The organism is Streptomyces sp. NPDC111520, assembly GCF_055635295.1.
This window is the reverse complement of record NZ_JBVKBW010000001.1, coordinates 169,961-227,631: the sequence shown is the minus strand read 5'-3', so window position 1 is coordinate 227,631 and position 57,671 is coordinate 169,961. Positions and strand designations below refer to the sequence as shown.

The window sequence follows — 57,671 nt, the reverse complement described above, 5'->3', positions numbered from 1 at the left end:
CGAGCCGCTGTCACAGGAGGAACTTCTCCTGGAGGGCTTCCTGGCGCTGGAGACCCCGGAGGGTTTCCGGGCCGAGCTGATCGAAGGGGAAATCGTCGTGAGTCCGCCGCCCTCCCCGCGGCACGAGAGGAACATCGGCCGGTTCGTCCGGCAGGTGACGCACAAGTCGGCGACCGAGATGGACTTCGCCGGCAATTGCGGCCGGGAGGTCCCACGGGGTGGCCTGTGCCCGCGCAACCACCTCATTCCGGACGTGACGTTCGCGCCGCTGGACCTCGACCTCTTCGACGACGACAGCACGTGGATGCCTTGCGAAGGCGTCGCCATGGTCGTGGAGGTCACCTCGGGCAGGCCCGAGCGGGACCGGGGGACCAAGCGCCACTGCTACGCCAAAGGTGCGATTCCGCTGCACCTGCTGATCGACCGTGAGAACGGCGCCGTGACGCTGTTCGCCGAGCCGGTGGACGACGACTACGTGCAGCACTGCCGGGTGCCCGTGGGCAAGTCGATCGCGCTCCCCGCGCCGTTCTCCTTCGAGCTCGACACCTCGGAGTTCGGCTGACCTTCCCGTCGACTACGATGGTCGGCACGGCAGACGAGCCGAGCGGGCGGCCGCGTCAGGACCCTGGTCCTGCCGAGGAACGTCCGGGCTCCACAGGGCAGGGTGGTGGGTAACGCCCACCCGGGGTGACCCGCGGGACAGTGCCACAGAAAACAGACCGCCGGGGCCGCGAGGCTCCCGGTAAGGGTGAAACGGTGGTGTAAGAGACCACCAGTGCCCAGGGTGACCTGGGCAGCTAGGTAAACCCCACCCGGAGCAAGGTCAAGAGGGGCCGTCGCGAGACGGTCCTGCGCGGACGTTCGAGGGCTGCCCGCCCGAGTCCGCGGGTAGACCGCACGAGGCCGGCGGCAACGCCGGCCCTAGATGGATGGCCGTCGCCCGGCCGGCCGCGAGGCCGACCTGGGACAGAACCCGGCGTACAGCTCGACTCGTCTGCCTCACCCCACCGCGCCGGCCCCGCCGGCCTCCGCCAGGAGGGCCGCGCACTCCCCGGCCAGCCGGGCCATCCCGTACTCCTCCGCGACCGCGTGGGCCGGGCGCAGCACGCGCCGGGCCTCGGCGGCGGCCTCCGGGCGGCCGGAGGCGCGCAGGGCGCGGGCCTGCCAGAGGCGGAGGCGGGCGAGCTGCGGGGCGGAGGTACGGGCCGGGGTGGCGGCCAGGCGGAAGTGCGCGAGGGCGGCGTCCGGTTCCCCGGCGGCCAGGGCGAGCACACCGCAGGCCTGGGCCGTGGGCGTCACCAGCACCGTGGGCCAGCCGGCGAGGGCGATGCCGGTGCCGTTGTGCGGGGCCAGCCGTTCGCGCAGCCGGGTCACCAGGGGCCGCAGTCCGGCGTGGTCGCCGATCGCGGCGCAGGCCTCGGCGAGCAGGGCGAGCGTGGGCACCGCCCAGCCGTGCGGCGGCAGGGCGCGGAAGCCGTCGGTGTCGTCGGCGAAGGCCTGCAGCTGGTCGGCGGCCTGGTCCAGGGCGCCGGTCTCGCACAAGGCGAGGACGAGCCCGGCCCGCCAGACCGGGAAGTAGCCGTGCTCCTGGACGTCGTCGGCGAGGCCGCCCGCGAACAGCTCGTGCATCCGGCCCTGCTCGCGCAGCAGCCAGTACGCCTGTCCCATCCGAGTCTGCCGGAAGTTGCCGGCCGGTACGTCGAGGTCGGCGGCGAGCCGGTCGGCGTACTCCGCGGACTCCCGCAGGATCCAGTCGGCCGCGGCCGCGAACCGGCCGCGCCACAGGTCGAGCGTGGTGTCGAGGGTGCGCTGCTGCCAGCGGGCCAGTTCGCTGCGGCTCGCGGCGGCGTGCCGGCGCTGCTCCTGGGCCGTGGACAGTGCCGGGTAGACCCGGCCCATGCGCAGTTGGTCCACGGCCAGCGCCATCAGCGCCTCGCCCCGGAAGTGCGCGGAGCCCTGGCGCACGGCGGCGTCGCGCAGCCGTTCCGACAGCGTCAGGGAGGCGGCGGCGGGCGCGAAGTCGTACAGGCCCCAGCGGCACTCGGTCAGCACCTCGCAGCGCACCTCCTCACCGACACCGCCGGCGCCCGCGGAGTCCGCCCGGTCCAGGCCGTGCAGTGTGTGCCGGGCCAGGGCCGCGCCGCTGTCCGGGCCCGCCTGGGCCACCGCCGTGTCGGCGCTGACCGCCATCGACAGCTTCTTCGCCCGGTGGGCGTTGAGCTGCAGGCGCAGTGCCCCGGCCTCGGGAGCGGGGTCGTCGCGCAGGGCGGCCAGGCTGTCGCCGATCAGGTGCAGCAGCTCCCGGTCGACCTGGCCCGGGTCGGACCAGCGGCGGCAGATCCGCACCACGGCCAGGGCCTGGGCGCGCGGCTGCCCGTCGGCCAGCCGGTGCGCCTCCCGGTAGCAGCGGTCCGCCTCGCGCATCCGGCCCGCGGCGTGCCGCAGGTCGCCGCGCCGGACCAGCCGGTCGAACTCCTCGCCGTACCCGGAGGCCGGGGCGGGGGCGTCGGGCGGCGCGGCGGCGGTGCGGTCGACCAGCTTGGACGCCGTACGGGCCGGGCCGCGGACGCCGTCCCGCTCCTTGCTGCCGCCCCGGGGCCCGCGGGCGGGCCGCGGCAGCGGGGCGAGGCTGAGGAGTTCGCCTCCGGCCTGGAGGAAGTCGTCGCACCTCTCGGCCAGTTCGTACGTCGGGCGGCGCTGGCCGTTCTCGACCCGGCTCAGGAAGCTGCGGCTGCACGGCACGCGTTCCGCCAGCTCGCCCAGCGACCTCCCGGCCGCCTGGCGCCTGCGGCGCAACTCCTGCCCGAAGCCGTTCTGTTGCGCCTGCAAGGGCCGCCTCCGTCTTCCGTCGCCCGGTGCCTGCCCGGCCACTGTTGCCAAATATGCCCTGGCAACACCCGGGCCCTCCGGATAACTACGGAATTGGGGGAGCCTGTCAGGTGCGGGGCGGGTACGGACGCCCCTCGACCGGGGGGAGTTGACCGATGAGCGGTTTCGGGACGCCAGGGGCGGCGGCCAGGCCGAAGGTGGTGGCGGCCGTCGACTTCGGCACGCACGGCACCGGCTTCGCCTGGTCGGTGGTGACCCCGCTGAACGACGATCCGCAGTCCCGGCGGATCACCTTCTACAGCCGGTTCCCCGAGCACCGTGTGGACTACCCGAAGAACCTGACCGCGCTGCTGGTCGACGCGGAGGGCACCACGGTGGCCTGGGGCCACAAGGCCCGCAAGCAGTGGTCTGAGGCCTCCGACGCGGGCCGGACGGACGGCCTGGGCTACGCCTACGCGTTCAAGATGGCGCTCAAGGACGACGGCGGCCCGGTGGACATGCCGACCACCGGCGGCATCGTCGACCTCGGCGACCGCGGCCGGGTGCGCGAGCTGATCACGGCCTACCTGCGGGAGATCAGGGAACTGGCCGTCGCCCAGGTCAAGGACGCGGGCTACGCCGAGCGGGAGATCCGCTGGTGCATCACCGTCCCGGCGATCTGGGACGACGAGGACCGGGCCGCGATGCGGCGCGCGGCGGTGGAGGCCGGTTTCCCCGACGACCCGGAGCGGCTGCTGCCGTCCATCGAGCCGGAGGCCGCGGCGCTCTACTGCTACCTGCGGATGGCCGACCTGACCGACGGCACCGGCATGCGCGACCGGCTGCAGCTGAACGTGGACGGCTTCCGCTTCATGGTCGTCGACTGTGGCGGCGGCACCGTGGACATCACGGCGTACGAGACCTCCAGCGACGCGGCGGAGCTCATCGCGCTCCGCGAGATCGGCGTGGCCACCGGCGGCCGACTGGGCTCGGAGTACGTCAACCAGGCCTTCCGTGAGCAGGCCCTCGGCAAGCGGCTGGGTCCCGAGCTGCTCAAGCGGCTGGAGCGGGAGCACTCGGGGGACCTGCTGGAGCTGTCCGAGCAGTGGGAGCGGGCCAAGACCACCGCGGAGGTGGAGTGGGACGAGGACGGCACCCCGCACATCATGGACACCGTCCGGATCGACCTGCCCGTCACCGTGTGGCAGCTGCTGGACGAGGGGACCAGGGCCCGGCTGACGGAGGAGGCGGGCGGCCGCCCGCAGCGGCTGGTGCTGGCGCCGGAGGAGGTGGAGGTCCTCCTGGACAGCGTGGTCGAGGGCATCCTGGACAAGGTCGAGGAGCAGCTCGCCGCCATTCGCCGCACCAGCGGGGAGGCCGCGGGCGCGGGCGCCACGGGGTCGGAGACGCTGGTCCTGGTCGGCGGGTTCGCCAAGTCCCAGTGGCTGCGGGAGCGCATGCACCGGCACTTCGGGTCCCGGCACCGCATCCTGGTGCCGCCGGACCCGGCGCTGGCGGTACTGGAGGGCGCCACGCACTTCGCCTACAACCCGCGGGTGTTCCTGTCGCGGCAGGCCAAGTACACCTACGGCTTCGAGACCTCGAAGCTGTTCGAGGAGAGCATCGACTCCCCGATGCGGATGTTCCGCGACGACGACGGCGACATCCTCTGCGTGGGCCGCTTCGCGGTGGCCGTGCGGCGGCTGGACAGCGTGCGGGTGAAGGACGCGTTCCCGTTCACCATCCTCCCCACCCGGGAGGACCAGACCCAGATCGAGCTGCGGATCCACCGCACCGTCAAGGCCGAGCCCCGTTACGTGGACGAGGACGGCTGCGAGGAGATCGGCCGGCTCACCGTCGACATCGGGGAGACCGTGGGGCGGCCGCTGCGGGAGCGGCCCATCCGGCTGCTGTTCTACTTCGGCCGCTCCGAGATCGAGGTGGAGGCCTTCGACCCGGCGACCGGCGGCAGCCACAAGGTCCGTGTCGACTTCGACCGCATGTAGGGACGACGGCAGATGAGCGGTGCGGACGACAGCGAGGAACGCGCCGAGGAGGAGGGGGACAGCATGCGCGGTTGGTTCCGGAAGCCGGAGCCGGCGACACCCGCCGGCGACCGTGGGGACGACGAGGACGCCGGCGCCGGGCACGGCGGTGGTGGCCGTGACAGCGGTGCCGGGACGGCGGAGCGGCGGACCCCGCCGAGGACGCCACCACGGCAGGACCAGGGGCCGGACCACGAACAGGACCGGAGGCAGGCGCAGGGGCAGGGGCCGGGACAGGGACAGGGACAGGGACAGGGGCAGCGTCAGCCGCTGCCGCAGCGGCAGGGGGCGGGCTCCGGGAGGGCACCCGCCAGGACCCCCGCGACGGTGGCGGTGCCGCGCGCCGACTGGGAGCGGCTGTCCGCACTGCTGGACCGGATCGCCGAACTCGACAAGCTGGAGGTCCGGCTGACCGCGCTGGAGCAGGACACCGCCCGCCGCGAGGCCCGCCTCGGGGCCCGCATCGGCGCCCTGACGGGGCTCCCTGCCCGCGCCGAGGCCGCCGAGGCCGCACTGGAGGAGCTGGCCGGGCGCGTGGAGTCGGCGCTCAGCCGGATCGACGGGCTGTCGCGCCTGCACGACTCCCTCTCCGCACGCATCGGGGCCGGCGAGGCGGCGGCCGAGGCAGCGGCGCGCAGACTCGCCGACCACGACGAGGTGCTGGACCTCATGCGGGCCGGCCAGGTCAGCGAGCGCACCGACCTGACCGATGAACGGGCCCTGAGCCACTACGCGTTCGCCGACCGGCTCAAGGCGCTGTTCACCCAGCGCCTCCCCGAGGTGATCGGTCCGCGCACCGCCGCCGACGGCGGCGACGACGTGGTGCTGCGGGAGGCCGAACTGGTACGGCAGATGTGCGGCGCGCTCTTCGGTACCGGCACCGGCGAGCCGGACCTGGCGGAGCTGAACCGGATCGTCACCGACGGCGGCCGGATCGAGCCGGACCGGCGCGGCCGCAGGCTGCTGGACCGGGTCGGGCAGGAGGCGGGCGACCTGCTGCGGGCCATGGCCGCCACCGGCCACCCCGTCGAGTTCGTCTTCGACCTGCCCGCCGGCACCACGGCCGACCCCGACCACCACATCCTGTGGCCCACCTGCGAGCCGGGTCGGCCCGTCGCGTTCGTGGTGTGCCCCGCGTACCGGGCGGCCGGACTGCGCGTCCTGGAACCCACGGTGTTCGCCCTGCGCGGCGGGAAGGGCTGATCCGGGGTGCGCGACGTCGACCTGCGGGAACTGCGCAGGCGCATCCCGATCGCGGGCAACCGGGCACTGGCCGAGATCGTCGACGGCCTGGAGACGGCCGAGAACCTGACCGCTGCCCGGGTCGAGCACGGCTTCTTCAGCCGGGTCATCCTGGGCTGGAACCGCAAGGACCGGCAGCGCGCCCTGGAGTCGCAGGCCGCGCTCGCCCTCACCCAGCGCCGGATGGTGGCCTGGGCCCAGGAGACCGCCCGGCACCTCGCGTTCACCGACCTCACGGTGGGCCTGCTCGCCATGGAGGTCGAGCAGTTGCAGGACAGCGTGCTGGAACTGCGCGAGGCCAACCGCCAGGCGTTCCGGGAGATCCGCGAACTGGCCGCCGTGCTGGCCGAGTTCATCGACGCCGTGGACCGCAGGTTCGCCGAGATCGACGAACGCCTCGACGGGCACGAGCGGATCCTGGACACCCACGCCCGCGCCCTGCTGGAGCTGGACCGGCGGGTGCTCGCCACCGAACTGTGGCAGTCCGCCTGGGCCGACGGCGACACGGCGGTACGGCGCTGGCGCCACCAGGGCGCCTACGCCGGGCTGCCGTGGCCGTGCCAGGTGCTGCTGCTGGCCCGGGAGTGCGCGACCGGGCGGCAGGGGCTGCACGAGTTCGTCACGGGCGACGAGGGCTGGCGCGAGCGCCTGGCCGACGACATCCTCGCCGACCCCCGCGCGGCGGCGGGGGCGGAGGCGTACTGGCCGGCCAGGCCCGTGGCGGAACCCGGGCCGCCCACGCCCCCGGCGCCGGCCTACCGGGTGGCGGAGGAGACCGCACGCGGCGCCCGGGGCCCGCGGCCGGCCCCCGGCGGCCGCACCCCGGCCGCCGATCCGCTGCCCGTGCCGCACCGCAGGCCGGTGCGGTCCCTGCTGGAGCGGATCATCGCCGACATGCCGGACCCCGACGAGCGGCGGATGGTCGCCGAGGTCGCCGGCATCGGCCTGTCCGCCCGGCTCCGGCCGCCGCACCGGCCGATCGGCTACGCCGTCGCCCGCGCGCTGGACCTGTCCACCCGGCCGCCCGCGCGCCGTCCGGACGACCCGGCCCGGGCTGCCGTCGAGGACGCCCGGCGCGACTGCGGCCACGTACCGGCGGTGACCCACGAGGAGTTCGTCCGCGGCGTCGTCCACGAACAGGCCGACGCCGCCCGCCAGGCGCGCGCCGCGCTGCGCACCGAGACCGAGAAGCGACGGGGGACGGGGGAAGGGGGAGGGCCCGATGCCTGAGCACCAGGGGGAGGTCCGGGGGTCGGGGGGCATCGGGCCCGCCGGACCCGGTCCGGGCATCGGGCCCCACGACGGGGGCGGTCCGCGGCCGGACCGCTTCGGGGACCTGCGGCGCCGCGCCGCGGGCATCGGGTCCGCGCCGCTGCCGGAGTACGGCACGGCGGCGGGCCCGGGCACGGGGGTGGTACCGGCGCCGGACCGGTGGGAGACCGCACAGGGGACGGCCTCGCACCGGTTCGGGCTGGTACTGGCGGGCGGCGCCGCCAAGGGCGCCTACCAGGTGGGCGCGGTCGAGTGCCTGGCCCACCACGGCGCGCGGATCACCGCCATCGCCGGGACCAGCATCGGCGCGCTCAACGGGGTCGCGCTGGCCGGCGCGCCGTCCCTGCGGGAGGGGGCGGCGCGGCTGGCGGCACTCTGGCGGGACTTCACCTCCCGCATGGGCGACGCCCCGTTCGGCTCCGGCGCCGGCCCGGACGGGCCCGTCCCCGAGTCGCTGCTGCAGAGGTTCGGCAACCTCGCGCCCCGGGTGGCGCGCCTCCTCGGCGCCCACGGCGACCTGGAACGGCTCGCCGACGACGCCATCGACGCGGCCGCGCTGCGGCACCCCGCGGCCGTCACGATGCGGGTCGCGGCGTACCCCGTCCTGGCCCCGCACCCGCTGCCGCACTTGAGGGCCGGCCAGATGGCCGCCGAGTGGCTGGCCGGTCTCCTCGGCAGCCGTTCGCGCATCCTGCACCTCAACGGCCTGGAGCACGCGGAGATCAAGGAGGCCGTGCTGGGCAGCGCCGCGCTGCCGTTCCTGTTCGCGCCGCGCCAGGTCGCGGGGGAGTACTACCGCGACGGCATGCTCGGCCGGGACAACACGCCGATCCGGGCGCTGGCCGACCTCGACCGCTGCGACATCGTCATCGTCGTGCAGCTCGCCCCGGGCGAGACCGTCCGGCAGATCGAGCACCCCGGGCTGACCCTGCTGCGCGTCCGCCCGTCCCGCCCGCTCACCCCCGAGGGCGCCCTGGGCACCCCCAGCGGGCTGCTGGACTTCTCACCCGCGACCTTCGAACGGCTGCGGGCCCGCGGCTACGAGGACACCGAGCGCCTCCTCGCCAGGACCGCCGGCCTGCTCGGCGCGGCCCACGAGGTGCGCGCGGCCGAGGAGTTCATGGCGGACGCGGTGCAGCGGGTCGTCGACAAGGGCCGCCGGCTGCGCGGCGGCCCGTGAGGCGCGGGGTCACGGGAGGCCCTGCCGCAGGCGCCGCGGTGGGTGCCCGGAAGCCGGGGGCAGGCGGTCACCGGGCGGTGGACGCCGTCGGCGACGTGCGCAGGCCGGTCCGGGCGCCGGGGCCGGGGCGGGCGCCGTTCGCCGCCGATCCGGCGCCGGACGCGCGAGAACACTGCCGGGAACGGGCAATGCCCGCGGCCCCGCCGGCCTGCCAGCCTCGTCGTGGCGGTGGTCCCGGGGAGAGGAGCCCACATGGCGGGCGGCGGTGACGGCGGCGGGTTCTTCCTGCTGGTGTGGGGGCTCGGGGCGACCGGCCTCGGCTTGATCGTCGCGACCGACTTCCGGGGTGCGGCGCGTCGCTTCCACGCGATGTCCGCACGCTCCTTGCCGTTCGGCGGGAGCCGGCCGCCGGCCGTGGGGGTCGGGTTCCTCCGCCTCGTCGCGGGGGTGTTCGCCCTCGCCGGGCCGGTGGCCCTGGTGTCCGGCCTGCTCATGTCCGTACGGGACCCGGCGGCGCCGGAGCCGATGCCCCGGCCGCCCCTCCCCTTGGCCCTGTTCGGCGTCCTCGCCGGCGGGTTGGCGCTGTGGACGTTCTGGCGGCGGTCGGGCCTGCTCCGCGTCGAGTGGGCGCGGGGCGGCGGCGTCCGGCGGACGGCCGTGGTCGTGCTCATGGGGGCGCTCGTCGCCTTCGCGGCCCTCTTCGCGTTCGGCCGGACGACGCCGATGCTCCTCGTCTGGCTGCTCGGGGGCCTGGCGGGCGGGGTCCTGCTGTTCGGCGGGAGGGACCGGACGCCGCCCGGTCCCGGTGCGGACGACGTCCGGGCGCCGCGCTGACTCAGCGGGCCCCGGCGGCGCGGCCGCGGGCCCGCCGGCCGCGTCTGCCACCACGCTTTCCGCCGCGCTTCCCTGCGCCCGCCGGCCACAGGCGCGCGCGGCGCCGGGAGGCGAGGTCCTCGGTCCAGCCGACCAGGACGACGGCCGCGCCGATGAGCGGCCAGACGACGAGGAACTGGAACCAGGTCGCGTCCAGCGGGAGATGGGCCTCGAAGAAGGGCACGTCCCACATCAGGTCGATCAGCGGGACGCTGGCGAACAGCGCGACCTCGTGCCACAGGTAGACGGTGACGGCGCGGGCGTTGAGCAGTCCGACCGCTCCGTCGGCGCCGGGCACCCGGCTCATCCGGCGCGGCCGGAAGCGCAGCAGCAGGAGCACGAAACCGGCCGACCACAGCGCCTGGGCCAGCGGGATCTCACCGAGGTCGATGCCCTCGTCGGTGGGGTGGGCGTACGCGAACCAGCCGCCCGCGAGGAGGCAGAGCGCGGCGGCGGCGACCACCGTGCGGGCCCGCAGGGCGTCCAGCAGGCCGTCCCGGTGCGCGAAGCCGAGCAGCCAGCAGGCGGCGAAGGTGACCAGGTCGACCACCGGGGTGAGGGCCGGTTCGGCGATCGGCAGCCGGTCGTACTGGGCGAGGACGACCAGTGCGCCGCACGCCGCCAGGCAGGAGCGCGGCGCCGCCCGGAAGGCCTTGAGCAGCCACGGGGACAGCAGCACGAGCCACAGGTAGGTGCGGATGTACCAGAGCGGGGCGATGATCTGCTCGGCCCAGGCGGTGCCGGGCGGGTCCGCCAGCGGCAGGATCCACAGCAGCATCCGGTGCCAGGAGTGCGGCCGCCAGCCGTGCAGCAGCATCAGGACGGTCACGGCCGCGGCGAACAGCCAGAAGGGCACCAGCAGCCGCCGCAGCCGGCCGCGCACCACGGACAGCGCGGGCCGCTGCAGCGAGTGCGCCGCCAGGGACCCGGCCAGGGCGAACATGATGCCGATGGAGGGGAAGAGCAGGGTCAGCCAGGCCCAGCCGAAGGTGTGGTAGACGACCACCCGCACCAGGGCGAGGGCGCGGAGCAGGTCGAGGTAGCGGTCCCGGCCCCCGCCCCCGCCCCCTGTGGGCGCGGCGGCGGGAGCGGCGGAGGCGGAGCCCCGCGGACCCGGTACGTGCGTCCCGGTGCCGGTGCCGTTGCCGGCACCGGCCGCCGGCCGCGGCGGGGCCGCGGGGGCTCCCGCCTCGCGTGCGTCGGCCATGGGGCAACTCCTCCGGGAGATACGGGTGTTCAGGCGCGGCCGGCGGTGCCGCTGCCGACGGTGGGCGCGCCGACCTCGCCGGTGCGGCGCAGCTTGTGCCAGCCCAGCCGGCCGCCGTTGACGGCCGTCACGCAGGACTGCAGCAGCACCAGGTACATCAACTGCCGGTACAGCACCTGCTGGAGCGGCAGCGGCCACAGGTCCCGCAGCGGCTCGCCGTCCAGCCGGAAGGCGTACGCCGCGCACGCGGCCTGCACAGCGAGCACGCCCGCCCACGCGAGCGCGGTGCGAAACGGGTCCATGAACACCAGCCCGTAGATCGCGAACACGTCGATGAGCGGCGCCAGCAGCGGCGCGAGCACCTGGAAGAGGACGACCAGCGGCAGCCCGACCCGGCCGAAGCGCCCGGAGTGCCCGCGGTCCAGGACGGCACCCCGGTGCTTCCACATCGCCTGCATGGTGCCGTAGCTCCAGCGGTACCGCTGCTTCCACAACTGCCGCACCGAGGACGGCGCCTCGGTCCAGGCGCGGGCCCGCTCCGCGTACACCACGTGCCAGCCGGCCCGGTGCATCGCCATCGTGACGTCGGTGTCCTCGGCGAGGGTCTCGTCGCTCATGCCGCCGACGTCGCGCAGCGCGTCCCGCCGGAAGGCGCCGCACGCGCCGGGGATGGTGGGCATGCAGCGCAGCAGGTCGTACATGCGGCGGTCGAGGTTGAAGCCCATCACGTACTCGATGTGCTGCCAACGGCCGATCATCCGGGTACGGTTGCCGACCTTGGCGTTGCCGGCGACCGCGCCGACCCGCGGGTCGCCGAAGGGCTGCACCAGTTCGCGGACGGTGGCGGGCTCGAAGACGGTGTCGCCGTCCATCATCACGATCAGGTCGTTCCGGGCGTGCGCCACACCGTTGTTGAGGGCCGCGGGCTTGCCGCTGTTGGGCTGCCGCACGACGGTGACGCCCGGCAGGTCCAGGGCCTCCACGATGTCGGCGGTGCCGTCGGTCGAGCCGTCGTCGACGACCACGATCTCCACCGGGTGGTCGCTCGCGGCGAGGGACTGCACGGTGTGGGTGATGCACTCCTTCTCGTTGTACGCGGGCACGATGACGCTCACCGGCTCGGTGACCTGCGGTCCCCAGGTGAAGCCCGGTGCCCGGCGCTGCCGGGAGTGCCGGCGGGCCAGCACCAGCATGGCGGCGAACCGGGCCAGCACCAGCAGGCCCACCCCGGCGAGCAGGACGGCGAGCGCCGGGACCGCCGCCTCGGAGAGCTCCACCGCGGCGACGAAGATCCGGCCCTTCCACAGCTCCGAGCCGCCGACCCTGTTGTTGGTGGACGTGGCGCCGACCGCCCCGCCCACCGTGTCGAAGCGGTAGCCGCGCTCCTTGAGCTGCGGGATCAGCCGGTCCAGCGCCGCCACCGTCTGCGAACGGTCGCCGCCGGCGTCGTGCAGGAGCACGATCGCGCCCCGGCCCGGCTCGTCCGGCACGGAGGCGTCCACGATGGCCTGCACGCCGGGCCGCCGCCAGTCCTCGGCGTCGCGGTCGATGAAGGCGGTCACGTAGCCCTGCCGGCCGACCCGCTGGACGACGGGCCAGGACAGGTCGTCCAGCGCGTCGGCGGTCGAGGAGTAGGGCGGCCGGAACAGGGAGGTGTGGATGCCGGCGGCCCCCGCGAGCGCCAGCTGGGTCTGCGACAGCTCCCGGTCGATCCGCCCCGGCGACTGGTAGACCAGGTCGGGGTGGGAGAAGGTGTGCACGCCGATCTCGTGGCCCTCGGCGACCATCCGCCGGATCAGCCCCGGGTGCCGGGCGGCCATGCCGCCGGTCACGAAGAAGGTGGCCCGTACGTGCTGCCGCGCGAGCACGTCGAGCACCTTCGGCGTCCAGACCGGATCGGGTCCGTCGTCGAAGGTCAGGGCGACGGTGCGGTCCGGGGTGCGGTACGAGCGGGGCCTGTCACCGGTGGCGTCCACCACCGGGCCGCCCTCCAGCACCGCCTCCGGCACCTTGTCCGTCGCGACCGGCGGGTGGACCCGGTGGTCGGCCTCGAAGTCGCCGCGCACGTAACCGCCGAGCAGCAGGACGCAGACGAGCACCACGAGGGCGAGCAGGGGTATGACGAGGCGGGGGCGCAGGGCGGTCACTGACCGGCCTGCGGCTGCTCGACGGGGGCGTCGGAGGCGCCCGGCGCCGGGGACGCGGAGCCGCTGGGCAGGCCCGAGGGGGAGCCGGACGGCGCGGGTTCCGACGGGGTCGTGCCGACGGACGGGGTCGTGGCGGCCGGGCTGCCCGCGGTCGCCCGCGGGGTGCCGGGGGCGCCGCCGCCCTTGGCCGGGCGCTTGGTCGGGGAGGCGCTGGGGGTGGGGGAGGACGCGGGGCGGGCCGTACCGGACGGGGACGGCGCGGCGGCCGCCCCCGCCCGGATGAAGCCCGCCGTCGCCGGGGGTGCGGCCTGGTCGGCCGGTTCGTCGACTTCCCCCGTCCCCGAGGAGCCCGCGTCGTCCGGCGCTGTGCTCGGCACCCCCGGCAGCGGCAGCAGCGTCTTCGGCGCGATCGGCGTCGCGCCGGAGAGGCTGAGTGCCAGGGCTGCCGTGTAGACGGAGCATGCCGCGCCGATGGCCCAGCCGGCCCTGCGTACCGCGCGGGCCCGTCTCCCGCTGGAATCGACGAACACGGGGCCGGGCAGCGCTATCAGCTCGGTCTCCGGCTCGGGGGTCCCGGCCTCGGACCCGGCTTCTTCTGCGGGCGGTTCTGACCATACGTCGCGGTGGTGCTTGGAGAGCATGCCGCAACGTAACGCGACGCAAGCAGTCCTATGGGACGTATTTCGGACTTGACCATTTCCGGGGGTTAAGTGGTCGAATCCGGCCGCGGGTGGCTGTGGCCCGGACCCCGGGCCCGAGGTGTCCGCGGCGGTGCTCCCGGCGGCGTCCCGGCGTGTCCTCGGCCGTGTCCTCAGCCGCGGCCGATGTACGGCATCGTCGTCGCCATCACCGTCGCGAACTGCACGTTCGCCTCCAGCGGCAGCGAGGCCATGTGCGCGACGGTACGGGCCACGTCGGTGACGTCCATCAGCGGCTCGGTCGTCAGCCGCCCGTCCGCCTGCAGCGTCCCGGCGGCCATCCGCTCCGTCATCTCCGTGGCCGCGTTGCCGATGTCGATCTGGCCGCAGGCGATCCGGTACGGACGGCCGTCCAGCGACAGGGACTTCGTCAGCCCGGTGACGGCGTGCTTGGTCGCCGTGTACGGCACGCTCAGCGGCCGCGGCGTGTGCGCGGAGATCGACCCGTTGTTGATGATCCGCCCGCCCTGCGGCCGCTGCGCCCGCATCGCACGGAAGGCGGCCTGCGCGCACAGGAACGCCCCGGTGAGGTTGACGTCGACGACGGCACGCCACTGCTCGTACGTCACCTCGTCCAGGGACACGGCGGGCGCGCCCGTCCCCGCGTTGTTGAACAGCAGGTCGACGCGGCCGAAGCGGGCGCCGACGGCGGCGAACAGCGCGTCCACCGCGTCCGGGCGGGTGACGTCCGTCGGGATGACCGCCACCGTCGCCTCCGGCAGCCCGCCGGCGGTGGCGCGCAGCGCCTCCTCCCGCCGTCCGGCCAGCGCCACGGCCCATCCCGAGGCCACCAGTTCGCGCGCGACCGCCCGGCCGATGCCGGACCCGGCCCCGGTGACCACCGCGACCCGGAGCGCCGCACCCGTCCCATTTCCCGCGATCTCAGTCATGGCTCCGCAGGGTATGCGGTGCCACGATGAAACCATGTCACCCTACGCCGAGCCCCTGTCGCACAAGGAGATCGAGGACCGCCTCGCCGAGCTGCCCGGCTGGTCCCTCTCGGAGGACGGCGCGAGCCTGCAGCGCACGTACCGGCTGCCGCACATCCCCGCGGCGGTCCTCGTGATGCACATCGCGCAGATCCAGGACGAGCTGAACCACCACAGCGATCTGACGCTGGGTTACCAGACGGTCGCCGTCACCATCACCACGCACGCGGCGGGCGGCCGGCTCACGGAACGGGACTTCGGCCTGGCCCGCCGCATCGAGGACATCGCCCCGGCCCACGGGGCCGCGTAGCGGTACGGCCGACGTGGTGGGGTGTCCGCCGACCGGCGATTGGGGTGCGGCTGACGCCGGTGGGGAGAGGGCCCGTGGTGTTGCGGGTCCTTTGTGGATGTTTCCGCGGGCCCTCACGGGTGTGGTGAGTCTGTCGGTGTGGGGTCGCGGGCCGCTGGGGGTCCGCCGTGCGGTCCGCCGCGGCCGACTTCGCCCGGTTGTCCGGTCCGTTCCGTCGGGGGCGTCGCTCCGGCCCACGGGGCCGCGTAGCCCCGCGGCCGATGTGGCCGGGACACCGCCAAGCCGGCGATTGGGGTGCGGCTGACGCCGGTGGGGAGAGGGCCCGTGGTGTCGCGGGGTCCGTTGTGGATGATTCCGCGGGCCCTCACGGGTGTGGTGAGTCTGTCGGTGTGGGGTCGCGGGCCGCTGGGGGTCCGCCGTGCGGTCCGCTGCGGCCGGTTTCGCCCGGTTGTCCGGTCCGTTCCGTCGGGGGCGTCGCTCCGGCCCACGGGGCCGCGTAGCGGTACGGCCGACGTGGTGGGGTGTCCGCCGGCCGGCGGTTGGTGTGTGGCTGACGCCGGTGATGTGGGGGTGCCGTTCGGGCGGCTCCGCCCGCCTTCCGCAGGTGCGGTGAGGGTGCCGGTGTGGTCTCGGGCCGCTGAGCGCCTGCCGCGGGGTGCCTGCCGCCCGGTCCGTGGCCTATGGCTTCCCCCGGCCGTCCGGCCCGTCCCGTCGAGCCCGCCGACGCCGGTGTGGCGGGGGCGGTAGGCGTGCGTACGCGGGTCGCGAGGTGCCTCGCCGGCACGAGGGCAAAGCGTTCGGCTCTCCCCTTCGCCGCCCCCCGAACTTGGGCCCGTTCGGAGCAGCCCCCCGATGTCCGTTACCGCCCAGCCGCCGTGACGCATCGTCACCCCTTGCCATCAGCGCCGCACCGACGTGCATCCGGACTCCCCGCACCCGTACGGGCCCACGCATCCACCCATATGACGTCCCGTCATGCCAGTCCCCCTGACGCGTGACCGGCGGAGCCCGGTGTCACCGGTCAGGGTGATCTTGGCGGCGGGCGCCCCGCCCGGTGCGGTGCGTGGGGGCTCCCCGGACGGGGGGCTTCGCGTCGCGGGGGTGCGCGGGCGCGGTTAGGGTGGCCGTTCCGGGTCGCGGAAGTGACGCGGCGTCAACAGTGAGGCGGCTGCGCCGTGGGCCGAACGGGGGGTTCCGGGAACCGGTGCGCGCGTCGACGCAATGGCGTGTACGCGTCAACATAGGCTCCCCCTGGCCACGCGACCGGGGCCACGAACCCACCGCCGGGGAGGGACACGTGACGCACCCGCAGGCCCACGGCCGCCACGACCGCACGCTGCGCGCCGCCGCCGCCCTCTTCGACCGCCGCCGCTTCCTGACCGTCACGGGGGCCGCCGCGGCCCTCGCGTTCAGCACGAACCTGCCCGTCGCCGGTGCCGCCCAGGCGGCCGAGGCGGTGCCCGGGGCGATCACCGAGGACCCGTTCACCCTGGGCGTCGCCTCGGGGGACCCCACGCCCTCGGGGGTCGTGCTGTGGACCCGGCTCGCGCCGCGCCCGTACGAGCCGGCGCCGGCCAACGGGATGCCCGACGCCCGGGTGCCCGTCCAGTGGGAGATCGCCCGGGACGAGAGGTTCGCCGGCGTCGTCAGCCGCGGCACCGCCACGGCGCACCCGGAGTTCAACCACACCGTGCACGTCGACGCCCGGGGCCTCGCGCCGGACCGGGTGTACTACTACCGCTTCCGCACCGGCCCCTGGACCAGCCCCCCGGGCCGGACCCGCACCGCCCCCGCGCCGGGCTCGCTCCCGTACGAGATGCGGCTGGCCGCGGTGAGCTGCCAGGCCTACCACGACGGCTACTTCACCGCGTTCCGCCACCTCGCGGACGAGGACGTCGACGCCGTCTTCCACCTCGGCGACTACCTCTACGAGTACGCCGTCGGCGCCACCGGCGGCGCCCGCGCCTACACCGACCGCACCCTGCCGCCCTGGTTCGCCAAGGAGACGGTCACGCTGGAGGACTACCGCCTGCGGTACGCCCTCTACAAGTCCGACCCCGACCTCCAGGCCGCGCACGCCGCCTTCCCCTGGTTCGTCACCTGGGACGACCACGAGACCGAGAACAACTACGCGGGCGGCTCCGACGAGAACGGCGGCCCGGGCGAGGAGTTCCTGGTCCGTCGCGCCGCCGCCTACCGCGCCTACTGGGAGAACCAGCCGCTGCGCCTCCCGCAGCTCCCGCAGGGCCCGGACATGACGCTCTACCGGCGCTTCCACTACGGACGGCTCGCGCAGTTCGACATCCTCGACACCCGCCAGTACCGCAGCGACCAGGCGCACCGGGGCCGCTGGCACCTCCCCGGGCCCGAGTCGCAGGACCCGGCGCGCACCATCATGGGGGCGAGCCAGGAGCGCTGGCTGCTGGACGGCTTCCGCGGCTCGCACGCCACCTGGAACGTGCTCCCGCAGCAGGTCGTGCTGTCCCGCCGGAAGAGCACCACCGCGGTCGCCTCGCCGCTCAGCATGGACACCTGGGACGGCTACCCGGCCTGCCGGGACCGCGTGCTGGCCGGGGCGGCGGCCGCGGGCGTCGAGAACCTGCTGGTGCTCACCGGGGACGTGCACGTCCACTTCGCGATGGACATCAAGGCGGACTGGGACGACCCCACCTCGCGCACGGTCGGCACGGAACTGGTCACCAGCTCGATCAGCAGCGGCCGCGACGGCTCCCCGCGTCCGTCCAACTGGTCGGAGCTCATGACCGCCAACCCGCACCTGCGGTTCTACGACGGCCGCCGGGGCTACCTGACCGTCCGGCTGGACGCCGAGGAGGCGCGGGCCGACTTCAAGACGGTCGACTCCGTGACCACCCCGGGCGCCGGCCTGACCACCGCCGCGTCCTTCGTGACCGAGGCCGGCGACCCCGGTCTGCGGGAGACCTGAGGCGCTCAGTCCTCGCCGGGGTAGCGGACGCCGATGCGGTCCCGGACGGTGTCGAGCGTGCGCATGACGGCGAGGCTGCCCTCCAGCGGCACCAGCGGGGACTCGCGCTCGCCCGCGCGCAGGCAGCGCATGACCTCGGCCGCCTCGTGCTGCAGCCCGCGCAGTCCGTCGTCCGGGGCGCCGAACTCCTCCGGCTCGCGGCCCTCGCGGCGTAGCACGAAGCGCTCCGGGTGGAAGAAGCTCGCCGGGACCTCGATCCGCCCCTTGGAGCCGGTGACCACCGCGGTCTGGGCGGTGTCCGCGGTGAGGGAGCAGCTGAGCACCGCCATGGCACCGCTGTCGTAGCCGAGCAGCATGCCGGTGTTGTCGTCCACGCCCTGCTCGGTGAGGTGGGCCCAGGCCTGGACCTCGTCGGGCTCGCCGAGCAGCAGGTGGGCGAAGGAGACCGGGTAGACGCCCAGGTCCAGCAGGGCGCCGCCGCCGAGCGCCGGGTCGAGCAGCCGGTGGCCGGGCTCGAAGGGGCCGCCGAGCCCGAAGTCCGCGTGCACGCTGCGGACCTCGCCGACCGCCCCGTCCGCGACCAGCTCGGTCAGCCGCCGCACCACGGGGTTGCAGTAGGTCCACATCGCCTCCATCAGGAAGTGTCCGTGGGCCCGGGCGAGGTCGGCCAGCTCGCGTGCCTCGACCGCGTTGACGGTGAAGGGCTTCTCGCAGAGCACCGACCGTCCGGCCCGCAGGCACAGTCCGGCCGCGACGCGGTGCGCCGAGTGCGGGGTGGCGACGTACACCACGTCCACGCCGTCGTCGTCGGCGAGTTCGGTCCAGCTGCCGTACGCGCGCGGGATGCCGAAACGGTCCGCGAACGCGCGCGCGGATTCGATCCGGCGCGAGCCGACCGCCACGATCTCGGCGTCGTCCTTGAGTTCGCGCAGGTCCTCCGCGAAGGACGCGGCGATGCCGCCGGTGGCGAGGATGCCCCAGCGCACTTTCCTACCGGAACCGACCGATTCCGTCATGAATCTGCCCCCACCTGGCCTCGACCACCTCGTGATTGCTGAGAGCATAGAGAACGATTCACACACCACGGAGAGAGACCCATGCCGGAAGCCGGCGCGACCCCGCCCGACCAGATATCCACACCGGGGCCGTCAACCCCGGTACGACGCGCCGGAGAGATCCCAGGAGCCGCCACCAGCCTGATGGTGACGTTCCTCCTCGGCGCACTCAGCGCGCTCCCCGCGCTCTCCATGGACATGTACCTGCCGGCCCTGCCGCAGGTCACCGAGGACCTGCGCAGCCCCGCCGTCACGGTGCAGCTCACGCTCACCGCGTGCCTGCTCGGACTCGCCCTCGGCCAGTTGGTCGTCGGCCCGATGAGCGACCGCTGGGGCCGCCGCCGCCCGCTGCTCGCGGGGATGGTGCTCTACGTCCTGGCCACCGCCGTCTGCGCCTTCGCCTCCACCACGGAACTGCTGATCGGCTTCCGGCTGCTGCAGGGCCTCAGCGGCGCGGCCGGCATCGTGATCGCCCGCGCGATCGTCCGCGACCTCTACGACGGCGTCGCGATGGCCCGCTTCTTCTCCACCCTGATGCTGATCTCCGGGGTCGCGCCGATCGTCGCGCCGCTCATCGGCGGTCAGGTGCTGAGGATCACGGACTGGCGCGGGGTCTTCGTCGTGCTGACCGTGGTGGGGGTGCTCCTCACCCTCGTGGTGTGGCGCTGCCTGCCCGAGACGCTGAGCCCCCACGACCGGCACGGGGGCGGGTTGGGCTCCACGATGCGGGCGATGCGCGGGCTGCTCGCGGACCGCGCCTTCACCGGCTACATGCTCACCGGCGGCTTCACCTTCGCCGCGCTGTTCGCCTACGTCTCGGCGTCCTCCTTCGTCGTCCAGGAGATCTACGGGGCCTCGCCGCAGACCTACAGCCTGCTGTTCGGCCTCAACTCGGTGGGCCTGGTGGCGCTCGGGCAGGTCAACGGGAAGCTCCTGGTCGGGCGGGTCAGCATGGACCGGGTGACGGGGATCGGGCTCGCGGTGATCACCGTGGCCGCGGCCGTGCTGCTGGCGCTGACCGCGGGGTGGTTCGGTCCGGTGGGGCTGCTGCCGGTCGCCGCGGGGCTCTTCGTGCTGATGGCGGCGATGAGCCTGGTGCTGCCGAACACCAACGCCCTCGCGCTGATGCGCACCCGGCACGCCGCCGGTTCCGCCTCCGCGCTGCTGGGCACGACCTCCTTCCTGGTGGGCGCCGTCGCCTCGCCGCTCGTCGGGATCGCGGGCGAGCACACGGCGGTCCCGATGGCCGTGGTGCAGCTGGGCAGCGCCCTGGCGGCCTGGGTCTGCTTCGCCGGGCTGTGCCGACCGTGGCGGCGTACTGTGGATGCACGGTGAGCCGTGCCGTCATTGCCGCGCCGAGTCAGGAGGCAGCGATGTCCGAGCCGATCGACGAGAGCAGGTGGGCCTGGAAGACTGCGGACAGTTGTCTGCACACCGGGTCCGAACACATGATCGATCCGGAGGACCTGGTCATGGCCTCCGGCCGCGAGCCGACGCCGGCCCTCCTGGAGAAGGCCCGCAAGTTGCTGGAGGAGCATGGCCCCGCAGCTGTCGAGAGGTACCTCCCGTGAGGCGGAGCTGCGCGGCGACGAGCTGAGCCGGCTCGTCAGGGACATCACCCCATATTTGGAGCCCGTGCCCCCCTCCGCGCACCCCTGGTGCGCGGGGGCCGTGGTGCTCGCGGGGCGCGGCGGGACGGTCGCCCTCCACGAGGCCGTGGGATGGGCGGAGCGGTACGCCGCCTACGACGAGGACGCCGACCGCGGTGTGGAACTGCCCCGCGAGCAGTGGGTGCCGATGCGGCCGGACACCGTCTTCGACCTGGCCTCGCTGACCAAGCTGTGCACGGCCGTCGTCGCGGCGGGCCGGCTGGAACTCGGCCGGGAGGTCGCGGCCTACGTGCCGGAGTTCGCCGCGGCGGGCAAGCAGCGCATCACCGTCCGGCAGCTGCTCGACCACACCTCGGGGCTCCGTCCCGAGCTCCCCTTCCACGACCACGCCGACGCGGAGGCCCGGGCCGAGCTCCTCTGGGAGGAGGCCCCGGTCGCGGCGCCGGGCACCGAGCGGATCTACTCCGACCTCAACCTGATCGCGCTCCAGCACGTCCTGGAGCGGACCACCGGGGAGGCCCTGGACGCCCTCGTGCGGGAGGACGTCACCGACCCGTTCGGGATGTACGACACCCGCTACAACCCGCCCGCCTCCTGGCTGCCGCGGATCGCCGCCACCGAGGACCAGCGCAGGCCCTGGGCCCGGCTCGACCGCGGCCCGCTCCGCGGGACCGTCCACGACGAGAACGCCCACGTCATGGGCGGGGTCGCCGGTCACGCGGGCCTGTTCTCCACCGCCTGGGACCTCGCCCTGTTCTGCCGCGCGCTGCTGGACCGCGGCGGCCCCTACCCCGGTTTCGAGGTGGACCGGCCCTGGTTCATGGGCGCCCTCGCCGGGCGCGGCGCGGCCGGTCACACCGGGTTCACCGGCACCAGCCTGGTGATCGACCCCGCAACCGACGGCTTCCTGGTGCTGCTCGCCAACTCCGTGCACCCCTGCCGTACGTGGCGCGACGGGAGCGCGCCCCGGGCGGCGGCGGGCACCCGGTTCGCGAGGGCACTCGGCGTGGTGTGAGCCCCTCGGTACGCGCGGGGGGCGCCGGTGGCAGGGCGGCGGGGGGCGTGCCCGAAAGGTGCCCCATGCGGTTCTTCGGGTAGTTTGGCAGCTGACGTGGGGTGGGGATCCGTCCGGCAGCCGCGTCGGCCCGCGGCGGCCCCCACGGCTGGAACGGAGGCGCAGCAGGCGATGGTCCCTGAGGTCAGGACGCCACCGGGCCCGGCATCCGCCGGGGGGCGGTGAGGGCATGCCGCCGGAGCTCGCCGGTCTCGTCGCCGCGGACCCCGGTCCGGCGCTGCTGGACTCCCCGCTGAGCCAGGTGGTGCGCGACACGGGCGCCTCCATGGGCCTGGTCTACCTGATGACCCCCGAGCGCGACCTGCTGCGGCTGACCGTGGTCGTCGGCGTCTCCCGCAAGATCGACACCATCTGGGGGCGGGTCGTGCCCAGCGCCTCCAGCCCGGTCGCCGACGCGGTCCGCGAACGGCGCATGGTGCTGCTCGGCGGCCACGAGGACACCGCCCGGTCCTACCCGAGGCTCGCCCTCGTCCTGCCGTACGACTTCCCGCTCGCCGCGGCCCCGATCACCAGCGGCCCCACCGTCTGGGGCGCGCTGTGCCTGGTGTGGCCGGGCGGCCACCCCGGGCGGATCACCCGGCGCGCCCGCGAGGCGTACCGCGGGGCCTGCGACCGCATGGGGCGGCTGCTGCGCAGGGCGGCCGAGGACGGCAGGCCGGTGCTGCCCCCCGGCGAGCCGCGGGTGCTGCCCGCGCTCCGCACCCGCAGCCACGGCCCGGAGGAGGCGATGGCCGCGGCCGACCTCGCCGAACGGCTCCCGGAGGGCGCCTTCGCGCTGGACCTCGAGGGCCGGATCACCTTCGTCACCCAGACCGCCGCCGCCCTGCTCGGCGCGGAGGTGCCCGACCTCCTGGGCACCGAGCCCTGGGAGTTGCTGCCCTGGCTGGACGACCCGGTCTTCGAGGACCGCTTCCGCGGCGCGATGATCAGCCGCCGGTCCGGCACGGCCACCGCGCTGCGCCCGCCCGACCGGTGGCTCACCTTCGGGCTCTACCCGGACGGCACCGGCGTGAGCGTCCGCGTCACCCCCGCCCCGACGCCCGAGGCCGCGGAGACCGCCGCGGCGCAGCTTCCCGAGGGCCCCACGCCGGACCGGGCCATCGCCCTCTACCACCTGCTGCACATGGCCGCCACGCTCACCGAGGCCGTCGGCGCGCAGGACGTCATCGACCTCGTCGTCGAGCAGATGCTGTCGGTCTTCGGCGTGCAGGCCGTGGCGCTGCTGACCGCCGAGGAGGGACGCATGCGCGTCATCGGGCACCGCGGCTACCACGAGGACTTCATGGAGTCCGTCGACGCCCTGCCGATGGACGCCGACAACCCGGGCGTGCGCATCCTCAAGACCGGCGTCCCGAGCTTCTTCGCCAACGTCGACGAGCTGCTGCGGATCTACCCGGGCACGGTCGTCCGGGACCGCAAGGCCGCCTGGGCGTTCCTGCCCCTGATCACCTCGGGCCGGCCGGTCGGCTCCATGGCCCTCGCCTACGACCGGCCGCACCGCTTCTCCTCGGGCGAGCGCAGCGTCCTCATCTCGATCGCCGGCCTGGTCGCGCAGGCGCTGGACCGGGCGCGGCTGTACGACGCCGAGCACAGCCTCGCCATCAGCCTGCAGGCGCGGCTGCTGCCCCGGGCCCTGCCGGAGGTTCCCGGCCTGGAGGTGGCCGCCCGCTACATGCCGGCCACCCGCGGCATCGACATCGGCGGCGACTTCTACGACGTGATCCGGCTCGACACGACCACCTGCGGGGTGGCGATCGGCGACGTCCAGGGCCACAACGTGAACGCCGCCGCGCTCATGGGGGAGGTCCGCACCGCCGTCCGCGCCACCGCGGGCGCCTCCCCGAGCGAGGTGCTGACCCGTTCCAACCGGCTGCTCGTCGACCTCGACCCCGGCCTGCTCGCCAGCTGCCTGTACGCCCAGCTCGACCTGGAACGGCACACCGCCTGCATCGCGACCGCCGGCCACCCGCCGCCAATCCTGCGGCACCCGGACGGCACCACCGAGGTGCTGCCGCTGCCGCCCGGCCCGCTGCTGGGCGTCGACCCCGACGCGCGCTACCCGACGACGGAGATCGCGCTGCCGCCCGGCGCGGTGCTCGCGCTGTACACCGACGGCCTGGTGGAGACCCCGGGCGTCGACATCGACGTCTCCGCCGCCGACCTCGCCGCACAGCTCGCCCGGGCCGGGCCGGACGCCTCGATGGACGCGCTGGCCGACAGCCTCCTCGGGCACGCCCAGCGGTCCGGCCCGCGCAACGACGACATCGCCCTGCTGCTCACCCATGTGACGGGACGGCCCGCCCGGCCCCCGGAGTGACGCCTTTCGTGTGACGGCCCCTCAGGAGCCCGACCCGCCCCACACGGGGGCCGTGTCCTGCCATGATGTGATGCGCACGAATGTCGCATTGCTGGGGGACCACGTGACGCTGACCATCGGTGGCGCGCTGCGCGAGCTGCGCACGGCCCAGAAGTCCGCCAAGGGCGTGTCGCTGTACTCGCGCCACGTCAACCGTCCGGCCGGCCGGGTGCTCGCCGCCGCCGCCTACCGCGCCGGGCTGACGCCCAACCAGGTCACCCTGGTCAGCGCCGCCTTCAGCCTGGCCGCCGTAACGGCCCTGGCGCTGGCCCGGCCCTCCTGGCCGCTGGCACCGGCCGTGTACCTCGGGCTCGTCGTCGGCTTCGCCTTCGACTCCGCGGACGGGCAGCTCGCCCGTCTGCTCGGGAGGGGCAGCCCGGCGGGGGAGTGGCTGGACCACGTGGTGGACGCCGGGAAGATCACCGCGATCCACGCGGCCGTCCTGATCTCCTTCCACCGCTTCTTCGACCTGCCCTCCGAGGGCTGGCTGCTGCTGCCGCTCGGCTTCCAGTTCGTCGCCGTACTGACCTTCAGCGGCGGCCTGCTGGCGGACAAGCTCAAGCCGAAGCCCCCCGCGGCCGGGCAGGCGGCCCCGGCCGCCGCGCCGTCACGGCTGCGCGCGGTCGCGCTGCTGCCCGTCGACTACGGGGTGTTCTGCCTGGTGTTCCTCACCCTCGGGGCGCCGCGGGTCTTCCTCGCCGCGTACACCGCGCTGTTCGCCGTGCACACGCTCTTCCTCGTCGCCTTCCTCGCGAAATGGTTCCGCGAGCTGAGCGCGTCCGCTGCTAGCATCGAGGCATGATCGCGAACCCGTACCACCGGCGAATGACGGCCCCCACCCGGGGCCGCTGACACCGGACGCGTCCGCGTCTTCCGAGGCCCCCGACGGGGCCTCGATCCTTTTGCGCGTCGGAGCCCCGCCCCGTTACTCCCGGAGGTTCCGATGACCACACCCCAGACGTCCCGTTTCTACGTCACCACCACCATCCCGTACGTCAACGCCCGCCCCCACCTGGGCTTCGCGCTCGAACTCGTCCAGGCGGACGTGCTCGCCCGGCATCACCGCAAGCGCGGCGAACCGGTGCGCTTCCTCAGCGGCACGGACGACAACTCGCTGAAGAACGTGCTGGCCGCCGAGGCCGAGGGCATCCCCGTCCAGGACCTGGTGGACCGCAACGCGGCCGCCTTCGCCGCGCTGGACGCCCCGCTCGCGCTCTCCCTGGACGACTTCATCCGCACCAGCCGCGACCCCCGCCACCGTGCCGGCGTGGAGCGCCTGTGGCGGCGCTGCGCCGCCGCGGGCGACCTCTACCGGGAGCACTACGAGGGGCTGTACTGCGTGGGCTGCGAGCAGTTCTACACCCCGGACGACTTGGTCGGCGGGCGCTGCGCCGAGCACGGCACCGAGCCGCAGACCGTCGCTGAGGAGAACTGGTTCTTCCGGCTCTCCCGCCACACCGACGCGCTGCGCGCGCTGATCGAGGACGGCCGGCTGCGCATCGAACCGGCCGCACGCCGCAACGAGGTGCTCGCCCTGCTCGCGCGCGGACTGCGCGACTTCTCCGTCTCCCGCTCCCAGAGCCGGGCCCGCGGCTGGGGCATCCCGGTGCCCGGCGACCCGGGGCAGGTGATCTACGTCTGGTGGGACGCGCTCGGCAACTACGTCACCAGCCTCGGCTACGGCGGCCCCGAGGGGGAGGGCGACGGCGCGTACGACCGGTGGTGGGCGGGCGACGGGCGCCGCGTGCACCTGGTGGGCAAGGGCGTACTGCGCTTCCACGCCGTCTACTGGCCCGCGATGCTCCTGTCGGCCGGGCTGCCGCTGCCCACGGACATCCTCGTCCACGACTACCTGACGGTGGAGGGGCGCAAGATCAGCAAGTCGGCAGGCCCGGCCGTCGACCCGGAGGAACTCGCCGCCGAGCACGGCACCGACGCCGTGCGCTGGTGGCTGCTGCGCGAGGTGCCACGGGTCGGCGACGCCGACTTCACCCGCGAACGACTGGTCGCCCGCGCCGACGCGGACCTGGCCGGAGGACTCGGCAACCTGGTGCACCGGGTGGTGACCATGGTCCACCGGTTCCGTGACGGCGTCGTCCCCACGGTGGACGGGCCCGGCGAGCCCGGCTCGGAGGGCGTGGTGACGGCGTGCCAGGAGGTGCCGGAGGCGGTCGCGGCGGCGCTGCACGACGTGGACTTCCGGCGTGCCGCGGCCGCCGTGTGGCGGATCGTCGACGAGGCCAACCGCTGCATCGACGAGACCCGGCCCTGGGAACTGGCCCGCGCCGAGCGCCGCCACCGCAGCGCCTCCGCCGGACACCGCCTCGACGCGGTCCTGGCCGCCCTCGTGCACGCCTGCCGCACCCTCGCCGGCGAGCTGGAACCCTTCCTCCCGGACGCCGCGGCCCTGATCGCCCGCCGCTGCACCCCCGACTCCGACGGCCGCCTCCCGTCCCCCGCCCCCCTGTTCCCCCACTCCACCCACCGGCACCCCGCCCCGACGCCGGGGCCGTGAGGCGGGCGCGCCCGCGCGGGGCGTTGGGCGGGTGGCGGCGTGTTGGTGCGGGCGGTGGGCGGGTGGCGGGTTTCGTCTCGCTCCCTCCGGTCGCACTGAGGGCGGGCTGCGGACGGGGAGGGACGGAGCGGGGCTCATCGCCGTCCGCGGGTGCTTCGGGGTGCTGCCCGGGGGGAGTGAGACCGGGCTCTGTTTCGCTGTCCGTACCGGCGAAAGCGGGCCCGATCTCGCCCGGAATGCCCTGCAGCACCTCGAAGCAGCCGCCGACGCGGGTAACGGCGGGCGCGCCCGCCGCCGGGAGTAGGCGTGGTCACCGGCCATCTGCACCCGCGGGCGGCGACAAGCCCCGAGGCCGATGGAAAGGTGACCCGCTCCGGCGCCTGAACGCCCGCCATGTGCCCAGCCGCGCACAGCAGACAAGGTGAGGCCCCACCCTCCCGTCCGCAGCCCGCGTCGGTGCGACCGGAGGGAGCGAGACGAGACCCGTCACCCGCGACGGAACGGGGCCGGCGCCCCGGCGGGCGCTACGCGGGGGCCGGTTCGGGGCGGGTTTCGGGGTCGTCCGCCGGGGCGGCCTCGCGGCGGACGACGGCGATGCGGGCCCAGAGGACCAGGGCCTTGAGGGCCGAGCCGAGGGCGAGGCCCCAGGCGGCGCCGAGGACCCCGCCGAGGGCGTAGCCGCCGATCATGAAGGCGACCGAGGCGAGGGAGAAGACCACCTGGATCGGCAGCGTGGCCTTCGGGCGCAGGACGCGGAGGGTGAGCAGGGCGCTGGTGCCGGCGGCGATGGCGGCGTACTGCGTGCCCGTGGCGGGCAGCAGGCGGGACGCCGCCGACCAGGTCTCGCCGAGGAGTTCACGGCCGGCGCGGTCCGGCAGCGCCATGAGGACGGCCGTCCAGCCGGCGGCGACGCCCGCGAGGACGCCGGCGAGGACGGCGGTGGCCCGGACCTGCCCGCGCATGCCGGGGACCCGGTTGAGCAGCGGGGGCCCGAAGGCGGTGGCGGAGTTGAAGAGGACGTTCATCGGGCCGAAGAGCGTCGTCGTACCGCGCAGCGCGCCCACCGCGAGCGGGCTGGCGAACACGCCGAGGCCGACCACCGCGAGCTGGCTGGAGGCGTTGCCCACGCCGTACTCGACGACGAAGCGCTGCCCGAGGTGGCCGCGGCGCACGAAGCGCCGCAGGTCGGCCCGGGTGCCGCGCAGCCGGGGGGCCAGCAGGGCCGCGCCGGCGAGCAGCGCGGGCACCGCGGACAGCCCCCACACCGCCACCAGCCGGGCGGGCCCGGCGCCGTGCGGCTGCAGGGCGAGCGCGGGGAGCGCGACGGCCAGCCGCAGCACGTCGCTGGTGAGGGCGAGGTGGGGCAGTCGCAGGGCCGAGAAGCAGTAGCGCAGCCCGTCCTGGGTGAGGACCAGCGGGAGCACCATGCCGAGCACCGCCAGCGCCCACGCCGTCTGCCCGGGGACGAAGGCGAGCACCGCCGCCATGGCCGCCCCGGCCACCGTGGACGCCACCGCGACGAAGGACGCCGCCGAGCGGCAGGCGGCGGCCACCGAGTCCGGCCCGCCCCGCTCCAGCACCAGGGCCTGGCCGACGTACGACACGCTCACGCCCAGCAGCACGGAGAAGACGGTGTAGACCATCGAGAAGACCGAGAACCCCGCGGCGCTGGACAGCCGGGCGGCGACCACGAGCACCAGGATGTTCGTGAGCGCCGCCACGCCCTGGTCGAGCACGGAGCAGACGATCGCGGTCTTCGCGCCCGGCGCCGGGCGCACCGTCACCGGGTCACCGTGCGCAGCGGGATGGTGTCGGTGGTCGGCGCCGGGGTGTCGCCCGCGGAGGGGAGGGACGTCCTGGCCGTGGCGGCCGCCGCGACCGTCACGCCGCTGTCCGCGGAGGACGCGGTCCCGGCGGCCGGGACGGCGGCGGCCTCGGACCGCGCGGCGGCGGCGTTCCGCTTGCGCGCCGCCCTCCGCGCCCGCCGGGCCCACCAGCCGCGGCCGGGCGAGGTGTGCAGGACGGCGCCCAGTACGGTGCTGCCCGCGCCGCTGATCAACTGGCGCACCCGGTCGAGGTCGGCGCGGTGCACCGCGTGCGGGTCGGCGACGACCAGGACGCCGTCGATGCGGTCGGCCAGCGCGAGCGCGTCGGCGTAGGTGAGGACGGCGGGGGCCAGCACGATCACCGCGGCGCCCGGGGCGTCCGCCTCCGCGAACAGCCGGCTGGTCGCCGACGAGGTCAGCGCCCGGGCCACGTTGCGCACCCGGCGTCCCGGCACGAGGTCGAAGGAGCCGGACTCGCCCGCGTCGATGGGCACTTGGAGACCGGCCGGCCAGCCGCCCTCGCTCAGGTGCGGGGAGCGTGCCCAGCCGGGCCGGGAGCCGTCGGCAGAGCGCAGCCGCGCCGACAGCCCGGGGGTGCGCAGGTCGGCCTCGACCAGCAGCACCTCCATGCCCATCTCGGCGAAGGACGCGGACAGGTTGACGGCGACGGAGGCGGCCGTCTCGCCGGTGCCGCGCGGGGCGACCACCAGCAGCCGGCGGTGCTCGGCGAACCGCTGGTCGTACGCGAGCCGGAAGGCGACCGAGCGGAACTCCTCGGCGAGCCGGGGGTCGGCGTTGTCGACGGCGAGCAGCGGGCCGCCCTTGCCGCGCGGCAGGGTGCCCAGCACCGGCGCGCGCAGCGCCCGCACCACGTCGCCCTCGGAGCGCGCGGTGGGGTCGAAGACCAGCCGTACCCAGGCGGCCAGCAGGCCGATGGCGACACCGACGAGCGCGCCGAGGCCGAGCATCATGGGCAGCCCGGGCCCGGAGGCCGCCGCCGGCGGGGAGGCGACCCGGATCCACTTGCCGGGCGTGGTGTCGAGGGTCTGCAACCGGGTGATGTTGGTGCTGAGTTCGGAGATGCGGCCGACGAGGGTGGCCTGCACTGTGGTGGCCGCGTCGAGGGTGGGGCCCTCGCCCAGCCGCAGGATCTGCTCGTCGAGCTCCTTGCGCTGCTTGACCACCGGGTCGAGCTGCTTGCGCAGGTTGTGGACGGTGTTCTTGATCGTGTTCTCGGTGGCCTCCCGGCGCGCGTCCATGAACGCCTGGGTGAGCGCGTTGGCGCGGCGGGCCGCCTGGTCCGGGTCGCTGTAGGTGTACGCGAAGCGCAGCACCAGCGTGTTGGGCGGGTTGGTGACCTGGAGGTCGGACTGGAGCGCGGAGACGGAACGTTGCGGCAGGTGCAGCTTCTTGGCGGCGCGCTTGGCGATCTCGTTGCTCATCGCCGTCTGCCGCTCGGTGCCGATGTTGATCGCCTTGTCGGGCGCCGTGCCGCCGGCCGCGAACTCGTCGACGGTGGCGGCCCTCAGCACGACCTCGCTGGTCGCCACATAGGTGTCCTTGCCGGAGACGGCCAGGTATCCGCCGCCGAGCAGCCCGATCAGCACACCGGCCACCAGCAGCGCGCGGTAGCGGACGAGCTGGCGGAACTGGTCGCGCAGGAGGTCCGGTTCGTCGTGGGCCTCGGACATCTGCGATGCGTGCGGTTGATCACTCACGTGCGTGGAACCCCCCATACGTCCGACCCCTCAGGATCGACAGCTTCTGCGGCCGTGTCCAGTGCCTCCGCGAGGAGCGCGCTGATCCGTGACAGTCCGGCCTCGCGACTCAGGTGCGCCGTCACGTACGCGGGTCCCCGGGCCCCGAGTTCGGCGGCGGCCTCCGGGTCCTGGGCGAGGGCGCGCACGGCCTTCAGGAACGCCCCCGGGTCCTCCGGCTCCACCAGCAGCCCGGCCTCGGAGCGCAGCACCTCCTGCGCGGTGCCGCCCTCCGCGGCGACGGAGGCGACCACCGGCCGCCCGGTGGCGAAGTAGGAGGTGAGCTTGGACGGGATGCTCATGTCCAGCACCGAGGCGCGCTGGGTGACCGCCAGGACGTCGGCGGCGGCCAGTACGTCGGGGAAGTCCGCGTCGTCGGCGGGCGGCGCGAACTCCAGGTTCGGCACGTCCGCCGCGAGGTCCCGCAGGTGCTCGCGCTGGTTGCCGTCGCCCATCAGGACGATCCGCACCGAGGGGTCGAGACGGGCCGCCTCGACCAGCACCTCCAGGCCCTGCTTGAGCCCCATGTTGCCGGAGTGCAGCACGACCGTCTGCTCCCGGCCCCAGCCCAGCCGCGCCCTGGTCTCCTCGCGCGGCCGCGAGGGGCGCGCCACGTGCGACCAGTTGGGGACCAGCCGGATGCGCCCGCGGTCCACGCCCATCGCGGCGACCTTGTCCACGAAGCTCTCGTGGATCACCCCGACCAGGGTGGCCCGCTTCAGCGCGTACGCCTCCACGGCCCCGGCGGCGGCCGCCGCCCGGTCACCGCCGCGGATGCCGCTCTGCGCGGCGGCGGCGCCCATCAGGTCCTGGACGATCGGCACGTACGGCACCTTGTGCCGGGCGGCGATGCGCGCGCCGACCACGCCCCCGGCCAGGCTCGGCATCTGCGCCACCACCGCGTCCGGCCGGACGCGGGGCGCCGCGACGAGCCCGTGGGCGAGGACCGAGGCCTCGAACAGGGCGCGTGTGAGGGCCGTCTGACGCGGCGGCACGGTGTGCCGCCTGCGGTGCACGCGCACCCCGGCGCGCCGCTCCTCGATCCGCCACACGCCTTCGTACGCCGGGTCGAGCCGCCACGACGGGTAGTGCGGCATGCCGGCCAGGACGTGGACCTCGGCGCCCCCGCCGTCCGCGGCCGCCCAGTGCTCGGCGATCTGCGTGGCGTACGGGCCGATGCCGGTGTGCTCGGGCGCGTAGTTGGTGGAGACGAGTAGCAGAGTGCGGCCCTTGAACTCGGGCACGGAAGGACCCCTTCCCCCCAGAAGTGACCAGATGCTCACCTTATCCGTTCACCAGAGAAACACACTGGCTTCACGCTAATGTCTGAGACTCCGCAACTCGCGGAACGGTTGTATTCCTGTGGGGGGATTCGCAACATGCACCGTGTGGGGTATGCACCTGGTGTCTACGACCTGTTCCACGTCGGCCACCTGAACATCCTGCGGCACGCCCGCAGTCAGTGCGACTACCTCGTCGCGGGAGTGGTCTCCGACGAGATGGCCGCGTTCGCCAAGGGGCGCACGCCGGTCGTCCCGCTCGTCGAGCGGCTGGAGATCGTCCGCAGCGTGCGCTTCGTGGACGCGGCGTTCGTCGAGACCGTCCCGGACAAGCTGGAGACCTGGGAGCAGGTCCGGTTCGACGTCATCTTCAAGGGCGACGACTGGCGCGGCACCGAGAAGGGGGCCAGGCTCGAGCGCGACTTCGCCACGGTCGGCGTCGAGGTCGTCTACTTCCCGTACACGGTGCACACCTCCAGCACGCAACTGCGCCGCGCGCTCGACGCCCTGACCACCCCGGCGGCGGGCGCGGCCGGGCGCTGACCCGCCGCGCCGGCCCCGAACGGCCCCCTCAGCGCAGCTGCTTGCGCTCGTCCGAGCGCAGGGTCGTGACGAGGGCGAAGCAGATCAGGGCGACCCCGATGCGGCCCGAGGCCTGGAGCAGCGGGCCGCGCAGGAGGATGAAGGAGTAGCCCGCGACGAGCGGGATGACGATCGCCATCACATTTCCCGGGCGCGGGTCCACCGAGGTGCGCAGGGCGTAGCGGCGGTCGCCGCGGGCGGCGAGGTAGCCGAGGGCGACGAAGCCCACGACCACGCCGCCGGCCCCGAAGTCGATCCAGACCTCGGCCCACATGGGGGAGGAGAGGTTGACGTTCTTCATCCCCATCCACTGGCCGATCATGACGCCGGTGTCGCGGGGCTTGCCCTGCCAGACCGACCGCGGCACGAAGAAGAACGCGGAGCCGGCGAGCTGGCGGCCGTAGAAGTGGCCGGGGCCGGAGTCCGAGAAGGTGATGGTGTTGGCGAACATGCCGATCTGGTCGTAGTCCTTGATCGCCAGCGGTTCGAAGACGGACGTGGTCTGCACCGGCTTGTAGCCGTCGTCGTCGTAGCGGAAGCGGTCGGCGAACGGGAAGACGACCAGCGCCGCGAGCACGCCCAGCGCCAGGGCCGTCCGGTACATCGTGGGGCTCTTGGGGAAGGCCGTGAACAGGAATGCGAAGAGCACCGTCAGGAACCAGTAACGCGGGTTGCTGATGGGGTTGTTGACGACGCCGTTCAGCAGCAGCAGGGCACCCCAGGTGGCGATCACCAGCGGCCTGCGGCGGGCCCGCCGCGAGGTCACCAGCCAGCGGGTGAAGACCAGCAGCGCCAGCAGTGCGGGGACGGTGCCGAAGCCGCGCAGGAAGGCGGAACCGACGTTGGACTCCGCGGAGGCCGCGCCGTCCGCCCGGATCGTGTCGGTGATGGCCTGGCGGCTGCTGAAGAACACCGCGGGGCCGCCCAGTTTGGCCACCAGCAGCGCACTGCCGACGAAGGCGATCGCCACCAGCAGGAACACCCGCCTGCGGTGGAAGGAGGCGGAGCGGTCCCTGCGCCGGGCCCGGCGGATCGGCCGGTGCCGCGAGAGCAGGGCGCCGACGTCGAAGGCCGCGCAGCCGATCAGTACCAGCGCCACCGCGACCAGCAGGTCCGCCCGGGTGCCGACGACCGGCGTCGGCGTCTGGTCGAGGACGTCCTGCACGAGCGGGGCGACGCCCATCGCCACGTACACGAAGAGCCAGAACGAGCCCTGGATCAGCTTGCGGTGGGCCGTCAGCGCCATCACCGCCAGCCGGATGCCGGAGTAGCAGGTGAGCACCATCTGCAGCCAGAAGACGCCGTCGCGCACGCCCGGACCCGGCTGCACGGCGACAACCGCCGGCAGGAAGAGGCCCAGACCCAGGATCAGCGGCACGGCCAGCGCGCGGGAGAGCAGCGCTCGCGGCGAGACCGCCGGGACCTCGACGCCCCCCGCCGCCGCGCCCGTACCCGCCCGGCCCCCCGGCCCCGTCGGACCCCCCGGACCGCCGGGCCCGCGCGACGGGATTCCGCGCGGCTGGATTTCGTGTGCCTGAACGGCCATGCAACAGCCCCCCAACGATTCCCCTCGCGCAGTCTATAGATCCTGCCTCCCCGGAAGCGTGTCCACGGATAATCTGTGCGAACGGTGCCGGGGAGGGCACACGGGACGGGGGTTCTTGGGGGTGCGTCCGTGACGGCACGTGATCTGTCGGCCTTCACACTGGCCGGGTACGACAAGGGACGGGGCAAGGCCGTCCAGGCGCTGTGGTTCGCGGTGATGAACACCGTGTTCTCCGCCTGGTTCTGCCCGGCCCGGCTGCGGGTGGCCATCCTGCGGGCCTTCGGCGCCACCATCGGCGAGGGGGTGCTGATCCGGCACCGCGTCCGGGTGCTGTGGCCCTGGAAGCTGACGATCGGCGACCGTGCGTGGATCGGCGAGGGCGCCTGGCTGCTCAACCTGGAGCCCATCACGATCGGCAGCGACGTGTGCGTCTCCCAGGAGGCGCTGCTGTGCACCGGCAGCCACGACCACCGCACCGTCGACTTCCGCTACCGCAACGCGCCGATCACGGTGGAGGACGGCGCCTGGGTCGCCGCCCGCGCTGTTGTGCTCGCCGGGGTGACCGTGGGCCGCCACGCCGTCGTCGGCGCCGGCACCGTCCTGTCGAAGGACCTGCCCGAACTCACCCTGCACGCCGCCGACGGCACCCGGACGCTCAAGGAGCCCCAGCCGTGAAGAAGCCGCAGCCGTGAAGCCGCAGCTGTGAAGCAGCGCCAACCGTGAAGAAGCCGCAGCCGTGAAGGAGCGCCAGCCGTGAAGGTGCTGCACGTCGTCACCCTGCACACGCCCACCAACGCCTTCGGCGGCCCCACCCGGGTCGCCCTCAACCTCGCCCGGGGGCTGCGCGGCCGCGGTGTCGACGCCGAACTCGTCACCCTGGGCGACGGTTTCCCCGAGGGCGCGCTACCGGACGAGGTGGAGGGGGTGCCCGCGCGGATCTTCCGGGCCCGGCACGTGCTGCCCCGCTTCGAGGTCTCCGGGATCACCTCGCCGTCCCTGCTCGCCGGTGCCACGCGGCTGGTGCGCTCGGCGGACGTCGTCCACGTCCACCTCATGCGCGACCTGATCACCCTGCCGGTCGCACTGGCCGCGCTGCGGTGCGGGCGGCCCCTGGTGCTGCAGACCCACGGGATGGTCGACCCCAGCGACAAGCCGCTGGCCAAGGTGCTCGACGCGCTCGCCACCAAGCGGCTGCTGCGCCGGGCCGACGCCGTGCTGCACCTGACGGAGTGGGAGCGCACCGACCTGGAGGCGGTCGTGGGCGCGGGCAACCTGGCCCGTCCCGTACGGCTGCCCAACGGCACCGCGCTGCACCAGCCGAGGGTCCGCAGCGGCCCGCCGACCGTGCTCTACCTGGCCCGCTTCCAGACCCGCAAGCGCCCGCGGGCCTTCGCGGAGGCGATCCCCGAGGTGCTGGAGCAGTACCCGGACGCCCGCTTCGTCCTCGCCGGACCGGACTCCGGCGAGCTGGCCGGCACCCTGGAGACCGTGCGCACGCTGGGCGTGGAGAAGTCCGTGCGGCACGTCGGCCCGCTCAGCCACGCCGAGGCGCTGGAGGCCTTCCGCGCGGCCGACGTCTACGTCCTGCCGTCCGTGGACGAGCCGTTCGCGATGTCGCTGCTGGAGTCGATGTCGGTGGGCACGCCCGTCGTCGTGCGGGAGTCCAACGGACTCGCCCCCGACATCGAACGGGCCGGCGCCGGACGGGTCGTGCACCGCGCCGAGGACATCGGGAAGGCGGTCCTGGAACTGCTCGGGACGGAGGCGAACCAGACGGCCGCGCGGGCCGCCTGGCGCCTCATCCGGGACGAGCTCTCGCTCGACGCCGTCCTCGACGTCCTCCAGGAGGTGTACGGGGCGGCTACGAAGGAACGTCCTCCCGTGTCTTCACCCCGATCTGCCAGCGGTAGAAGCTGAGCGCGAGGGCGTAGTCGAAGCCGGCGCGGCCGTCGAGGAAGCCGCGCCGGGCGAGGTAGGTGTAGCCGAAGAAGAGCAGCGGCTTGAACGGGACCTTCTGGAAGATCCGTCCCTGCCGCGTCTTCAGCCCCCGCACCTGTTCCTTGGCGCCCGGGTGGTGCTCCAGCCAGGCCTCCCAGTCCGAGTAGCGGTTGTGCCGGTCGAACCAGGTGCGCACGGGGTCCAGGTCGCGGTGCTCGATCCGGCCCCTGAGCTGCCCCACCGGCCCGTCCGCGCGCGGCTGGTAGTGGCCCTCCTGCTCGCCCATGCCGGGCGCGCCCAGGTCGTCGACCTCCGGGTACGCCACCCGGGTGCGGTCCAGCAGCGACCGCTTGACCACGGTGTGGCCGCGCCGCAGCGGCCGCCCGGCGAACCAGTACAGCAGCGGGATGTCGAAGGCCGCCGGCAGGACGGGCTGCCGTGCGAAGACCTCGCGGAGCTCGTCGATCAGCTCCGGCGTGGGCACCTCGTCCCCGTCGAGGAACAGCAGCCAGGGGATGTCCGGGTGGACGTTGTCCAGGCACCACTGCTTCTTCTTGGGGTACTTGCCGTCCCAGGTGTAGGGGACGACCTGGGCGCCCAGCGACTCGGCGATGGCGCGGGTGTCGTCGGTGCTGTCGGAGTCGACGACCACCACGGCCTCGAAGTGGCCGATGACCGAGCCCACCGTGGTGGCGATGTTCTCCGCCTCGTTCTTGGTGGGGATCGCCACCACGACCGGCAGCCTGCTCACGAGCTCCGTCATCGGCCCTCCCGTGCCCAGGCGAAGCAGCCGCGCGAGTCGAAGGTCCTCGTGGCCGCGGTGATGGTGACCTCGTGGGTCGTGCCGGTCCTCGTCCCGGCCGTCCACGTGCAGTCCTTGGTGGGGGTCAGGGCGCGGTAGGTGCCGGGCACGACGACGCTGCCGGCCTTCGCCTTGACGCCCACGGTGTAGGAGCCGTCGGCGAAGCCGGTCTCGGCGGCCGCCAGGACGTCCCGCTGGTCCGGGCACAGATGGGTGACGGCGCCCTTGGCGCCGCCGATCTGCCCGGTGATGATGCCGCCGATCGCGGCGTCCTCGTCGACCTCGGCGACCCGGGCGATGCGGTCGCAGGTCTCCTGGCCCAGCTGCAGGACCGCCGCGGGGTCGGTGCCCTTGGGCACCCGGCCCGACAGGTAGCCCTTCTCCTTCTTGGTGAAGGAGCCGGTGGCCGGTGTCAGTTCGTCCTGGGGGAGCTTGGGCCCGCTCGGGACGGCGTCGGATGCGGGGTCGGTGGGTGTGGTCGGTTCGGCGGAGACCGAGGCGGCGGCGGTCGGCGCGGGGGTGGGCGCGGCCGCGGCGTCCTTGCCGTCCGAACCGCCGGAGCAGCCGGTGAGCAGCACCGCCGCCGCCGTCACGAGGACGGCGGCGGCGGTGGCGACCCGGCGGGGCGGGTGGGTCATCCGTTCTTCCCCAGGTTGTAGTGCTGGGCGATCTGCGACGCCGACAGCACGCTCGGGTAGATCGCGGTCTCGTCGATGGAGCCGGCGAAGTAGTTGCTCGTCGGGCGGCTGGTCCAGCCCGAGAGGTTGTCACCGCCGACGTGCCAGTAGCCCACGTAGTCGTTGCCGCCGGTGATCAGGAAGTTCGACGCCTGGAGCGAGCCGTCGACGTACAGCCGCATGCCGTTCGAGCCCTGGGTGGCGACGACGTGGTGCCACTCGCCGTCGTTGTAGGCCCCGGAGCTGGTGATGGTGCGGTTGCTGCCGCTGCGCACCCCGAAGACCAGCCGGCCCGCGTTGGTCATGTAGACGTGCTTGTCGGTGGTGGCGCTGGCCTCCGTCGTCCGGTCGCCGAAGCCGACGATCTTGCCGCCGGTGGTGGTCGTCGTCCGGAACCAGGTCTCGATGCTGTACGCGGACGGCCGGTTGCGCTTGGCGTCGCTGTACGACCACTGCGTGGTGCCGTTGTAGGTCACGGCGGTGCTGGCGTTGCCGGCGAGCGCGCCGGGGCTGACGCCGCGGGTCGGGCCGCCGACGTGGTTGCCGCCGTCGTCGGCGGGAGAGTTGTCGGCGACGAAGGTGTTGGCGGTCTCGTTGTAGCGCCAGTACAGCGTGGCGCCGTCGGCGAGCACCTGGGTCGGGTACGCCTCGGGGGTGGTCGCCGCCGTGACCGTCTGGGTCGGCGACTTGACGGTGGTGTTGGTGCCGTCGCTCGCGGTGACCCGGTAGGTGTAGGTGGCGCCCGCCGTCACGTCGGTGTCGGTCCAGGTCAGCTGCGGCCGCACCCACGGCAGCGAGGAGGCCGTCGTGGTGTACACGGGCGTGGCGGCGCCGTTCTTGTACACGCGGTAGGTCAGCGAGCTGTCGTCCAGGTCCAGGCTGGTCTGGATGCGGACCTTGACCGAGCCCGGGGTGACGCTGGAGGCGTTGACGTTCGGGGTGGTCGGCACGCCGGTGTCCGGACCCGAGGAGAAGCGGGTCAGGCCCTGCTGGGCCACGCCGTTGACGGTGGTGAACTCGCCGCCGACCCACAGGTAGTCGGTGCCGCCGGACGAGGAGAGGGACATGGCGCGCGGGCCGATGCCCTCGCCCAGGCCGTCGTTGGTGTCGGGGAACCAGCCCAGCTTCGCGGGGTTGTCGACGGACTCGGCGAGCAGGTGCTTGCGGCGCTGGTTCGGGTACTCGTTCATGGTGCTGCAGTCGTGTGCGTGCGAGCCGCTGTACAGCACGGACTTGTAGACCTCGACGGACTGGGTGGCGCCGAGGCAGGTGTCGCGCCAGCGCTGGTTGAAGTCGCTGAGGTTGAGCGCGATGCGGCCGTCGAAGACGCCGCCGCCGGTGCCCTCGTTGCCCGTGTAGACGCCGGTGGCGTCGCTCGTGATGTCCTTGACGACCGACGTCGACGGGATGAAGGAGGACCCGTAGCCCTTCACCACGGCGCCGGTCGTCGCGTCGACCACGGCCAGGGCGTGCGAGGAGGTGCCGTTGACGCGGTCGAAGTCGCCGCCGATGACGACGTTCGCCCCGTCCGGGGTGATCTCCAGGGCACGGCCCGGCGCGTCGGCGTTGGCGGTGAAGGAGGTGACGTCCCCGGCGGTGGTGACGGCGGCGAAGTCGTCGTGCGGCTGGCCGTCGACGGAGCTGAAGTCGCCGCCCAGGTAGACGGTGTCGTCGGTGGCGGCCAGCGCGCGGACGGTGGCGTTGACCGCGACCGCGAAGTTCGTCCTGACGGTGCAGGTGGCGATGTCGATCGCGGCGAGGCTGCTGACCGGTGTGCCGTTGACCGCGCCGAAGAAGCCGCCCGCGTACAGCGTGGCCCCGTCCGGCGACACGGCGAGCGCCCGCACGGTCGCCGTGCCGGAGCCGACGGTGAAGGACAGCCGGCAGTCGGTGGGCGCGCCGGTCGCCGCGTCGAAGGCGGCGAAGTTGACCGCCTCCCGCTCGTTCGGACCGCCCGCCGCCTCTCCGGACGGGCGGACCGAGGAGAAGGTGCCGCCGGTGAAGACGGTGCCGTTCGCCTGCGCCATGGCGAAGACGATGCCGTTGGTCTGCCAGGTCGGCAGGCTGTCGGCCGTCAGCGCCACCGGCGGCGTCAGCGCTGCCGCCGGCTGTGGCGCGACGGCCCCCGCCGCCAGGGACCCCGCCGCCATGGTCAAGGCGGCGGAGATGGATCTGAGCTTGCGCATGTGCCCCCCAAGGCCCCAATGCCCCCGAGCGTCCCACTTGGCCGCCCGTGCACCGCAGGGTATGGGTTGACATACGGCTGATGGACGGTGTTTGAAGAAAATGTGAGCACTAAGGTGCGCCGAATGTCAGTACGAGAACGGGGTGGTTGGCCGCCCCCGCCGCCTCGCTCGACCACAGCCACAGCGCGTCGGTGCCCGTGCTGGTCACCGCGAGGTCGTAGGAGCCGCCCAGGGCCCCGGCGAGCGCGCCGGCGTCCAGTGCCGTCTCGTACGTGCTCTGGGCCGCCGTGGCCCCGGTGAGCGTGCCGAGCACCGAGGAGGACAGCGCGGGCCGGTTGGCGTACGTCACGCCGCTCTCCGTCCAGCTCCCGGTGACCGGGACGACGCTCGCGCTGTCGGCCGTCCCCGCGCTCGCGTCGGAGTTGGTGTGCACCCGCAGCCGCGCGCTCTTCAGCACCGTCCCGGCGGGTGCGGCGGGCAGGGCGAAGCGCAGGTAGGTCAGGTACGCCGAGCTGCCGCGCACCGCCAGCGAGCCCGAGGTGCCGTAGGTGGACGACGGGGCGCCCGCGTTGACGTACGAGTCCTCGTTCGCCTCGACGGTGACCTCGGACTCCGGGGGAGTGCCGCCGCCCCCGGTGCCCAGCGCGTGGTGGTCGGCGACCTGGGCGGCCGTCAGCACGGACGGGTAGACGGCCGTCTCGTCCAGTTGCCCGGCGTAGTAGTTGCTGGTGGGGCGGTTGGGCCAGCTGCTGAGGTTGTCGCCGCCGACCCTCCAGAAGCCCGAGTAGTTCTGGCTGGTGGTGGTCGGGTCGGTGCCGGCGAGGGCGCCGTCCACGTACAGCCGCATGCCGCCGCTGCCCTGGGTGGCGACGACGTGGTGCCAGCCGCCGTCGTTGTAGGTGCCGGTGGTGGTGATGGTGCGGGCGCCGTTGTTGTACACCCCGAAGGCCAGGCGCCCGTTGTTGGTCATGTAGACGTGCTTGTCGTAGCTGCCGCTCAGGTTGTCGTCGACGTTGCGGTCGCCGAAGCCGATGAGCTTGCCGCCGGCGGTGGTCGTGGTCCGGAACCAGGTCTCGACGCTGTACGCGGCCGGGCGGCCGTGGCGGGCGTCGCTGTAGGCGTAGTCGTTCGTGCCGTTGAACCCCATGGCGGTGCTGCCGGCGACGGCGCCCGGGGTCTGCCGGTACGACGGTCCGTTGAGGTAGACCGCGTTGTCGTTCCCGGGGGAGGAGTCGGCGCCGAACTGGCCGGAGGCCTCGTCGTAGCGCCAGTACAGCGTGGCGCCGTCGGCGAGCACCCGGGCCGGGTACGCCTGGGCCGACGAGGCGGCGGTCACCGACTGGGCGGGGGACAGGGCGCTGGTGTTGGTGCCGTCGCTCGCGGTGACCCGGTACGAGTAGGTGCTGCCCGCGGTGACCGAGGTGTCGGTGAAGGTCAGCTGCGGGCGGGCCCACGGCAGGGAGGAACCGGTGGCCGTGTGGATCGGCGTGGTGGAGCCGTTGCGGTAGACGCGGTAGGTCAGCGGCCCGTCGTCCAGGTCGAGGCTGGTCCGCCAGCGCACGGTGACCTGACCCGGCCGGATGCTCGCCACGTTCACCTCGGGCACGCTCGGCGCCCCGGTGTCCGGGCCGGAGGCGAAGCGGGTCAGGCCCTGCTGGGCGGCGCCGGCGACGGTGGTGAACTCCCCGCCCACCCACAGGTAGTCGGTGCCCCCGGAGGACGCCACGGTCATGACCCGCGGGCCGAGCCCCTCGCCGATGCCGTCGTTGGTGTCCGGGAACCACGGCAGCAGCGTCGGGTCGTCGACCGACTGCGCGAGCAGGTGCTTGCGCCGCTGGTTGGGGAAGCCCCCCATGCTGCTGCAGTCGTGGGCGTGCGAACCGCTGTACAGCACGGTCCGGTAGACCTCGACGGACTGCGTGGCGCCCAGGCAGTTGTCCCGCCAGCGCTGCCCGAAGTCACTGGTGTTCAGGGCGATCCGGCCGTCGAAGACGCCGCCGCCGGTGCCCTCGTTGGCGGTGAAGACCGCCGTGGCGTCCGCGGTGAGGTCCTTGGTCACCGAGGTGGCCGGGATGAAGCCCACCGGGTAGGCCCTGGTCAGGGCGCCGGTGTCGGTGTCGACCACGGCCAGGGCGTGCGAGCCGGTGCCGCCGACGGTGTCGAAGTCACCGCCGATCACCGCATGGGCGCCGTCCGGGCTCAGTTGCACCGCCCGGCCCGGCTTGTCCGCGCCCGGGTTCCAGGCGCGCAGCGCGCCGGCCGTCGACAGCGCCGCGAACCGCTGCCGGGACTGGCCCGCCACCGAGGTGAAGTCACCGCCCACGTACACGGTGTCGTCGCTGACGTCGATCGCCCGTACGGTCGCCGAGAAGGAGGGCCGGAAAGAGGCGATCGGCGTGCAGCTCGTGATGTCGATCGCGGCGAGGCTGCTGACGGCCACGCCGTTGACGGCGTTGAACCAGCCGCCCGCGTAGAGCGTCCGCCCGTCCGGCGAGACCTCGAGGGCGCGCACGGTGGCGCTGCCCGAGCCGATGGTGAAGGAGAGCCGGCAACCGGTCGGGGCGCCGGTGGCGGCGTTGAACGCCGCGAAGTTCACGGCGGACTGCGTGGTGCCGCCGGAGCCGGAGGACCTGACGGTGGAGAAGGTCCCGCCCGCGAAGACCGTGCTCCCCTGGTGGGCCATCGCCCACACCACGCCGTTGGTCTGCCAGGTCGGCAGAGGGTCGGCGGTGATGGCCACGGGCGGTGTGAGCGCCCCGGCCGTCGGTGCCACCGCCACCCCGGCGCCCGCCAGCGATGCCGATGTCAGAACGAGTGCAGCGGAAAGTCTTCCCCAAGTGCGCATGAGCCCCCCAGCCCTCGCCGCCCCCGGCGGTGCGGGAACGGACCGCCTGCCCCGGCAGCGTACGCCGGGACAGGCGGTCCGGAGGAGACCCCGGCGGCCACTTTCGGTCTCCGGCGGTGTACGCGCGCCGGGCGCCGGCGCCCTGGGGCGTCGGGTTGGGCACCTCGAACGGGGCGAGCCGTCCGCCGACCGCGGGGACCAGCGGCAGGACCGGCTCACCCGCGCGCCACTCGGGGCGGACGTGTCCGCTGGTGAGGATCTCCGCGGACGGCGCGGGCCGCTCGTCCGCGGGGGAGCCGAGCACGACGAGCCGGGTGATCGGGGTGCGGTCCAGCAGTTCGGCCACGGTGACCGTGCCCGTGAGGCCGTCGACACCCGGGTACACCACCGCCCGGCCCGCGGTGCGTGCCGGGGCCTCGGCGGCGGCGCCGGCCGCCGCCTCGGCCAGGGCGGCCGGGCCGTCGCTGCGGCCGGCCAGGAAGACGCCGAGGCCGGCCGGGGCCCTCCCCGGCGCCGGCGGCGCCGTCGCCGCCCTTCTCCGGGCGGCCCCGGAAGGGGATGCAGTCGTCGAGGAGGCCGCGCATGCGGGTGCCGGCCGCGGCACGCGCGCGGCCCCCGGCGGGGCGGACGCGATCGAGGTGATCCGTCCCCGCCGGGGGCCGCGGGTCGGGCGGGACGCCGTTACGAACCGAAGGTGAGCACCAGCCGCGGCCCGTTCGCCTGCGACGCCGCCTGACGCGACCAGAGCCACATGGCGTCGGTGCCCGTACTGGTCAGCGCCAGGGCGTAGGAGCCGCCCAGCGAGCCGCCGAGCTGGGAGACGTCCAGCGGCACCGTGTACGACGTCGACACCGTCGTCGCACCGCTCAGCGTGCCCAGCACGGTCGGGGACAGTGCCGGCCGGGTGTTGTACGCGACCCCGGTCTCCGTCCACGCGCCCGTGACGGGCACGACGGAGACGGTGTCGTTGGTGCCCGCCGTCGGGTCGCTGCTGGTCATGACCCGCAGCACGGCGCTCTTCAGGGTCTGGCCGGCCGGAGCCGGCGGCAGGCTGAAGCGCAGGTACGTCAGGTACGCCGAGCTGCCGCGCACGGCCAGCGAGCCCGAGGTGCCGTAGTTGGCGGAGGGCGCTCCGGCGTTGACGTAGGTGTCCTCGGCCGGGGTGAGCGTGCTGACGGTGTCGGCCGGGGCGCTCGCCAGGGCGTAGTGGTGGGCGACCTGGGTGGCCGTCAGCACGGACGGGTAGACCGCGGTCTCGTCGATCTGCCCGCTGAAGTAGCCGCTGGAGGGCTGGTCCGGCCAGCCGTTGAGGTTGTCGCCGCCCGCGCGCCAGTAACCGGTGTAGTTCTCGTTGGAGGTCTGCGGGTTGCTGCCGGCGAGGGTGCCGTCGACGTACATCTTCATGCCGTCGGCGCCCTGGGTGGCCACCACGTGGTGCCAGGCGCCGTCGTTGTAGGCGGTGCCGCTCGTGATGGTGTTGGTGGCACCGGTGTAGACGCCGAAGACCAGCCGACCGTTGTTGGTCATGTAGACGTGCTTGTCGTACTGGCTGCTGGTGTCCGTGGTGGCGTTGCCGAAGCCGACGATCTTGCCGCCCGAGGTCGTGGTGGTCCTGAACCACGACTCCACGCTGAAGGCCGCCGGACGCGGATGGCTGCGGTCGCTGTAGACCCACTGGCTGGAGCCGTTGAAGCCGATCGCCGTGCTGGAACCGCTGACCGCGCCCGGGCTCTGCCGGTACGACGGGCCGCCGACGTAGTCGCCGTTGTCGTCCGCGGGGGAGGCGTCGGCGGCGAAGGTGCCGCCGCTCTCGTCGTAGCGCCAGTACAGGTTGGCGCCGTCGGAGAGCACCGCCGCGGCGTAGCTGTTGCTTCCGCTCGCCACGGTGGCCGTGGCGGTGGAGGACAGCGGGCTGGTGTTGGTGCCGTCGCTCGCGCTGACCCGGTAGCTGTGGGTGGAGCCCACGGTCAGCCCGGTGTCGGTGAAGCTGAGCTGCGGCCGCACCCAGGGCAGCGAGTTGCCGGAGGTGGTGTACACCGGGGTGGCGGAGCCGTCCCGGTAGACCCTGTACGACAGCGCGCTGTCGTCGTCGTCCAGGCTCGCCTGCCAGCTCACCTTGACCTGCCCGGCCGCCAGGCTCGCCGCGCTCGCCTCCGGCGTCGTCGGGTTGCCGGTGTCGGGACCGTCGGAGAAGCGGGTCAGGCCCTGCTGCGGGGCGCCCTGGACGGTGGTGAACTCGCCGCCCACCCAGAGGTATTCCCTGCCGCCCGCGGACGACACGGACATCACCCGCGGCCCGATGCTCTCCCCGAGGCCGTCGTTGGTGTCGGGGAACCAGCCGAGCAGCTTCGGGTCGTCCACCGACTGCGCCAGCAGGTGCTTGCGCCGCTGGTTGGGGAACTCGCCCATGCTGCTGCAGTCGTGCGCGTGCGAACCGCTGTACAGCACCGTCCGGTAGACCGCGAGCGACTGCGTCGCGCCGAGGCAGGTGTCGCGCCAGCGCTGGTCGAAGTCGCTGAGGTCGAAGGCGGTGCGGCCGTCGAAGACACCGCCGCCGGTGCCCTCGTTGGCCACGTACAGGCCCGTCGCGTCGTCCGTGATGTCCTTGACGACCGAGGTGGCCGGGAAGAAGCCCACCGGGTACGCCTTCGTCAGCGCGCCGGTTCCGGTGTCGACGACCGCCAGGGCGTGCGAGTTGCTGCCGCCGACGGTGTCGAAGTCACCGCCGATCATCACGTGGGAGCCGTCCCGGGCGGCCTGGACGGCCCGTCCCGGCTCGTCGCCCTGCGGGTCCCACGGCTTGAGGGCCCCCGCGGTGGTCAGCGCCGCGAAGTACCGCCGGGACTGGCCGGCGACGGTGGTGAAGTCGCCGCCCATGTAGACGGTGTCCGCGGTCACGTCCAGCGCCCGTACGGTCGCGGAGATCCCCGGGTGGAAGGAGGCGACCGGCGTGCACGTCGCGATGTCGATGGCGGCCAGGCTGTTGACCTGGACGCCGTTGACGGCGCTGAAGTATCCACCCGCGTAGAGGGTGCCGCCGTCCGGCGAGACGGCCAGGGCGCGCACGGTGGCCGTGCTGCCCGGGCCGATCGTGAACGACAGCCGGCAGTCGGTCGGTGCGCCGGTCGCGGCGTCGAACGCCGCGAAGTTCACCGCGGACTGCTCGTTGGTGCCCGCGCCGCTGCCGGGCGGGCGGACGGTGGAGAAGGTCCCGCCGGCGAAGACGACCCCCTCCGACTGGGCCATCGCCCAGACGATGCCGTTGGTCTGCCAGGTCGGCAGTTCGTCCGCGGTCATCGCGACCGGCGGGGTGAGCGCGGTCGCAGCCGGAGCCGCGGCCACCCCCACCCCTGCCAGAGCCCCCGCCACCAGTGTCCCGGCGGCGGTCATCGCCCCAAGTCTTCGCATGTGCCCCCCAAGGCCTCACTCGTGCACAAGCGGCCCATTCGCCCGCCTGTGGACGGCAGCGTAGGGGTCTGTGAAGCTCCTCGCGTGAAAGTTTGACGAAATTGTGTTCACTCTTGGCTCGGCGGGACGTTGCCAGGGCTTAACGCGACGGACCCCGGGCCGTGTTCAGCGGTCGATGCGCACGGTCACCCCGGCCAGCTGGTCCTCGACCTGCTTGCGGTCGGCGTCGACCATGATCCGGGCCAGTTCGTCGACCCGTACCGAGGGCTTCCACCCGAGGAGTTCCTCCGCCTTGCTCGCGTCGCCGATCAGCGCGTCGACCTCGCTGGGGCGCTCGTACTTGGGGTCGTAGCGGACGTACTCCGCCCAGTCGAGGTCCACGTGCGCGAAGGCGGTCTCCACGAACTGCCGTACGGTGGCGGCCTCGCCGGTGGCGACCACGTAGTCGTCCGGCTGGTCGCGCTGCAGCATCCGCCACATCGCGTCGACGTACTCCGGGGCGTAGCCCCAGTCCCGGACGGCGTCGAGGTTGCCCAGGTAGAGCCGGTCCTGCAGACCGGCCTTGATGCGGGCGACGGCGCGGGTGATCTTGCGGGTCACGAAGGTCTCGCCGCGGCGCGGGGACTCGTGGTTGAAGAGGATGCCGTTGACCGCGAACATGTCGTACGCCTCGCGGTAGTTGACCGTCGCCCAGTAGCCGTAGACCTTGGCGCAGCCGTAGGGGCTGCGGGGGTGGAAGGGCGTCCGCTCGTTCTGCGGCGGCGGGGTGGCGCCGAACATCTCGGAGGACGAGGCCTGGTAGATGCGGGTCTCCACCCCGCTGGCCCGTACCGCCTCCAGCAGCCGCATCGAGCCGAGACCGGTGACGTCCCCGGTGTAGAGCGGGGCGTCGAAGGACACGCGGACGTGGGACTGGGCGCCCAGGTTGTAGACCTCGTCGGGCCGCAGGTCGCGCAGGAGGTTCACCAGCGCCACGCCGTCGGCGAGGTCGGCGTGGTGGAGCACGAAGGAGCGGTTGGCCTCCTGCGGCCCCTGGTAGATGTGGTCGATCCGCTCGGTGTTGAAGCTGGACGACCGTCTGACGAGGCCGTGCACGGTGTAGCCCTTGTCCAGCAGCAGCTCCGCGAGGTAGGAGCCGTCCTGGCCGGTCACGCCGGTGATCAGGGCGCTCTTGCCCATGCGATCTCCCCCCTTGGGTCGGTTATGTTTCTTTTGCGTACTGATGTTTGGAATCACCCCCGGTGGGGTGAACCCTGCTGGCAGAATCCGCTTCCATGAGCGAAGCGAACGCACTCCTGCCCGACCGCGCCCGGATCTTCGTCGCGGGCCACCGTGGTCTGGTCGGATCGGCGGTGACCCGGCGGCTGACCGCGGACGGGCACGAGGTGATCACCCGTGGCCGCGGCGAACTCGACCTGCGCGACGCGGCGCGCACCGAGGCGTTCCTGAAGGAGCGGCGTCCCGACGCGGTGGTGCTGGCGGCCGCCAAGGTCGGCGGCATCATGGCCAACAGCACCTACCCGGTGCAGTTCCTCGAGGACAACCTGCGCATCCAGCTGAGCGTGATCGCGGGGGCGCACGCGGCCGGGGTGGGCCGGCTGCTCTTCCTCGGCTCCTCGTGCATCTACCCCAAGCACGCGCCGCAGCCGATCTCCGAGGACGCCCTGCTCACCGGCCCCCTGGAGCCGACCAACGAGGCGTACGCGCTCGCCAAGATCGCCGGCGTCGTCCAGGTGCAGTCCTACCGGCGGCAGTACGGCGCCTCGTTCGTCTCCGCGATGCCCACCAACCTGTACGGCCCCGGCGACAACTTCGACCTCGAGACCTCGCACGTGCTGCCCGCGCTCATCCGCCGCTTCCACGAGGCGCGACGCGACGGCGCCCCCGAGGTGGTGCTCTGGGGGTCGGGCAGCCCGCGCCGGGAGTTCCTGCACGTCGACGACCTCGCCGCCGCCTGCGCGGTGCTGCTGCGCTCGTACGACGGCGAGGAGCCGGTCAACATCGGCTGCGGCGACGACCTGACGATCCGTGAACTCGCCGAGACCGTACGGGAGGTCACCGGCTACGAGGGCGCCGTCGCCTGGGACACCTCCAAGCCCGACGGCACCCCGCGCAAACTGCTGGACGTCTCCCGCCTCACCGCCCTCGGCTGGAAGCCGGAGATCCCGCTGCGGGACGGGATCGCCGCCACGTACCGCTGGTGGAGGGACGATTTCGCGGTCTGACATTCAGTACGCCCCGCGGCCGTCCACCACGGCCCGGAAGGTGCGGGCCATCACGTCGACGTCGCTGGTGAAGGTCCAGTTGTCGACGTAGCGCAGGTCCAGCTGAAGCGTTTCGTCCCAGGAGAGGTCCGAGCGCCCGCTGACCTGCCACAGGCCGGTCAGGCCGGGCTTCACCGACAGCCGGCGCAGCGCGACCTCGTCGTAGCGGGCGACCTCCTCCGGCAGCGGGGGACGTGGGCCGACCAGCGACATCTCGCCCCGCAACACGTTGATCAGCTGAGGGAGTTCGTCCAGCGAGCAGCGGCGCAGGATGCGCCCGACCCGTGTGACGCGCGGGTCGCGGCGCATCTTGAACATCAGGCCGTCGTTCTCGTTGGCGGTGGCGAGCTCGGGCTTGCGGTCGTCGGCGTCCGTCACCATCGTGCGGAACTTCCACATGGTGAAGGGCACGCAGTCCAGCCCGTGCCGGATCTGCTGGTAGAACACCGGCCCCTTGGATCCGAGCCGGATGGCCGCCGCGATGAGGCCGAACAGCGGCGAGAGCAGCAGGAGTCCGGCGGCGGCGCCGGCGCGGTCCAGCACCTCCTTCAGGCCCACCTGGACCCCGCGCCGCAGCGGCGGGCTGATGAGCAGCAGGGTGAGCCCGGCGGCGGAGGTCAGCTCCACCCTCCGCACCGCGACGTCGGTGAGGCCCGGCAGCACGGCCAGCGGGATGCCGGCGTCGTGCACGGACCAGGACAGCTGCCGCAGCCGCTCGCCCGCCATCCGCGGGCCGGGCGCGACCAGCACCAGGTCGGCGCCGAGTTCCCGCGCCGCGGTCAGCACCGCGCCGGAATCGGCGCCCGGCCGCGCCGGCGCCAGCGACTCCAGCCGGGCGGCCACGGGCGCGCCGCACTCCAGGTTGGCCAGGCCGACCGGGATGGTGCCGACCACGACGTACTCGTGGTCGGTGCGCGCGGCCAGCTGGTCGACGACGTAGTCGGCCGCGCTCGGCTCGCCGATCACCAGGACGCGGCGCACCGCCTGCGCCTCGCGCCGGGAGGCCAGGAGGTGGCGGTAAGTCAACTTGCGGCAGGCGGTGGTCAGCAGCAGGCCCGGGGTGAGCGCGAGCAGCGCCACGGACGGTTCGGAGTGCTCGCCGAGCAGCGCGCGGACCACCGCGAGCACGCCGAGCAGGACCAGCCAGTCGTAGAGCACGGACAGCCCGCTGCGCGACTCGCCGAGCGTGCGCCGGGCGTACCTGCGGCGGGCGGTCTGGACGGCCGGCCAGGCCACCGCGACGGTCGCGGCGCACAGCACCGGGTGCGGCTGGAACGTGGCGTCGAAGACGACCAGGACCGGGAGCGCGACCCCCACCGCGTCCGTGACGAGCGCCGCCGGCAGGTACCAGCGCGCCTTGTCGCTCAGCCCGCGCGGGGCGGCCGTCCGGCCGCGCGCGGGAGACGTATCCGTCGGGCCTGAATTGGGTATACCGACACGCCGCATGGACCCCCCTGGCACAACGCGACAAATGTGGGCGCACTCGCTACTTCCCCAAGCAGCAGTGCGCCGTAGTAACCCGGAACGCTATGCCAAACAGTTGTGCGTTCGCTGCGGTTTACGAAATTTCGGAGGCCAGTTGTCCTGAAGTTCACATTCGGCTTGATCTGTCCGCTGGCGGGCCCTGTGGTGCGGTAAGGCGCCGTCCGCGGACCGTTCCTGACCGTACGGGGTCGAGGGCCCTTGTCCGCGCTCGTGACGCGCTCCGGCGTGCGGTTCGTGCGCCCCCGGTGGGGGCGTGCCGCGCACGGCCGTTCCGTATACGGTTCCGGCCGGCCGGAACGGCGCGTTCCGGAGCGGGAGGGAGGGTGACGGAGCGGGCGGACCCGGTCAGTATGGTGTGACCATGCCAGGAAGCCGCATCGCGCCCACCCCGAGACACATCGGCAGTCCGGTCCGGTTCCTGTGGTGGCTGGTCGTCAGCCAGCGCCGCCGGGTCGCCTTCGGCGCGCTGCTGGGCAGCACGTGGACGGTGAGCCTGGCGCTCTCCCCGTACCTGCTGTCGCGCGCCGTCGACGACGGCCTGCGCGCCCACGACCACGGCGCCCTCGCCGGCTGGTCCGGGGCGCTCCTCGCCGGCAGCGCGGGCACGGCGTGGCTGGGCATCGCCCGGCACCGGACCATGACCAAGGTCCGGATGGACGCCTCCTTCCGCACCGTCCGGGTCACCGTGGCGCACGCGACGCGCCTCGGCGCCACCCTGCCGCGCCGGGTCACCGCGGGCGAGGTCGTCGCCATCGGCATGAGCGACGTCCAAGCCATCGCCCAGTCGCTCACCGTGACCGGCCCCGGGGTCGGCGCCGTCGTCGCCTACGTCGTCGTCGCGCTGCTCCTGCTCTCCATATCCCCGCTGCTCGCCGCCGTGGTGCTGGCCGGGGTGCCGCTGCTCGCCGTGACCGTCGGGCCGCTGCTGCACCGGCTGCAGGGCGTCGGCGCCGGATACCGTGAGCAACAGGGCGCGCTGACGGCGCGGTTGGTGGACATGGTGACCGGACTGCGGGTGCTGAGCGGCCTCGGCGGCAAGGAGGCGTACGCCGCGCGCTACCGCCGCGACTCCGCGGACCTGCGCGAGCAGGGGTACCGGGTCGGCGCCGTGACCAGCTGGGTCGGCGCCCTCGGCAACGGGCTCCCCGCGCTCTTCCTGGCGGTCGTGACCTGGCTGGCCGCACGGATGGCCGCGCAGGGCACGATCAGCGTCGGCGAACTCGTGGCCGTCTACGGCTACGTCGCCGTGCTGGTGGTGCCCGTGGCGTTCTTCATCGAGGGCGGCGCCGACCTCGCCCGGGCCCTCGTCGCCGCCCGGCGGGTCATCCGCTTCCTCGCCCTGCGGCCCGAACACGCCGACGACCCGGGGCGGCCCCCCGCCCCCGCCCCCGACGCGCCCGCCGCCCTGCGCGACCCCGACTCCGGCGTCGAGGTCCGCCCCGGGCTGCTGACCGCGCTCGCCGCCACCCGGCCCGAGGACGCCGTCGCCGTCGTGGACCGGCTCGGCCGCTTCGCCCCCTCCGACGTGACCTGGGGCGACGTCCGGCTGGACGCCGTCCCCGTCGGGCCAGTGCGCGAGCGCGTGCTCGTCGCGGACAACGAGGCCGACCTCTTCGCGGGCACCGTCCGCGAGGTCGTCGCGGGACGCCGCGAACCCGCCGACGACGCCGTCCGCGCGGCCGTCCACGCCGCCGTCGCCGACGACGTCGTCGACGCGCTTCCCGACGGCCTCGGGTCCGCCGTCGCCGCGCAGGGCCGCAACCTCTCCGGCGGCCAGCGTCAGCGCCTGCGGCTCGCCCGCGCCCTGCACGCCGCCCCGGACACCCTGCTCGCCGTCGAACCCACCTCCGCCGTCGACGCCCACACCGAGGCCGCGATGGCCGCGCGGCTGCGCGCCGCGCGGCGGGGCCGTACGACCCTCGTCACCACGACGTCCCCGCTCGTGCTCGAACAGGCCGACGTCGTCGTGTTCCTCGTCGACGGCAAGACCGCCGCCACCGGAACGCACCACGACCTGCTGCGTGACGAGGCCGGCTACCGGGCGCTGGTGGCGCGCGGCTCCGGCGGGGAGGCGCGATGACGACGGGGGTGCTGCCGGTCGCCGACCGCGCACGGGTACGCCGCGCCGCCTTCGCCGAACTCCGCGCCGACCGGCGGGCGTTCGCCGGCGTGCTCGGCCTCAACGCACTGGCCGCGGCCGCCGGGCTCGCCGGACCCCGGCTGCTCGGCGGCATCGTGGACACCGTCAAGGACGCGCCGGGCCGCGCCGCCCTCGCCACCGTGGACCGATTGGCCCTCGCCATCGCCGCCTGCACGGTGCTGCAGGTCCTGCTGTCCCGCCAGGCCCTCAGTGCGGGCGCCCGCTTCGGCGAGCGCGCCGCGGCCCGGATCCGCGAACGCTTCCTCGACCGTACGCTCGCACTCCCCGCCGCCACCGTCGAACGCGTCCCCACCGGCGACCTGGCCGCCCGGGGCACCGGCGACGTCACCGCCGTGGCCGTCACGCTGCGCGACGCGGTGCCCGAGGTCCTCATCTCCTGCGTCCAGGTGCTGTTCGTCCTCGGCGCCGTCGTCCTGCTCGACCCGCTGCTCGGGCTGTGCGGGGCGGCGGGCATGACGGTGATGGGGGTCGCCCTGCGCTGGTACCTGCGCCGGGCCCGCGCCGCCTACCTCGCGGAGGGCGAGGCCAACTCGGCGCTCGCCGAGGAGCTCGCGGCCACGGCGGGCGGCGCCCGCACCGTCGAGGCCCTCGGACTGCAGGAGCGCCGCGTCGCCACGGCCGAGGCGGCCGTCGCCGAGGCCCGCCGCACCCGGCTGCGCACCCTGTGGCTGCGCACCGTCCTCTTCCCGGCCGTGGACGTCTCCTACACGCTGCCGGTCGTGTGCGTGCTGCTCGCCGGCGGCGCGCTCCACGCCCGGGGGGCCGTCTCCCTCGGCACCGTGATCGCCTCCGCGATCTACCTGCGGCAGATGGTGGGGCCGCTGGACAACCTGCTGATGTGGGTCGAGCACCTGCAGGGCAGCGCCGCGTCGTACGCACGCGTCGAGGGCCTGGCCATGGTCCCCGCCGCCGGCCCGCCCACCACGGCCGTGCCCGCCGACGGCCGCATCGAGGTGGCCGGCGTCCGGTACGCCTACGGCCACGGCGGCGACGTGCTGCACGGCGTCCACCTGGACGTACGGCCCGGCGAACGGCTCGCCGTGGTCGGCCCGTCCGGGGCCGGGAAGTCCACCCTCGGCCGGCTGCTCGCGGGTGTCGACCGGCCCCGCGTCGGCGCCGTCACCGTCGGCGGCGTGCCGCTCGCCGACCTCGCCCCGGACGAACTGCGCCGCCAGGTCGTCCTGGTCACCCAGGAGCACCACGTCTTCCAGGGCACGCTCCGCGACAACCTGCTCATCGCCGGACCGTCCGCCACCGACGACGCGTTGCATGCCGCGCTCGCGGCCGTCGACGCCCGCTGGGCCGGTGACCTGCCGGACGGCCTCGACACCGAGCTCGGCGGCGGCGCCCACCACCTCGGCGGCGCCCAGGCACAGCAACTCGCCCTCGCCCGGGTCGTCCTGGCCGACCCGCACACCCTGGTGCTGGACGAGGCCACCGCCCTCCTGGACCCGACGACGGCGCGCGACACCGAGCGCGCCCTCGCCGCCGTCCTGCGCGGCCGCACGGTCATCGCCATCGCCCACCGGCTGCAGACCGCCCACGACGCGGACCGCGTCGCCGTGATGGACCGCGGCATGGTCACCGAACTCGGCACCCACCACGAGCTGGTGGCCGGCGGCGGCGCCTACGCCGCCCTCTGGCGCTCCTGGCACGGCACGACGGGCACACCGGGGTCCCCGGGTGCACCGGCCCCCGGCACCCGGGGCGCCGCACCGGTGGGCGCGCCCGACGAGGGGTGACCGGGGTCAGCGGAGCGCCTGCGCGCCGATCGCGGACAGGAGCCGCAGCCTGTCGTGGCTCTCGGAGCCCGGGACCGCGGTGTAGACGAGCAGGTGGTGCGACTGCTCCGGGTCGAGCAGCGTCTGGCAGTTCAGCTCCATCTCGCCGACCTCGGGATGGACGAAGCGTTTGACCTGGCCGGGGCGGACGCCGACCTCGTGGTCGTCCCAGATGCGCCGGAACTCCTCGCTCCGCGCGAGGAGCAGGTCGACGTAGTCCGCGGCGCGCGACCCGAGACCGCGCAGCGTGGCCATCTCCCGCAGGCCGGAGGCGAACATCCGGGAGATCAGCAGATCAGCGTCGCGGCGAACAGCAACGGCATCAACTGGGACGACCCGAACCGGGAACGGTCGTACGACGGCATACGCGCCTACAGCCAGTCGAAGATCGCGCTCGGGCTCTTCGGCCTCGAACTCGACCCGGCGCAGCGAGGCCGGCGGCTGGGGCATCACCAGCAACCTGTCCCACCCCGGGGTCGCGCCGGCGAGCCTGCTCGCCGCCCGCCCCGAGGTCGGCCGCGACCAGGACACCAGGAGCGTGCGCCTGATCCGCGCCCTGTCCGCGCGCGGCATCCTCGTGGGGACGGTACGGACCGCGCGGCTTCCCGCGCTCTACGCCGCCACCCATCCCGACGCCGAGCGGGGCGCGTTCTACGAGCCCCGCGGGCTCGCGCACATGGGCGGCGCTCCCGGACGGCAGCGGTTGTACGGCCGGTTGCGCGGCGCCGACGACGCCCGGCGCATCTGGGATGTCTCGGAGGAACTGGTGGACGTCCCCTTCCGGGGAGGGCGCGGTGCGTGACGGGCGCTCCCGGCCGGCTAGCCGATCAGGCGCTTGCGCCAGTCCAGCGGGGTGACCGTGATGACGCTGTCCGGCTCCCCGTCCCACTCCCACGGCAGCCCGGCCGCCGTGAGCGCCGCCACGACCTCCCGGCCGATCGCCGCCGTCGTCCCGGACGAGCCGTCGAACCCACCGTAGAACAGGGGCAGTCCGCGTCCGGCGGCCGCGGCGTCGGTGCACCCGGGGTGGAAGTGGACGAACCCGCGGACGCCGGGCGCACCCGCCGCGCCGGTCCCGGCGCCGCCGGACGGGAGGGGGCCGGTGACGTGCTCCCGCGCGGACACGCCCGCCGCCTCCAGCGTCGCGAACGCGGCGGTCAGCCGTTCCGGGTCGGTCTCGCCCGTCCAGTGCGCCTGCTCCGCCACGCGCTCCAGCCACATCCGGTCGGCGAGTTCGCGCGCCTGCTCGCGGGAGACCGGCCGTCGCCTCCCCGGGACGGGGAACTTCTCGGCGACCTCGGCCAGTTCGGCCCGGGTGGCGTACCCGCCGACCAGCACCTCGCGGACCCGTGCCTCCAGCATCGCGCGCTCGTGGTCGTCGAGCTTGAGCGGGCGGGCCCGTTTGGGGGCCCGCCGCTTCAGACGGGTCCAGGCGAGCCCGGCGTCCCAGCCCTTCTCGCCGAGGGCCCAGCCGGTCATCGCGGCCACCACGTCCGCCACGGGGTCGGGCGTGTCCACGAACACCACGTAGTGACGGTCGTACCCGCCGTCGCAGTGCTCCAGCTGGTAGTGGTCGTCCCCGGCGATGTGCCACACCTGGAGGAAGTGGTCCGGCAGGTCCGGTATCCGCTGGACGATCAGGAACAGGCCGTCACCGCCCCCGATCCCGCCCACCAGTTCCGCCAGCTCGCTCGCGGAGACCCGGACGTGCCGCCGCCCGTCCTCCCTGCACACGGTGATGGGAAGCATGCGGCCACCCTGGCACGGACCGCCGCCCGGGGCCACGGTCCGCGCACGCAGGGAACGCACCGCACGCACCGCAGCCATCGCACGCACCGCACGCGAGCACCTTCCGTACCGCGAATCCCGGTTGACCCGGGCGCCGGCGTCCGGATACTGGCTGTCGTCCGGACCGGACCTGTGGAGGGCCCTCGACCGTGCACGACGACCTCATGGACGTGACCACCGGAACCGTCGCGGCCCTGATCCGGGAACAGTTCCCGCAGTGGAGCGGCGAGGGGATCCGGCGCGTCCCGTCGACCGGGACGGTCAACGCCGTCTTCCGCATCGGGAACGACCTCTCGGCGCGCTTCCCGCTGCGTCCGGCCGACGCCGCCGAGGCGCTGGCGGTCCTGGAACGGGAAGCCAGGGCGGGCGCGGAGCTGGCAGGGGTGTCGCGGTTCCCCGTTCCGGAACCCGTCGCCCTGGGAAGGCCCGGAGCGGGCTACCCCATGCCGTGGTCGGTCCAGACGTGGCTGCCGGGAACGGTCGCCTTCGACGCCGACCCGAGTGGTTCGGAGGCCTTCGCCGAGGACCTCGCGGCCTTCATCGCGGCCCTGCGGGACGCCGGGACGCGAGGGCGGCCGTTCGGCGGGGACGGCCGTGGCGGCGTCCTCGCCCACCACGACGACTGGATGGCGAAGTGCTTCGAGGAGAGCCGGGGGCTGCTCGACGTGCCCCGGCTGCGCCGACTGTGGAGCCGCTTCAGGGAGTTGCCGCGCAGGGGTGCCGACGTGATGAGCCACGGTGACCTGATCCCCGGCAACGTCCTGGTCGCGGGGGACCGGCTCGGCGGCGTACTCGACACCGGCGGCTTCGGCCCGGCGGACCCCGCGCTGGACCTGGTGGGTGCCTGGCACCTGTTGCAGCCGGGCCCGCGGAACGTGCTCCGGCGGGCACTGGGCTGTGACGACCTGGAGTGGGAGCGCGGAAGGGCATGGGCGTTCGAGCAGGCGATGGGGGTCGTCTGGTACTACGTCGAGAGCAATCCCACGATGAGCAGGATGGGGCGCCGGACGCTCGACCGCATTCTGGGGTCGACGGACTGACGCCGTCCCGGGCACGGGGAATCAGCGGGGTCCGCCGGACCCCGACGGGACGGGACGCTCCTCCCCCGTCTCCGCCGGCCCGGGATCCGCGGCCCCCGGCGGCAGCGCACGCCACGGCAGGAGCAGGGCGCTGCCCAGGCACAGCACGCCCGCCACGACGATCGCCACCCGGACGCCCCCCACGGCGGCGACGGCACCGCCGGCCAGCATCGCCAGTGGCTGGGCCGTCCTGGACCCCACCGACCACGCGGTGACCACCCGGGTCATGACGGCGTCGTCCGTCGCCGCCATGCGGTACGTCGCGAAGGACGGGTTGAAGACCCCGGCGGCCACCAGCAGGAAGGTGTTGGCGGCGATCAGGACGACGGTCCCGAGGTGCCCGGGTGGTGCCCAGGCGAGCAGCAGGAGCCAGGGCGTGCGCAGTACCCCGGACAGCAGCAGCACCCGGTGCGGGCCGAGCCGGCCGGTCAGCGGCGCGGTGAGGCGGGAGCCCAGCACGCCCCCGAGGCAGGGCAGCCCCAGCGCCAGACCGTACTGCCAGGGGGCGAAGTGCAGTTCACGGAGCATCAGGACGGTCAGCAGCGGACTGCTCATCATGATGGCCCCGCCGAAGAGCAGGGCGTTGCAGAAGAGCGGACGCAGTCCGCGGTGCCCCAGGACGTAGGCCCAGCCGGCGAGGAGGTCGCGGCCGCCGCCGGTCGAGCCGGCCCGCGCCGGGGGCTCCGGCTCGGGGCTGCCGATCCGGCGGACGCCCAGCGCGGACAGCAGGAAGGAGAACGCGTCCACGCCCAGGGTGACGGTCGTCCCGAGGGCGGTGACGAGCAGCCCGCCGATCGGCGGCCCCGCGCTCTGGCTGAGCCAGCTGGTGGTCTCCAGCCGCGACACGGCCCGCAGGCGGTCACCCGGTGGGACGAGGCCCTTGAGATGCGCGGTGCTCGCCGCGCCGGACACGATGGCCGCGGCCGCCTGCACGATGCCCACCAGGCACAACTGCGCGAAGGTGAGCGCACCGAGGGCCGCCGCGACCGGGACGGACAGCAGCACGAGGCAGCGGAGCAGATCGGCGGTGATCATGACGGGCCGTTTGCGGCGCCGTTCGACACGGCCCCCCAGGGGAAGGGTGAGCGCGGCGCCCACGAGCGCCGACAGCGCCGCGAGGAGGGACACCTGGAAAGTGGTGGCGTCCAGCGCGAGGACGGCCACCAGCGGCAGGGCCCCGGAGCCGACCGCGCTCCCCGCCGCGCTCACCGCGTAGGCGCCCCACAACCGCCCGAAGTCCCGCCGTACACCGTCCGATTGCCATCCCGATGAGGTCATGACGCGCGAGCCTAAGCCGTCCCGCCGACAGCCGCCCCGGCGGCGCCTTCGCCGCCCGCGAGGGCGGGTGTTGGCCGCTCCGGACGGGGGTGGGGAGAGGGCGTGTGGCGACGGGTCCGGGTCAGGGCCCGCCGCCCGGGGTCAGCTGCCGGTGCCTCCAGGTGCCGGCGGGCCCGTACGTGGTGGGCCGGACGACGCGCCAATTCGCGCCGATCGGGGGCGGGGCGAGGGCGTGTGGCGACGGGCCCCGGTCAGGCCCCGCCACCCGGGGTCAGTTGCTGGTGCCTCCAGCGCCCTGCGGGGTGGGCTTCCCGAATGGGGTGCCGACCCTTCCTGGTCGGGGGTGGGGCGAGGGCGGGTCACGACGGGCCCCGGTCAGGGCCCGCCGCCCGGGGTCAGCTGCCGGTGCCTCCAGGTGCCGGCGGACCCGTACGTGGTGGGCCGGACGACGCGCCAATTCCCGCGGGTCGGGGGCGGGGTGAGGGCGTGTGGCGACGGGTCCCGGTCAGGCCCCGCCGCCCGGGGTCAGTTGCTGGTGCCTCCAGCGCCCGGCGGGGCGGGCTTCCCGAATGGGGTGCCGACTCTTCCCGGTCGAGGGCGCGCAGAGGCCGCGTGCGACGGGCCCCTGCCAAGCACTGCCGGCGGCTTGGACTGCCCGGTCGTCCGCGGGCGGTGCTTTCACCACGTGGGGGGAGTGCTTCCGTGGGTTGGGCGGGGTGCGG

At 74.1% G+C, this 57,671-nt stretch carries 40 protein-coding genes, 1 other RNA gene and 2 pseudogenes (1 of these 43 cut by a window edge); 23 read left to right on the top strand and 20 right to left on the bottom strand.

From position 1 onward, the window contains the following. Together ACZ7MY_RS00985 and rnpB are read left to right on the top strand one after the other, a co-directional pair. On the top strand, positions 1–562 hold the 3' portion of the coding sequence (locus tag ACZ7MY_RS00985; protein WP_499599314.1) for a Uma2 family endonuclease. It extends 8 nt beyond the left edge of the window; the window shows 562 of its 570 coding nt (coding positions 9–570); its start codon lies off the left edge, out of view; the stop codon is at positions 560–562. 34 nt (positions 563–596) lie between these two features. Then, positions 597–997, top strand: an RNA gene (gene rnpB, locus ACZ7MY_RS00980) — RNase P RNA component class A. Between the two features lie 2 nt (positions 998–999). Here the strand turns inward: rnpB and ACZ7MY_RS00975 are convergent. Further along, complete coding sequence (locus ACZ7MY_RS00975) at positions 1,000–2,829, bottom strand: helix-turn-helix domain-containing protein (RefSeq protein WP_499598441.1); 1,830 nt, start codon at positions 2,827–2,829, stop codon at positions 1,000–1,002. A 155-nt stretch (positions 2,830–2,984) separates the two neighbouring features. Here ACZ7MY_RS00975 and ACZ7MY_RS00970 point away from each other — a divergent pair, with 155 nt between their 5' ends. The 5 genes from ACZ7MY_RS00970 (at position 2,985) to ACZ7MY_RS00950 (ending at position 9,381) form a co-directional block, all read left to right on the top strand. Continuing rightward, positions 2,985–4,814: an Hsp70 family protein gene (locus ACZ7MY_RS00970; protein WP_499598439.1), complete on the top strand. Its 1,830-nt coding sequence runs from the start codon at positions 2,985–2,987 to the stop codon at positions 4,812–4,814. A 12-nt stretch (positions 4,815–4,826) separates the two neighbouring features. Then, positions 4,827–6,056, top strand: a complete 1,230-nt coding sequence (locus ACZ7MY_RS00965; protein ID WP_499598437.1) for a hypothetical protein — start codon at positions 4,827–4,829, stop codon at positions 6,054–6,056. Positions 6,057–6,062: 6 nt separating this feature from the next. Next, entirely contained in the window at positions 6,063–7,325 is a 1,263-nt protein-coding gene (locus tag ACZ7MY_RS00960) for a hypothetical protein (RefSeq protein ID WP_499598434.1), read from the top strand. Then, on the top strand, positions 7,318–8,547 hold the full coding sequence (locus tag ACZ7MY_RS00955) for a patatin-like phospholipase family protein (protein ID WP_499598432.1): 1,230 nt from the start codon (positions 7,318–7,320) through the stop codon (positions 8,545–8,547). Before ACZ7MY_RS00960 ends, ACZ7MY_RS00955 begins: the two co-directional genes overlap by 8 nt. Before the next feature lie 252 nt (positions 8,548–8,799). Beyond that, the gene (locus ACZ7MY_RS00950) at positions 8,800–9,381 is read left to right on the top strand and encodes a hypothetical protein (protein WP_499598429.1); all 582 of its coding nucleotides are present in this window, start codon (positions 8,800–8,802) and stop codon (positions 9,379–9,381) included. A gap of 1 nt (position 9,382) precedes the next feature. Here the strand turns inward: ACZ7MY_RS00950 and ACZ7MY_RS00945 are convergent, their stop codons facing one another. The 4 genes from ACZ7MY_RS00945 to ACZ7MY_RS00930 all read right to left on the bottom strand — a co-directional run bounded on the left by ACZ7MY_RS00945 (position 9,383) and on the right by ACZ7MY_RS00930 (position 14,362). Further along, positions 9,383–10,627 (bottom strand): acyltransferase family protein, encoded by a 1,245-nt coding sequence (locus ACZ7MY_RS00945; protein ID WP_499598427.1) that lies wholly within the window; start codon positions 10,625–10,627, stop codon positions 9,383–9,385. 29 nt (positions 10,628–10,656) lie between these two features. After that, positions 10,657–12,774, bottom strand: coding sequence for a bifunctional polysaccharide deacetylase/glycosyltransferase family 2 protein (locus tag ACZ7MY_RS00940; protein ID WP_499598424.1), 2,118 nt, complete (start codon positions 12,772–12,774; stop codon positions 10,657–10,659). Then, entirely contained in the window at positions 12,771–13,415 is a 645-nt protein-coding gene (locus ACZ7MY_RS00935; protein WP_499598422.1) for a hypothetical protein, read from the bottom strand. The genes ACZ7MY_RS00940 and ACZ7MY_RS00935 overlap by 4 nt, the downstream gene beginning before the upstream one ends. A 170-nt stretch (positions 13,416–13,585) precedes the next feature. Continuing rightward, a complete protein-coding gene (locus ACZ7MY_RS00930; RefSeq protein ID WP_499598420.1) occupies positions 13,586–14,362 on the bottom strand; it encodes an SDR family oxidoreductase in 777 nt (258 codons plus the stop codon). Positions 14,363–14,396: 34 nt separating this feature from the next. On the opposite strand from ACZ7MY_RS00930, the gene ACZ7MY_RS00925 reads away from it, so the two are divergent. Together ACZ7MY_RS00925 and ACZ7MY_RS00920 are read left to right on the top strand one after the other, a co-directional pair. Further along, entirely contained in the window at positions 14,397–14,711 is a 315-nt protein-coding gene (locus ACZ7MY_RS00925; RefSeq protein WP_499598417.1) for a 4a-hydroxytetrahydrobiopterin dehydratase, read from the top strand. Between the two features lie 1,297 nt (positions 14,712–16,008). Further along, entirely contained in the window at positions 16,009–17,655 is a 1,647-nt protein-coding gene (locus ACZ7MY_RS00920) for an alkaline phosphatase D family protein (protein WP_499598414.1), read from the top strand. Positions 17,656–17,660: 5 nt separating this feature from the next. On the opposite strand, the gene ACZ7MY_RS00915 is transcribed toward ACZ7MY_RS00920, so the two are convergent. Next, positions 17,661–18,671, bottom strand: a complete 1,011-nt coding sequence (locus tag ACZ7MY_RS00915; RefSeq protein WP_499598411.1) for a Gfo/Idh/MocA family protein — start codon at positions 18,669–18,671, stop codon at positions 17,661–17,663. Positions 18,672–18,752: 81 nt separating this feature from the next. Between ACZ7MY_RS00915 and ACZ7MY_RS00910 the strand changes: the two genes are divergently transcribed. The 6 genes from ACZ7MY_RS00910 (at position 18,753) to metG (ending at position 26,266) form a co-directional block, all read left to right on the top strand. Beyond that, positions 18,753–20,045, top strand: coding sequence for a multidrug effflux MFS transporter (locus ACZ7MY_RS00910; protein WP_499598408.1), 1,293 nt, complete (start codon positions 18,753–18,755; stop codon positions 20,043–20,045). 38 nt (positions 20,046–20,083) lie between these two features. Then, entirely contained in the window at positions 20,084–20,281 is a 198-nt protein-coding gene (locus ACZ7MY_RS00905; RefSeq protein ID WP_499598406.1) for a hypothetical protein, read from the top strand. Next, entirely contained in the window at positions 20,247–21,335 is a 1,089-nt protein-coding gene (locus ACZ7MY_RS00900; RefSeq protein WP_499598403.1) for a serine hydrolase domain-containing protein, read from the top strand. The genes ACZ7MY_RS00905 and ACZ7MY_RS00900 overlap by 35 nt, the downstream gene beginning before the upstream one ends. Before the next feature lie 229 nt (positions 21,336–21,564). Next, positions 21,565–23,712: a SpoIIE family protein phosphatase gene (locus ACZ7MY_RS00895; RefSeq protein ID WP_499598401.1), complete on the top strand. Its 2,148-nt coding sequence runs from the start codon at positions 21,565–21,567 to the stop codon at positions 23,710–23,712. Positions 23,713–23,782: 70 nt separating this feature from the next. Beyond that, the gene (locus tag ACZ7MY_RS00890) at positions 23,783–24,553 is read left to right on the top strand and encodes a CDP-alcohol phosphatidyltransferase family protein (RefSeq protein WP_499598398.1); all 771 of its coding nucleotides are present in this window, start codon (positions 23,783–23,785) and stop codon (positions 24,551–24,553) included. 141 nt (positions 24,554–24,694) lie between these two features. Continuing rightward, positions 24,695–26,266 carry a methionine--tRNA ligase gene (metG, locus tag ACZ7MY_RS00885; RefSeq protein ID WP_499598395.1) on the top strand — a complete coding sequence of 524 codons (1,572 nt, stop codon included), beginning with the start codon at positions 24,695–24,697 and terminating at the stop codon, positions 26,264–26,266. Positions 26,267–26,790: 524 nt separating this feature from the next. Here the strand turns inward: metG and ACZ7MY_RS00880 are convergent. Genes ACZ7MY_RS00880 through ACZ7MY_RS00870 form a run of 3 tightly spaced genes read right to left on the bottom strand, consistent with a single transcriptional unit; the run spans position 26,791 to position 31,093 of the window. Continuing rightward, complete coding sequence (locus tag ACZ7MY_RS00880) at positions 26,791–28,050, bottom strand: MATE family efflux transporter (protein ID WP_499598392.1); 1,260 nt, start codon at positions 28,048–28,050, stop codon at positions 26,791–26,793. Further along, positions 28,047–29,783: a tyrosine-protein kinase domain-containing protein gene (locus ACZ7MY_RS00875; RefSeq protein ID WP_499598390.1), complete on the bottom strand. Its 1,737-nt coding sequence runs from the start codon at positions 29,781–29,783 to the stop codon at positions 28,047–28,049. The genes ACZ7MY_RS00880 and ACZ7MY_RS00875 overlap by 4 nt, the downstream gene beginning before the upstream one ends. 23 nt (positions 29,784–29,806) lie before the next feature. Next, positions 29,807–31,093 carry a glycosyltransferase family 4 protein gene (locus ACZ7MY_RS00870; RefSeq protein ID WP_499598387.1) on the bottom strand — a complete coding sequence of 429 codons (1,287 nt, stop codon included), beginning with the start codon at positions 31,091–31,093 and terminating at the stop codon, positions 29,807–29,809. Positions 31,094–31,228: 135 nt separating this feature from the next. Here ACZ7MY_RS00870 and ACZ7MY_RS00865 point away from each other — a divergent pair, with 135 nt between their 5' ends. Next, positions 31,229–31,672, top strand: coding sequence for an FAD synthase family protein (locus tag ACZ7MY_RS00865; RefSeq protein ID WP_499598384.1), 444 nt, complete (start codon positions 31,229–31,231; stop codon positions 31,670–31,672). A gap of 28 nt (positions 31,673–31,700) precedes the next feature. On the opposite strand, the gene ACZ7MY_RS00860 is transcribed toward ACZ7MY_RS00865, so the two are convergent. Beyond that, positions 31,701–33,257 (bottom strand): hypothetical protein, encoded by a 1,557-nt coding sequence (locus ACZ7MY_RS00860; RefSeq protein ID WP_499598381.1) that lies wholly within the window; start codon positions 33,255–33,257, stop codon positions 31,701–31,703. A 129-nt stretch (positions 33,258–33,386) separates the two neighbouring features. On the opposite strand from ACZ7MY_RS00860, the gene ACZ7MY_RS00855 reads away from it, so the two are divergent. Then, complete coding sequence (locus tag ACZ7MY_RS00855; protein ID WP_499598379.1) at positions 33,387–33,932, top strand: WcaF family extracellular polysaccharide biosynthesis acetyltransferase; 546 nt, start codon at positions 33,387–33,389, stop codon at positions 33,930–33,932. 78 nt (positions 33,933–34,010) lie between these two features. Beyond that, complete coding sequence (locus ACZ7MY_RS00850) at positions 34,011–35,174, top strand: glycosyltransferase (protein WP_499598376.1); 1,164 nt, start codon at positions 34,011–34,013, stop codon at positions 35,172–35,174. On the opposite strand, the gene ACZ7MY_RS00845 is transcribed toward ACZ7MY_RS00850, so the two are convergent. The 6 genes from ACZ7MY_RS00845 to gmd form a co-directional block, all read right to left on the bottom strand. Continuing rightward, positions 35,119–35,958 carry a glycosyltransferase family 2 protein gene (locus ACZ7MY_RS00845; RefSeq protein ID WP_499598373.1) on the bottom strand — a complete coding sequence of 280 codons (840 nt, stop codon included), beginning with the start codon at positions 35,956–35,958 and terminating at the stop codon, positions 35,119–35,121. The two genes, ACZ7MY_RS00850 and ACZ7MY_RS00845, sit on opposite strands and share 56 nt — an antisense overlap. Then, positions 35,955–36,635 (bottom strand): hypothetical protein, encoded by a 681-nt coding sequence (locus ACZ7MY_RS00840; RefSeq protein WP_499598370.1) that lies wholly within the window; start codon positions 36,633–36,635, stop codon positions 35,955–35,957. The genes ACZ7MY_RS00845 and ACZ7MY_RS00840 overlap by 4 nt, the downstream gene beginning before the upstream one ends. Further along, on the bottom strand, positions 36,632–38,860 hold the full coding sequence (locus ACZ7MY_RS00835; RefSeq protein ID WP_499598368.1) for a LamG-like jellyroll fold domain-containing protein: 2,229 nt from the start codon (positions 38,858–38,860) through the stop codon (positions 36,632–36,634). The genes ACZ7MY_RS00840 and ACZ7MY_RS00835 overlap by 4 nt, the downstream gene beginning before the upstream one ends. A gap of 109 nt (positions 38,861–38,969) precedes the next feature. Beyond that, positions 38,970–41,705, bottom strand: coding sequence for a CBM96 family carbohydrate-binding protein (locus ACZ7MY_RS00830; RefSeq protein ID WP_499598365.1), 2,736 nt, complete (start codon positions 41,703–41,705; stop codon positions 38,970–38,972). A gap of 681 nt (positions 41,706–42,386) precedes the next feature. Beyond that, positions 42,387–45,095: a CBM96 family carbohydrate-binding protein gene (locus ACZ7MY_RS00825; protein ID WP_499598363.1), complete on the bottom strand. Its 2,709-nt coding sequence runs from the start codon at positions 45,093–45,095 to the stop codon at positions 42,387–42,389. A gap of 183 nt (positions 45,096–45,278) precedes the next feature. Continuing rightward, positions 45,279–46,292, bottom strand: a complete 1,014-nt coding sequence (gene gmd / locus ACZ7MY_RS00820; RefSeq protein ID WP_499598360.1) for a GDP-mannose 4,6-dehydratase — start codon at positions 46,290–46,292, stop codon at positions 45,279–45,281. 95 nt (positions 46,293–46,387) lie between these two features. Between gmd and ACZ7MY_RS00815 the strand changes: the two genes are divergently transcribed. Beyond that, positions 46,388–47,338, top strand: coding sequence for a GDP-L-fucose synthase family protein (locus tag ACZ7MY_RS00815; protein ID WP_499598358.1), 951 nt, complete (start codon positions 46,388–46,390; stop codon positions 47,336–47,338). Between the two features lie 3 nt (positions 47,339–47,341). On the opposite strand, the gene ACZ7MY_RS00810 is transcribed toward ACZ7MY_RS00815, so the two are convergent. Then, positions 47,342–48,823, bottom strand: a complete 1,482-nt coding sequence (locus ACZ7MY_RS00810) for a sugar transferase (protein ID WP_499598355.1) — start codon at positions 48,821–48,823, stop codon at positions 47,342–47,344. A gap of 400 nt (positions 48,824–49,223) precedes the next feature. Here ACZ7MY_RS00810 and ACZ7MY_RS00805 point away from each other — a divergent pair, with 400 nt between their 5' ends. Both ACZ7MY_RS00805 and ACZ7MY_RS00800 read left to right on the top strand, forming a co-directional pair. Next, a complete protein-coding gene (locus tag ACZ7MY_RS00805) occupies positions 49,224–50,942 on the top strand; it encodes an ABC transporter transmembrane domain-containing protein (protein ID WP_499598352.1) in 1,719 nt (572 codons plus the stop codon). Next, positions 50,939–52,765: an ABC transporter ATP-binding protein gene (locus tag ACZ7MY_RS00800; protein WP_499598349.1), complete on the top strand. Its 1,827-nt coding sequence runs from the start codon at positions 50,939–50,941 to the stop codon at positions 52,763–52,765. The genes ACZ7MY_RS00805 and ACZ7MY_RS00800 overlap by 4 nt, the downstream gene beginning before the upstream one ends. Before the next feature lie 6 nt (positions 52,766–52,771). Here ACZ7MY_RS00800 and ACZ7MY_RS00795 read toward each other — a convergent pair. Then, a pseudogene (locus tag ACZ7MY_RS00795) lies at positions 52,772–53,092 on the bottom strand (MmyB family transcriptional regulator); the annotation flags it as partial. A 3-nt stretch (positions 53,093–53,095) separates the two neighbouring features. Here ACZ7MY_RS00795 and ACZ7MY_RS00790 point away from each other — a divergent pair. After that, positions 53,096–53,606: pseudogene (locus tag ACZ7MY_RS00790) on the top strand (Rossmann-fold NAD(P)-binding domain-containing protein); the annotation flags it as partial. A gap of 17 nt (positions 53,607–53,623) precedes the next feature. On the opposite strand, the gene ACZ7MY_RS00785 reads toward ACZ7MY_RS00790, so the two are convergent. After that, positions 53,624–54,553, bottom strand: coding sequence for a DUF6891 domain-containing protein (locus ACZ7MY_RS00785; protein ID WP_499598346.1), 930 nt, complete (start codon positions 54,551–54,553; stop codon positions 53,624–53,626). A gap of 203 nt (positions 54,554–54,756) precedes the next feature. Here ACZ7MY_RS00785 and ACZ7MY_RS00780 point away from each other — a divergent pair, with 203 nt between their 5' ends. Then, positions 54,757–55,632, top strand: a complete 876-nt coding sequence (locus tag ACZ7MY_RS00780) for an aminoglycoside phosphotransferase family protein (RefSeq protein WP_499599313.1) — start codon at positions 54,757–54,759, stop codon at positions 55,630–55,632. Between the two features lie 21 nt (positions 55,633–55,653). On the opposite strand, the gene ACZ7MY_RS00775 is transcribed toward ACZ7MY_RS00780, so the two are convergent. Beyond that, a complete protein-coding gene (locus ACZ7MY_RS00775) occupies positions 55,654–56,949 on the bottom strand; it encodes an MFS transporter (RefSeq protein WP_499598344.1) in 1,296 nt (431 codons plus the stop codon). Positions 56,950–57,671: the final 722 nt, after the last annotated feature.

Bases quoted from the DNA above. Each gene is read 5' to 3' on its own strand.
- ACZ7MY_RS00970 (WP_499598439.1), top strand. From the start codon at position 2,985: ATGAGCGGTTTCGGGACGCCAGGGGCGGCGGCCAGGCCGAAGGTGGTG.
- ACZ7MY_RS00965 (WP_499598437.1), top strand. From the start codon at position 4,827: ATGAGCGGTGCGGACGACAGCGAGGAACGCGCCGAGGAGGAGGGGGAC.
- ACZ7MY_RS00955 (WP_499598432.1), top strand. From the start codon at position 7,318: ATGCCTGAGCACCAGGGGGAGGTCCGGGGGTCGGGGGGCATCGGGCCC.
- ACZ7MY_RS00950 (WP_499598429.1), top strand. From the start codon at position 8,800: ATGGCGGGCGGCGGTGACGGCGGCGGGTTCTTCCTGCTGGTGTGGGGG.
- ACZ7MY_RS00945 (WP_499598427.1), bottom strand. From the start codon at position 10,627: ATGGCCGACGCACGCGAGGCGGGAGCCCCCGCGGCCCCGCCGCGGCCG.
- ACZ7MY_RS00935 (WP_499598422.1), bottom strand. From the start codon at position 13,415: ATGCTCTCCAAGCACCACCGCGACGTATGGTCAGAACCGCCCGCAGAA.
- ACZ7MY_RS00930 (WP_499598420.1), bottom strand. From the start codon at position 14,362: ATGACTGAGATCGCGGGAAATGGGACGGGTGCGGCGCTCCGGGTCGCG.
- ACZ7MY_RS00925 (WP_499598417.1), top strand. From the start codon at position 14,397: ATGTCACCCTACGCCGAGCCCCTGTCGCACAAGGAGATCGAGGACCGC.
- ACZ7MY_RS00915 (WP_499598411.1), bottom strand. From the start codon at position 18,671: ATGACGGAATCGGTCGGTTCCGGTAGGAAAGTGCGCTGGGGCATCCTC.
- ACZ7MY_RS00910 (WP_499598408.1), top strand. From the start codon at position 18,753: ATGCCGGAAGCCGGCGCGACCCCGCCCGACCAGATATCCACACCGGGG.
- ACZ7MY_RS00905 (WP_499598406.1), top strand. From the start codon at position 20,084: ATGTCCGAGCCGATCGACGAGAGCAGGTGGGCCTGGAAGACTGCGGAC.
- ACZ7MY_RS00900 (WP_499598403.1), top strand. From the start codon at position 20,247: ATGGCCCCGCAGCTGTCGAGAGGTACCTCCCGTGAGGCGGAGCTGCGC.
- ACZ7MY_RS00895 (WP_499598401.1), top strand. From the start codon at position 21,565: ATGCCGCCGGAGCTCGCCGGTCTCGTCGCCGCGGACCCCGGTCCGGCG.
- ACZ7MY_RS00890 (WP_499598398.1), top strand. From the start codon at position 23,783: ATGCGCACGAATGTCGCATTGCTGGGGGACCACGTGACGCTGACCATC.
- metG (WP_499598395.1), top strand. From the start codon at position 24,695: ATGACCACACCCCAGACGTCCCGTTTCTACGTCACCACCACCATCCCG.
- ACZ7MY_RS00875 (WP_499598390.1), bottom strand. From the start codon at position 29,783: ATGTCCGAGGCCCACGACGAACCGGACCTCCTGCGCGACCAGTTCCGC.
- ACZ7MY_RS00865 (WP_499598384.1), top strand. From the start codon at position 31,229: ATGCACCGTGTGGGGTATGCACCTGGTGTCTACGACCTGTTCCACGTC.
- ACZ7MY_RS00860 (WP_499598381.1), bottom strand. From the start codon at position 33,257: ATGGCCGTTCAGGCACACGAAATCCAGCCGCGCGGAATCCCGTCGCGC.
- ACZ7MY_RS00845 (WP_499598373.1), bottom strand. From the start codon at position 35,958: ATGACGGAGCTCGTGAGCAGGCTGCCGGTCGTGGTGGCGATCCCCACC.
- ACZ7MY_RS00840 (WP_499598370.1), bottom strand. From the start codon at position 36,635: ATGACCCACCCGCCCCGCCGGGTCGCCACCGCCGCCGCCGTCCTCGTG.
- ACZ7MY_RS00835 (WP_499598368.1), bottom strand. From the start codon at position 38,860: ATGCGCAAGCTCAGATCCATCTCCGCCGCCTTGACCATGGCGGCGGGG.
- ACZ7MY_RS00830 (WP_499598365.1), bottom strand. From the start codon at position 41,705: ATGCGCACTTGGGGAAGACTTTCCGCTGCACTCGTTCTGACATCGGCA.
- ACZ7MY_RS00825 (WP_499598363.1), bottom strand. From the start codon at position 45,095: ATGACCGCCGCCGGGACACTGGTGGCGGGGGCTCTGGCAGGGGTGGGG.
- gmd (WP_499598360.1), bottom strand. From the start codon at position 46,292: ATGGGCAAGAGCGCCCTGATCACCGGCGTGACCGGCCAGGACGGCTCC.
- ACZ7MY_RS00815 (WP_499598358.1), top strand. From the start codon at position 46,388: ATGAGCGAAGCGAACGCACTCCTGCCCGACCGCGCCCGGATCTTCGTC.
- ACZ7MY_RS00810 (WP_499598355.1), bottom strand. From the start codon at position 48,823: ATGCGGCGTGTCGGTATACCCAATTCAGGCCCGACGGATACGTCTCCC.
- ACZ7MY_RS00805 (WP_499598352.1), top strand. From the start codon at position 49,224: ATGCCAGGAAGCCGCATCGCGCCCACCCCGAGACACATCGGCAGTCCG.
- ACZ7MY_RS00800 (WP_499598349.1), top strand. From the start codon at position 50,939: ATGACGACGGGGGTGCTGCCGGTCGCCGACCGCGCACGGGTACGCCGC.
- ACZ7MY_RS00785 (WP_499598346.1), bottom strand. From the start codon at position 54,553: ATGCTTCCCATCACCGTGTGCAGGGAGGACGGGCGGCGGCACGTCCGG.
- ACZ7MY_RS00780 (WP_499599313.1), top strand. From the start codon at position 54,757: ATGGACGTGACCACCGGAACCGTCGCGGCCCTGATCCGGGAACAGTTC.
- ACZ7MY_RS00775 (WP_499598344.1), bottom strand. From the start codon at position 56,949: ATGACCTCATCGGGATGGCAATCGGACGGTGTACGGCGGGACTTCGGG.